At 57.9% G+C, this 57,671-nt stretch carries 47 protein-coding genes and 5 tRNA genes (1 of these 52 running past the window's edge); 39 read left to right on the plus strand and 13 right to left on the minus strand.

Annotated features, from left to right (window positions below):
* Window positions 1-84: 84 nt before the first annotated feature.
* Window positions 85-160, plus strand: a tRNA-Trp gene (locus AACV31_RS07350).
* A 105-nt stretch (window positions 161-265) separates the two neighbouring features.
* On the opposite strand, the gene hdfR is transcribed toward AACV31_RS07350, so the two are convergent.
* Window positions 266-1,099: an HTH-type transcriptional regulator HdfR gene (gene hdfR, locus AACV31_RS07355; RefSeq protein ID WP_199778680.1), complete on the minus strand. Its 834-nt coding sequence runs from the start codon at window positions 1,097-1,099 to the stop codon at window positions 266-268.
* Window positions 1,100-1,206: 107 nt separating this feature from the next.
* On the opposite strand from hdfR, the gene AACV31_RS07360 reads away from it, so the two are divergent.
* Window positions 1,207-1,545, plus strand: a complete 339-nt coding sequence (locus tag AACV31_RS07360; RefSeq protein ID WP_075198594.1) for a DUF413 domain-containing protein — start codon at window positions 1,207-1,209, stop codon at window positions 1,543-1,545.
* A gap of 78 nt (window positions 1,546-1,623) precedes the next feature.
* Here the strand turns inward: AACV31_RS07360 and AACV31_RS07365 are convergent, their stop codons facing one another.
* On the minus strand, window positions 1,624-3,144 hold the full coding sequence (locus AACV31_RS07365) for a YifB family Mg chelatase-like AAA ATPase (RefSeq protein ID WP_165156809.1): 1,521 nt from the start codon (window positions 3,142-3,144) through the stop codon (window positions 1,624-1,626).
* A gap of 351 nt (window positions 3,145-3,495) precedes the next feature.
* Between AACV31_RS07365 and ilvL the strand changes: the two genes are divergently transcribed.
* From ilvL to ilvA, 6 genes are all read left to right on the plus strand, one after another.
* A complete protein-coding gene (gene ilvL / locus AACV31_RS07370; protein ID WP_071601137.1) occupies window positions 3,496-3,594 on the plus strand; it encodes an ilv operon leader peptide in 99 nt (32 codons plus the stop codon).
* A gap of 138 nt (window positions 3,595-3,732) precedes the next feature.
* Window positions 3,733-5,379, plus strand: a complete 1,647-nt coding sequence (gene ilvG, locus AACV31_RS07375) for an acetolactate synthase 2 catalytic subunit (RefSeq protein WP_161590088.1) — start codon at window positions 3,733-3,735, stop codon at window positions 5,377-5,379.
* Window positions 5,376-5,633 carry an acetolactate synthase 2 small subunit gene (gene ilvM / locus AACV31_RS07380; protein ID WP_007766319.1) on the plus strand — a complete coding sequence of 86 codons (258 nt, stop codon included), beginning with the start codon at window positions 5,376-5,378 and terminating at the stop codon, window positions 5,631-5,633. Before ilvG ends, ilvM begins: the two co-directional genes overlap by 4 nt.
* A 20-nt stretch (window positions 5,634-5,653) precedes the next feature.
* Entirely contained in the window at window positions 5,654-6,583 is a 930-nt protein-coding gene (locus AACV31_RS07385; RefSeq protein WP_007766320.1) for a branched-chain amino acid transaminase, read from the plus strand.
* A 65-nt stretch (window positions 6,584-6,648) separates the two neighbouring features.
* Window positions 6,649-8,499, plus strand: a complete 1,851-nt coding sequence (gene ilvD / locus AACV31_RS07390) for a dihydroxy-acid dehydratase (RefSeq protein WP_165156807.1) — start codon at window positions 6,649-6,651, stop codon at window positions 8,497-8,499.
* A gap of 2 nt (window positions 8,500-8,501) precedes the next feature.
* The gene (gene ilvA, locus AACV31_RS07395) at window positions 8,502-10,043 is read left to right on the plus strand and encodes a threonine ammonia-lyase, biosynthetic (protein WP_105582238.1); all 1,542 of its coding nucleotides are present in this window, start codon (window positions 8,502-8,504) and stop codon (window positions 10,041-10,043) included.
* Here ilvA and ilvY read toward each other — a convergent pair.
* A complete protein-coding gene (gene ilvY / locus AACV31_RS07400) occupies window positions 10,040-10,933 on the minus strand; it encodes an HTH-type transcriptional activator IlvY (RefSeq protein ID WP_165156805.1) in 894 nt (297 codons plus the stop codon). The two genes, ilvA and ilvY, sit on opposite strands and share 4 nt — an antisense overlap.
* Window positions 10,934-11,195: 262 nt before the next feature.
* Here ilvY and ilvC point away from each other — a divergent pair, with 262 nt between their 5' ends.
* Window positions 11,196-12,671, plus strand: a complete 1,476-nt coding sequence (ilvC, locus tag AACV31_RS07405; RefSeq protein ID WP_007766326.1) for a ketol-acid reductoisomerase — start codon at window positions 11,196-11,198, stop codon at window positions 12,669-12,671.
* A 257-nt stretch (window positions 12,672-12,928) separates the two neighbouring features.
* On the opposite strand, the gene ppiC is transcribed toward ilvC, so the two are convergent.
* Window positions 12,929-13,210 (minus strand): peptidylprolyl isomerase PpiC, encoded by a 282-nt coding sequence (ppiC, locus tag AACV31_RS07410; RefSeq protein WP_001140255.1) that lies wholly within the window; start codon window positions 13,208-13,210, stop codon window positions 12,929-12,931.
* A gap of 118 nt (window positions 13,211-13,328) precedes the next feature.
* Between ppiC and rep the strand changes: the two genes are divergently transcribed.
* Window positions 13,329-15,350, plus strand: a complete 2,022-nt coding sequence (gene rep / locus AACV31_RS07415) for a DNA helicase Rep (protein ID WP_165156803.1) — start codon at window positions 13,329-13,331, stop codon at window positions 15,348-15,350.
* A 65-nt stretch (window positions 15,351-15,415) separates the two neighbouring features.
* Here rep and gppA read toward each other — a convergent pair whose 3' ends face one another.
* Together gppA and rhlB are read right to left on the minus strand one after the other, a co-directional pair.
* The gene (gene gppA, locus AACV31_RS07420; RefSeq protein WP_105582236.1) at window positions 15,416-16,900 is read right to left on the minus strand and encodes a guanosine-5'-triphosphate,3'-diphosphate diphosphatase; all 1,485 of its coding nucleotides are present in this window, start codon (window positions 16,898-16,900) and stop codon (window positions 15,416-15,418) included.
* 5 nt (window positions 16,901-16,905) lie between these two features.
* Window positions 16,906-18,171, minus strand: coding sequence for an ATP-dependent RNA helicase RhlB (gene rhlB / locus AACV31_RS07425; protein WP_075198604.1), 1,266 nt, complete (start codon window positions 18,169-18,171; stop codon window positions 16,906-16,908).
* A 117-nt stretch (window positions 18,172-18,288) separates the two neighbouring features.
* Between rhlB and trxA the strand changes: the two genes are divergently transcribed.
* The 20 genes from trxA to AACV31_RS07525 all read left to right on the plus strand — a co-directional run bounded on the left by trxA (window position 18,289) and on the right by AACV31_RS07525 (window position 41,655).
* On the plus strand, window positions 18,289-18,618 hold the full coding sequence (gene trxA / locus AACV31_RS07430) for a thioredoxin TrxA (protein ID WP_004386384.1): 330 nt from the start codon (window positions 18,289-18,291) through the stop codon (window positions 18,616-18,618).
* A 355-nt stretch (window positions 18,619-18,973) separates the two neighbouring features.
* Window positions 18,974-20,233, plus strand: a complete 1,260-nt coding sequence (rho, locus tag AACV31_RS07435) for a transcription termination factor Rho (protein WP_004386383.1) — start codon at window positions 18,974-18,976, stop codon at window positions 20,231-20,233.
* A 250-nt stretch (window positions 20,234-20,483) separates the two neighbouring features.
* Window positions 20,484-21,584 carry a UDP-N-acetylglucosamine--undecaprenyl-phosphate N-acetylglucosaminephosphotransferase gene (gene wecA, locus AACV31_RS07440; RefSeq protein ID WP_007766338.1) on the plus strand — a complete coding sequence of 367 codons (1,101 nt, stop codon included), beginning with the start codon at window positions 20,484-20,486 and terminating at the stop codon, window positions 21,582-21,584.
* A 17-nt stretch (window positions 21,585-21,601) separates the two neighbouring features.
* Window positions 21,602-22,651, plus strand: a complete 1,050-nt coding sequence (gene wzzE, locus AACV31_RS07445) for an ECA polysaccharide chain length modulation protein (RefSeq protein ID WP_032807042.1) — start codon at window positions 21,602-21,604, stop codon at window positions 22,649-22,651.
* Window positions 22,652-22,708: 57 nt separating this feature from the next.
* On the plus strand, window positions 22,709-23,839 hold the full coding sequence (gene wecB, locus AACV31_RS07450) for a non-hydrolyzing UDP-N-acetylglucosamine 2-epimerase (RefSeq protein ID WP_161590089.1): 1,131 nt from the start codon (window positions 22,709-22,711) through the stop codon (window positions 23,837-23,839).
* Window positions 23,836-25,098 carry a UDP-N-acetyl-D-mannosamine dehydrogenase gene (gene wecC / locus AACV31_RS07455; protein WP_105537913.1) on the plus strand — a complete coding sequence of 421 codons (1,263 nt, stop codon included), beginning with the start codon at window positions 23,836-23,838 and terminating at the stop codon, window positions 25,096-25,098. Before wecB ends, wecC begins: the two co-directional genes overlap by 4 nt.
* A complete protein-coding gene (rffG, locus tag AACV31_RS07460) occupies window positions 25,095-26,162 on the plus strand; it encodes a dTDP-glucose 4,6-dehydratase (protein WP_165156801.1) in 1,068 nt (355 codons plus the stop codon). Before wecC ends, rffG begins: the two co-directional genes overlap by 4 nt.
* Before the next feature lie 18 nt (window positions 26,163-26,180).
* Window positions 26,181-27,062: a glucose-1-phosphate thymidylyltransferase RfbA gene (rfbA, locus tag AACV31_RS07465; protein ID WP_007766352.1), complete on the plus strand. Its 882-nt coding sequence runs from the start codon at window positions 26,181-26,183 to the stop codon at window positions 27,060-27,062.
* Window positions 27,040-27,723 carry a dTDP-4-amino-4,6-dideoxy-D-galactose acyltransferase gene (gene rffC, locus AACV31_RS07470; RefSeq protein ID WP_105537915.1) on the plus strand — a complete coding sequence of 228 codons (684 nt, stop codon included), beginning with the start codon at window positions 27,040-27,042 and terminating at the stop codon, window positions 27,721-27,723. The genes rfbA and rffC overlap by 23 nt, the downstream gene beginning before the upstream one ends.
* A gap of 5 nt (window positions 27,724-27,728) precedes the next feature.
* Window positions 27,729-28,859: a dTDP-4-amino-4,6-dideoxygalactose transaminase gene (gene rffA / locus AACV31_RS07475; protein ID WP_075198610.1), complete on the plus strand. Its 1,131-nt coding sequence runs from the start codon at window positions 27,729-27,731 to the stop codon at window positions 28,857-28,859.
* Window position 28,860: 1 nt separating this feature from the next.
* A complete protein-coding gene (gene wzxE, locus AACV31_RS07480) occupies window positions 28,861-30,111 on the plus strand; it encodes a lipid III flippase WzxE (protein ID WP_165156799.1) in 1,251 nt (416 codons plus the stop codon).
* Window positions 30,108-31,184 carry a TDP-N-acetylfucosamine:lipid II N-acetylfucosaminyltransferase gene (locus tag AACV31_RS07485; protein WP_165156797.1) on the plus strand — a complete coding sequence of 359 codons (1,077 nt, stop codon included), beginning with the start codon at window positions 30,108-30,110 and terminating at the stop codon, window positions 31,182-31,184. The genes wzxE and AACV31_RS07485 overlap by 4 nt, the downstream gene beginning before the upstream one ends.
* Window positions 31,181-32,545, plus strand: coding sequence for an ECA oligosaccharide polymerase (gene wzyE / locus AACV31_RS07490; RefSeq protein ID WP_161590095.1), 1,365 nt, complete (start codon window positions 31,181-31,183; stop codon window positions 32,543-32,545). The genes AACV31_RS07485 and wzyE overlap by 4 nt, the downstream gene beginning before the upstream one ends.
* 15 nt (window positions 32,546-32,560) lie before the next feature.
* Window positions 32,561-33,301, plus strand: coding sequence for a lipopolysaccharide N-acetylmannosaminouronosyltransferase (gene wecG, locus AACV31_RS07495; RefSeq protein ID WP_165156813.1), 741 nt, complete (start codon window positions 32,561-32,563; stop codon window positions 33,299-33,301).
* A gap of 224 nt (window positions 33,302-33,525) precedes the next feature.
* A complete protein-coding gene (gene thrP, locus AACV31_RS07500) occupies window positions 33,526-34,911 on the plus strand; it encodes a bifunctional threonine/serine APC transporter ThrP (protein ID WP_165156795.1) in 1,386 nt (461 codons plus the stop codon).
* Between the two features lie 102 nt (window positions 34,912-35,013).
* A tRNA-Arg gene (locus tag AACV31_RS07505) sits at window positions 35,014-35,090 on the plus strand.
* A 54-nt stretch (window positions 35,091-35,144) separates the two neighbouring features.
* Window positions 35,145-35,220: transfer RNA gene (locus tag AACV31_RS07510), tRNA-His, on the plus strand.
* A 22-nt stretch (window positions 35,221-35,242) separates the two neighbouring features.
* A tRNA-Leu gene (locus tag AACV31_RS07515) sits at window positions 35,243-35,328 on the plus strand.
* A gap of 36 nt (window positions 35,329-35,364) precedes the next feature.
* Window positions 35,365-35,441 (plus strand) — tRNA-Pro (locus tag AACV31_RS07520).
* A gap of 631 nt (window positions 35,442-36,072) precedes the next feature.
* Window positions 36,073-41,655 (plus strand): Ig-like domain-containing protein, encoded by a 5,583-nt coding sequence (locus tag AACV31_RS07525; protein ID WP_165156793.1) that lies wholly within the window; start codon window positions 36,073-36,075, stop codon window positions 41,653-41,655.
* Window positions 41,656-42,495: 840 nt separating this feature from the next.
* Here the strand turns inward: AACV31_RS07525 and hemY are convergent.
* The 4 genes from hemY to hemC are packed head-to-tail and all read right to left on the minus strand — an operon-like array spanning window position 42,496 to window position 46,587.
* Entirely contained in the window at window positions 42,496-43,692 is a 1,197-nt protein-coding gene (gene hemY, locus AACV31_RS07530) for a protoheme IX biogenesis protein HemY (RefSeq protein WP_075198616.1), read from the minus strand.
* A complete protein-coding gene (gene hemX / locus AACV31_RS07535; protein ID WP_165156791.1) occupies window positions 43,692-44,888 on the minus strand; it encodes a uroporphyrinogen-III C-methyltransferase in 1,197 nt (398 codons plus the stop codon). Before hemX ends, hemY begins: the two co-directional genes overlap by 1 nt.
* A gap of 20 nt (window positions 44,889-44,908) precedes the next feature.
* Window positions 44,909-45,649, minus strand: a complete 741-nt coding sequence (hemD, locus tag AACV31_RS07540; RefSeq protein ID WP_165156789.1) for a uroporphyrinogen-III synthase — start codon at window positions 45,647-45,649, stop codon at window positions 44,909-44,911.
* A complete protein-coding gene (gene hemC / locus AACV31_RS07545; RefSeq protein ID WP_075198619.1) occupies window positions 45,646-46,587 on the minus strand; it encodes a hydroxymethylbilane synthase in 942 nt (313 codons plus the stop codon). The genes hemD and hemC overlap by 4 nt, the downstream gene beginning before the upstream one ends.
* A 282-nt stretch (window positions 46,588-46,869) precedes the next feature.
* Here hemC and cyaA point away from each other — a divergent pair, with 282 nt between their 5' ends.
* Window positions 46,870-49,416, plus strand: coding sequence for a class I adenylate cyclase (gene cyaA / locus AACV31_RS07550; protein ID WP_012814899.1), 2,547 nt, complete (start codon window positions 46,870-46,872; stop codon window positions 49,414-49,416).
* Here cyaA and cyaY read toward each other — a convergent pair whose 3' ends face one another.
* The gene (gene cyaY / locus AACV31_RS07555) at window positions 49,417-49,737 is read right to left on the minus strand and encodes an iron donor protein CyaY (RefSeq protein WP_007704482.1); all 321 of its coding nucleotides are present in this window, start codon (window positions 49,735-49,737) and stop codon (window positions 49,417-49,419) included.
* Between the two features lie 166 nt (window positions 49,738-49,903).
* Here cyaY and lptM point away from each other — a divergent pair, with 166 nt between their 5' ends.
* The 8 genes from lptM to corA all read left to right on the plus strand — a co-directional run bounded on the left by lptM (window position 49,904) and on the right by corA (window position 57,017).
* Window positions 49,904-50,107 carry an LPS translocon maturation chaperone LptM gene (gene lptM, locus AACV31_RS07560; protein ID WP_007766443.1) on the plus strand — a complete coding sequence of 68 codons (204 nt, stop codon included), beginning with the start codon at window positions 49,904-49,906 and terminating at the stop codon, window positions 50,105-50,107.
* 32 nt (window positions 50,108-50,139) lie between these two features.
* On the plus strand, window positions 50,140-50,964 hold the full coding sequence (gene dapF, locus AACV31_RS07565; protein WP_075198621.1) for a diaminopimelate epimerase: 825 nt from the start codon (window positions 50,140-50,142) through the stop codon (window positions 50,962-50,964).
* Window positions 50,961-51,665, plus strand: coding sequence for a DUF484 domain-containing protein (locus tag AACV31_RS07570; protein WP_041923084.1), 705 nt, complete (start codon window positions 50,961-50,963; stop codon window positions 51,663-51,665). Before dapF ends, AACV31_RS07570 begins: the two co-directional genes overlap by 4 nt.
* Entirely contained in the window at window positions 51,662-52,567 is a 906-nt protein-coding gene (gene xerC / locus AACV31_RS07575) for a tyrosine recombinase XerC (RefSeq protein WP_075198622.1), read from the plus strand. The genes AACV31_RS07570 and xerC overlap by 4 nt, the downstream gene beginning before the upstream one ends.
* Window positions 52,567-53,283 (plus strand): 5-amino-6-(5-phospho-D-ribitylamino)uracil phosphatase YigB, encoded by a 717-nt coding sequence (yigB, locus tag AACV31_RS07580; RefSeq protein WP_165156787.1) that lies wholly within the window; start codon window positions 52,567-52,569, stop codon window positions 53,281-53,283. Before xerC ends, yigB begins: the two co-directional genes overlap by 1 nt.
* Window positions 53,284-53,422: 139 nt before the next feature.
* The gene (gene uvrD / locus AACV31_RS07585; RefSeq protein WP_041923086.1) at window positions 53,423-55,585 is read left to right on the plus strand and encodes a DNA helicase II; all 2,163 of its coding nucleotides are present in this window, start codon (window positions 53,423-53,425) and stop codon (window positions 55,583-55,585) included.
* Between the two features lie 272 nt (window positions 55,586-55,857).
* Window positions 55,858-55,914 carry a YsgD/CorL family protein gene (gene ysgD, locus AACV31_RS23160; RefSeq protein ID WP_370458117.1) on the plus strand — a complete coding sequence of 19 codons (57 nt, stop codon included), beginning with the start codon at window positions 55,858-55,860 and terminating at the stop codon, window positions 55,912-55,914.
* Between the two features lie 152 nt (window positions 55,915-56,066).
* On the plus strand, window positions 56,067-57,017 hold the full coding sequence (corA, locus tag AACV31_RS07590) for a magnesium/cobalt transporter CorA (RefSeq protein ID WP_012814907.1): 951 nt from the start codon (window positions 56,067-56,069) through the stop codon (window positions 57,015-57,017).
* A gap of 56 nt (window positions 57,018-57,073) precedes the next feature.
* Here the strand turns inward: corA and AACV31_RS07595 are convergent, their stop codons facing one another.
* Together AACV31_RS07595 and AACV31_RS07600 are read right to left on the minus strand one after the other, a co-directional pair.
* A complete protein-coding gene (locus AACV31_RS07595; protein WP_075198624.1) occupies window positions 57,074-57,478 on the minus strand; it encodes a DUF2628 domain-containing protein in 405 nt (134 codons plus the stop codon).
* Between the two features lie 59 nt (window positions 57,479-57,537).
* A protein-coding gene (locus AACV31_RS07600) for a hypothetical protein (RefSeq protein ID WP_165156785.1) crosses the window boundary here: on the minus strand, window positions 57,538-57,671 show its 3' end. The gene runs 253 nt beyond the window's last position; the window shows 134 of its 387 coding nt (coding positions 254-387); its start codon lies off the right edge, out of view; the stop codon is at window positions 57,538-57,540.

Raw genomic sequence — 57,671 nt, forward strand, 5'->3', positions numbered from 1 at the left:
GAGCGGTAGTTCAGTCGGTTAGAATACCTGCCTGTCACGCAGGGGGTCGCGGGTTCGAGTCCCGTCCGTTCCGCCACCCTATTTAGGGGCGTAGTTCAATTGGTAGAGCACCGGTCTCCAAAACCGGGTGTTGGGGGTTCGAGTCCCTCCGCCCCTGCCAGAAATTATCCTTAGCTTCGGCTAAGGATTTTTTTTATCTTTTTTCCGGCGTAAAATCCCCCCTTTCATCACATCTTTCCTTTTGCAAAATTCTAAAAACCGCACGTTAAGTAATTACCGGAATCTTAAGTAGATCTTTTATGTTATTGTTTTTATCACTATTTTGCAGCCAAATAGCATAAAGCGGCCGGGAAAGCGTCGCGCTATCCAGCACCGGATGCAGATCGTTTTTTTCTTTAGCCCAGTTAACCGGTAACCAGGTGCATCCCTGCAATTCCGGCAGCATTTTTCTGGCGATATCGGCCGAGCTGGTTGTCAGCACAGGAATATCCTCTGGCGTCACCAACCCTGCTTCGTGCTGCTGGAAGTCCGGTCCCCACTCAAGTCTAAGATAATTAAGGCTGGTTTTACTGCGCTCCGGCAACGTGCAATAGAGGCCGAGGGCAAAATGTCCCAGTAACTGGCTCGAAAACTCGTCCATTTTGGGCGCTTCAGTGGTGATAAGCAGATCTAACTGACGTTCATGCAGCTGTTTAACCAGGGACTGTCGCTGAGCAATACGTGCCTCAAATTGCATAGAGCCTTTTTCCTGGTAAAGCCTTGTCAGCCACCCGGAAAGCATACACTCCCAAAGAGATGCGCTGGCGCCAATAGAGAAAAGGTTCTGGCGTGATGTCTGTGCGACATCTTTGCGGGCCGTCTGCCAGATGTTCATCAGGTTTTCGGCATACGGTAATAACCTTTCACCTGCTGCCGTCAGACGTATGTTATTGCGGTGACGAGTAAAAAGGTTAACACCCAGTTGGTTTTCCAGCTGACGGATACGAAAGCTCACCGCCGACTGTGTTAGATAAAGCGCTTCAGCCGCTCTGCCAAAATGGCGCGTTCGGCTGACTTCAAGAAAGGTTTTCAGCAAGTCGGTATCCACATCCCACTCCACAAAAAAATTTGTCGTAATGATTTAAATGTTTTGTTTTACACTCTGTCAAGCGTAACTAATACTCCGCGCCATAAATAGCTCGGCCAAGAGAATTAGGAGCGTGTAGGATGGCGGAAAGCTTTACGACGACTAATCGATTTTTCGACAACAAATATTATCCGCGCGGGTTCTCTCGCCATGGTGACTTCACCATTAAAGAAGCACAGCTGCTTGAGCGTCATGGCTATGCCTTTAATGAACTGGATCTGGGCAAACGTGAGCCTGTGACCACTGAAGAAAAACAGTTTGTTGAGGTCTGTCGCGGTATTCGCGAACCTGCTACTGAAGCAGAGCGCGTGTGGTCCAAATATATGACCCGAATTAAGCGTCCCAAGCGTTTCCATACCCTGTCTGGCGGCAAGCCGCAAATGGAAGGGATGGATGATTTCGTGGAAACGGATGACTAATTATAAATGGGGCGCAAGCCCCATTGTTTTATGTATCGCCTGCTGTCGGCTTAATGTGTATACGGCCTTTCATTCACGTTATGCCATCATGTTCTGCAAATGCGCCAGCATCCTGTCTATTGCGCGGTAACTCAGCGCTTCCATCAGATGTTCACGACTAATTTTTTCTTTCTGCTCACTATCAGCAATAGTGCGCGCCACTTTAAGTAAACGCTGCCAGGCGCGAACGGATAGCCCCAGTTTAATTAACGCGGCTTCCAGCCACTGCGCATCTTCCGGGCTAAGTATACAGAACTGGCGTATCTCCTTGTTATCCAGCATGGCATTGAGCTTCCCCTGCCGTGCAAACTGACGTTCGCGGCTTTGAATCACTCGCTCCCGCACGTGTGAACTGCTTTCGCCTGGCTGCCCCGCCTGACTAAGCATACCTGGCGGAGGAAGAGGAATTTCGAGCGAGATATCAAACCTGTCGAGAAAAGGACCTGAAAGACGGCCAAGATAACGTAGCGTTTGCTCCGGCGTGCAGCGGTTATGATTACCCTGATAGTGTCCTGTCGGGCTGGGATTCATAGCGGCGATAAGCTGAAAGCGTGCCGGATAGGTTAGTTTCGCCCGCGTCCGTGAAAGATGAATTCGCCCGGATTCGATGGGCTCGCGTAATGCATCCAGCACGCGCCGCTCAAATTCAGGTAGTTCATCCAGAAAAAGTACGCCGTTATGCGCGAGTGAAATCTCCCCGGGCGCAGGTATCGCTCCTCCACCCACCATGGCATTCAGCGAGGCGCTATGGTGAGGGGCTCTGAATGGCCTCTGACGCCACTGATGGTGCAAGGAGACGGAATTGACCAGACTAAGTATTGCAGCGCTCTCCAGTGCCTCCTGGTCGCTCAGAGGCGGTAGTAACCCATTGAGTCTGCTGGCGAGCATCGTTTTACCGGTGCCGGGTGGCCCAATAAACAGCAGGTTATGCCCACCTGCTGCCGTCAACTCCAGCGCGCGTTTGCCCTGCGGTTGCCCGATCACTTCGTTCAGGTCTCCCGCTGGCTCTCTGAATTCAAAGCCGGAAGGCGTGGCTGGTTCCAGCGTGGTTTTCCCTTCCAGAAAAGCGCACACCTCCTGTAGATGATGAGCGACAAGGCAGCCCTCCTTGTTAATGAGTCCGACTTCGGGTGCATTGTCATGTGCGACGATAATTTTCCTTTGACACCCAAGCGCCTCCATAGCCGCTGAAATTGCGCCGGGTACCCCTCTCAGCGCGCCTGTGAGCGCGAGCTCTCCTACAAATTCATATTCACCAATATGCGATGCGCTCAGTTGCTCAGAAGCAGCGAGAAGCGCTATCGCAATCGGCAGATCATATCGTCCCCCTTCTTTTGGCAGATCGGCCGGGGCGAGGTTGATAGTGATCTTTTTAGCCGGGAAATCATAACCACTGTTGATAAGCGCGCTACGTACCCGATCCCGGGCTTCTTTAACCGTGGTTTCTGGCAGGCCGACAATCGTCAGGCCGGGCAGCCCTGCGCTGATATGTACCTCGACTGTTACCAACGGCGCTTTAACGCCAAGCGCCGCTCGGGTATGGATAATTGATAGCGACATAACCCCTCCTCAGACCGGAATCATCGCCAGGATGAAGACGTTGATCGAGTCGTAATTCACGATTTTTCGGCGCAGATAGCAATCTTTTGCTGCAAGAAAATGCAAACTTTCAATTTGCCCGAGACGTCTCGCAAAAGCGTAATAAGTTTTAGGAAGGGCATTGCGCCGTACAGCGCGATCGCTAAAAATCCTGAAAAAATTTCAGTTAACGCTACTGGTTGATTACATTGGGTTTTAATAGATTTGCTGAATGTATTGCAGTGCCGCGTCATAAATATTTCTTGTCACAGCTTTGTTCTCTGTGATAACTCTTTAGGTATTCCTTCGAATATGACGTAAGTACATACAGAAATGACAACCCTTCTACTAGTGATTAGCCTGGTCGTGATTAGCGTGGTGGTGATTATTAACCCACCGTGCGGGGCTGCACTCGGAAGAAGAAAGGCTTAGAAATCAAGCCTGAATCATCGAAAACCCCCGCACCGAAAGGTCCGGGGGTTTTTTTATGACCTAAAAATTAAGCGAGGAACAGAAAATGAGTAGTAGCATAAAATTCTGTTGTCCGCATTGTAAGGCGGGGAACTAACTATGAATGGTGCACAGTGGGTGGTACATGCTTTGCGAGCTCAGGGAGTGGATACGGTTTTTGGCTATCCGGGCGGGGCAATAATGCCGGTTTATGATGCGTTATACGACGGCGGCGTGGAACACCTACTGTGTCGGCACGAGCAGGGCGCAGCAATGGCTGCCATCGGCTATGCACGTGCCACGGGTAAAACTGGCGTGTGTATCGCGACCTCCGGGCCAGGCGCTACCAACCTGATCACGGGCCTAGCGGATGCGCTGCTGGATTCGGTTCCCATTGTCGCTATCACGGGCCAGGTCGCGGCGCCACTTATCGGTACGGATGCTTTTCAGGAAGTCGACGTACTCGGTTTATCGCTTGCCTGTACCAAACACAGCTTTCTCGTGGAGTCGCTGGAAGAGCTGCCGGAAATCATGGCGCATGCTTTTCATCTGGCGAGCTCAGGGCGCCCTGGGCCGGTCCTGATTGATATTCCTAAAGATATTCAACTGGCCAGCGGGGAACTCGAGCCATGGCTTTCCAGTGTCGAGGACACGTTTGTTGTTCCTCAGGCGGAGCTGGAGCAGGCGCGTACATTACTGAGCCAGGCTGAAAAACCGATGCTCTATGTGGGCGGTGGCGTTGGCATGGCGCAGGCGGTACCTGCGCTGCGCGAATTCATGGCACAAACGCAAATCCCCTGCGCAGTCACCCTTAAGGGGCTTGGCGCGGTTGAAGCGAGCTATCCGGGCTACCTGGGGATGCTGGGCATGCACGGCACCAAAGCCGCGAACCTGGCGGTGCAGGAGTGCGATTTGTTGATAGCGGTCGGCGCACGCTTTGACGATCGCGTCACCGGTAAGCTCAATACCTTTGCTCCCCACGCCAAAGTTATCCATATGGATATCGATCCGGCAGAGCTGAACAAGCTGCGTCAGGCGCATGTCGGGCTGCCGGGCGATCTCAACGCGTTATTACCTGCGCTGCAACGCCCGATGGCGATCAACGCCTGGCGCGAGCGCGTCGCGGCGCTGCGAAGTGAACATGACTGGCGTTACGATCATCCAGGCGAAGGCATTTTTGCGCCATTGTTGTTAAAACAACTCTCGGACCGCAAGCCAGCGAATAGCGTTGTGACTACCGATGTAGGCCAGCATCAGATGTGGGCGGCGCAGCACATGCGCTTCAGTCGTCCGGAAAATTTCATTACGTCAAGCGGTCTCGGCACCATGGGATTCGGGCTGCCGGCCGCGGTAGGCGCACAAGTGGCGCGCCCGGAAGATACCGTTATCTGCGTGACCGGCGATGGTTCATTCATGATGAACATCCAGGAGCTGGGTACCGTAAAACGCAAGCAACTGCCGCTGAAGATAGTCCTGCTGGATAACCAGCGCCTGGGAATGGTGCGCCAGTGGCAGCAGCTTTTCTTTTCGGAGCGTTACAGCGAGACGAATCTGTCTGACAACCCTGATTTTCTGACGCTGGCCAGCGCCTTTGGCATAGCCGGTCAACGCATCACCCGTAAAGACCAGGTAGAAGCCGCGCTGGAAACGATGTTCAACAGCGAAGGCCCTTATTTGCTGCACGTTTCAATCGATGAAGCTGAAAACGTCTGGCCTCTGGTGCCTCCTGGCGCCAGCAACTCACAAATGCTGGAGAAAATATCATGATGCAACATCAACTCGCCGTACAGGCTCGCTTTCGCCCGGAAACCCTGGAACGTGTGCTGCGCGTGGTGCGTCACCGTGGCTTTCAAATTTGCGCCATGAATATGGCGGCGTGCGCCAATGCGGAAAATATAAATATTGAGCTGACCGTTGCCAGCCCGCGTCCAGTCGAATTACTGTTTAGTCAGCTAAGCAAACTGGTCGATGTCGCGTGCGTCGAGATCCAGCAACCAACATCACAACAAATCCGCGCCTGAGCGCAAAAGGAAGAAGAAAAATGACGACGAAAAAAGCTGATTACATTTGGTTCAACGGCGAAATGGTTCCCTGGGGCGAGGCGAAGGTTCACGTCATGTCTCATGCGTTGCACTACGGTACATCAGTCTTTGAAGGGATCCGTTGCTACGATTCGCACAAAGGTCCGGTCGTGTTCCGCCATCGTGAACATATGCAGCGCCTGCGTGATTCCGCCAAGATTTATCGCTTCCCGGTTAGCCAGTCTGTTGATGAGTTAATGGAAGCCTGCCGTCAGGTCATTCGCGAAAACAAACTCACCAGCGCGTACATCCGTCCGCTGGTTTTCGTGGGCGATGTCGGTATGGGTGTTAACCCGCCTGAGGGCTACAAAACAGACGTCATTATCGCCGCGTTCCCGTGGGGCGCGTATCTGGGTGCGGAAGCGCTGGATCAGGGCATTGACGCGATGGTTTCTTCATGGAACCGCGCGGCGCCAAATACCATTCCTACCGCTGCAAAAGCGGGCGGTAACTACCTTTCCTCCCTGTTAGTCGGCAGCGAAGCGCGTCGTCACGGTTATCAGGAAGGTATCGCGCTGGATGTTCACGGTTATATCTCTGAAGGCGCAGGCGAAAACCTGTTTGAAGTTAAAGATGGCGTGATTTATACCCCGCCGTTTACCTCTTCCGCGCTGCCAGGCATCACCCGTGACGCCATCATCAAGCTGGCCAAAGAGATGGGCATTGAAGTTCGCGAGCAGGTGCTCTCCCGTGAGTCTCTATACCTGGCGGATGAAGTGTTTATGTCCGGCACCGCGGCGGAAATCACGCCGGTGCGCAGCGTTGACGGCATTCAGGTAGGCGAAGGCCGCTGTGGTCCGGTCACCAAACGCGTTCAGCAGGCATTCTTTGGCCTGTTCACGGGTGAGACCGAAGATAAATGGGGCTGGCTGGACCAGGTTAACCCGTAAGCACAATAACACCTGCACGGGCGGCATCAGCCGCCCGGCTTTTGTAGAGACTGGAGTGAAAAAGCATGCCTAAGTACCGTTCTGCCACCACCACGCACGGCCGCAATATGGCGGGCGCCCGCGCCTTATGGCGCGCCACGGGAATGACCGATGCCGATTTCGGCAAGCCAATTATAGCGGTTGTAAACTCCTTTACTCAGTTTGTGCCGGGCCATGTGCATCTGCGCGATCTGGGCAAACTGGTTGCGGAGCAAATCGAGGCAGCTGGCGGCGTGGCGAAAGAGTTCAATACCATCGCTGTGGATGACGGCATCGCCATGGGACACGGCGGTATGCTCTATTCACTGCCGTCTCGCGAGCTTATTGCTGACTCCGTAGAGTACATGGTGAACGCCCATTGTGCGGACGCCATGGTTTGTATCTCCAACTGCGACAAAATCACCCCCGGGATGCTGATGGCTTCCCTGCGGTTGAACATTCCGGTGATTTTCGTCTCCGGCGGTCCGATGGAAGCCGGTAAAACCAAACTTTCCGATCAGATAATTAAACTTGATCTGGTCGATGCGATGATTCAGGGCGCGAACCCACATGTCAGCGACGAGCAGAGCGACCAGGTTGAACGCTCCGCCTGCCCAACCTGCGGCTCCTGCTCCGGCATGTTCACCGCCAACTCCATGAACTGCCTGACCGAGGCGCTGGGCCTGTCGCAGCCGGGCAATGGCTCGCTGCTGGCGACCCACGCTGACCGTAAAGATCTCTTCATCAATGCGGGCAAACGCATCGTTTCGCTCACCAAACGCTATTACGAGCAGGATGACGCCAGCGTATTGCCGCGCAATATCGCGAACAAAGCGGCGTTTGAAAACGCCATGACGCTCGATATCGCGATGGGCGGCTCCACTAATACCGTTCTGCATCTGCTCGCCGCGGCGCAGGAGGCGGAAATCGACTTCACGATGAGCGACATCGACCGCCTTTCCCGCAAAGTGCCGCAGCTGTGCAAAGTCGCGCCTAGCACCCAGAAATACCATATGGAAGATGTTCACCGCGCGGGCGGGGTCATCGGCATTCTCGGAGAACTGGATCGCGCAGGTCTTCTGAACCGCGACGTGAATAACGTGCTGGGACTGACGTTGCCGCAGACGCTTGAACAGTACGACGTCACGCTCACCCAGGATAATGCGGTGAAAGAGATGTACCGCGCAGGGCCTGCCGGCATTCGTACCACGCAGGCGTTTTCGCAATCCTGCCGCTGGGACTCGCTGGACGATGACCGTCAGGAGGGCTGCATCCGCTCGCTGGAACATGCCTACAGCCAGGACGGCGGTCTTGCGGTGCTGTATGGCAACTTCGCAGAAAACGGCTGCATCGTGAAAACGGCGGGCGTCGACGAAGGCAGCCTGGTTTTCCGCGGCCCGGCGAAAGTCTATGAAAGCCAGGACGACGCGGTAGAAGCGATCCTCGGCGGTAAAGTCGTCGCGGGCGATGTGGTGGTGATCCGCTACGAAGGGCCGAAGGGCGGTCCGGGTATGCAGGAGATGCTCTACCCGACCAGCTTCCTGAAATCAATGGGCCTCGGTAAAGCCTGCGCGCTTATCACCGATGGCCGTTTCTCTGGCGGTACCTCCGGGCTTTCCATCGGTCATGTCTCGCCGGAAGCCGCCAGCGGCGGCAACATCGCGCTGATTGAAGACGGCGATATGATAGCGATTGATATCCCGAACCGTGGCATCCAGCTCGAAGTGAGCGATCAAGAACTTGCCGCGCGTCGTGAAGCGCAGGACGCCCGCGGTGCTGACGCCTGGACGCCGCGTAACCGTGAACGTCAGGTTTCTTTCGCATTGCGCGCTTACGCAAGCCTCGCCACCAGCGCCGATAAAGGCGCCGTGCGCGATAAATCGAAGCTGGGAGGCTGATAATGGCCGAGTCGCAACCCCTTTCCGCCGCCCCTTGCGGGGCGGAATATCTGCGCGCCGTGCTGCGCTCTCCGGTCTATGAAGTGGCGCAGGTTACGCCGCTGCAAAAGATGGAAAAGCTGTCGGCACGGCTGAATAACGTGGTGCTGGTAAAGCGCGAAGACCGCCAGCCGGTGCACAGCTTTAAGCTGCGCGGCGCTTACGCCATGATGGCGCATCTCACCGATGAGCAGAAAGCGCGCGGCGTCATTACCGCCTCTGCGGGCAACCATGCGCAGGGCGTGGCGCTCTCGGCATCACGGCTGGGCATTAAATCGCTCATTGTCATGCCGGTCACCACGGCGGATATCAAAGTGGATGCGGTACGCGGCTTTGGCGGTGAAGTGCTTCTGCATGGCGCGAACTTCGATGAGGCGAAAGCTCATGCGATTTCGCTCTCTCAGCAGGGATTTACTTACGTGCCGCCGTTCGATCATCCGGCTGTTATCGCCGGGCAGGGGACGCTGGCGCTGGAGCTGCTCCAGCAGGATGCGCATATCGATCGCGTATTTGTACCGGTCGGTGGCGGCGGTCTGGCAGCGGGTGTCGCGGTGTTGATCAAACAACTGATGCCGCAGATCAAAGTGATCGCCGTCGAAGCCGCCGACTCCGCCTGTCTGAAAGCGGCGCTGGAGGCCGGGCATCCTGTCGATTTGCCACGCGTCGGGCTGTTTGCGGAAGGCGTGGCGGTAAAACGTATTGGCGATGAGACGTTCCGTGTCTGTCAGGAATATCTCGACGACATCATCACCGTAGACAGCGACGCTATCTGCGCGGCGATGAAGGATCTGTTTGAAGATGTCCGCGCCGTGGCGGAGCCTTCCGGCGCGCTGGCGCTGGCGGGCATGAAAAAGTACGTCGCGCAGCATGATATTCGCGGCGAGCGTCTGGCCCATGTGCTCTCTGGCGCCAACGTGAATTTCCACGGGTTGCGTTACGTCTCGGAACGCTGCGAGCTGGGCGAACAGCGCGAGGCGCTGCTGGCGGTGACGATCCCGGAAGAGAAAGGCAGCTTTCTGAAGTTCTGCCAGTTGCTGGGCGGGCGTGCGGTCACGGAGTTTAACTACCGCTTCGCCGATGCCAAAGACGCCTGCATTTTCGTTGGCGTGCGGCTCAGCCGGGGGCTGGAAGAGCGGCATGAAATTATCGCGCAGTTAACCGGCGATGGTTATGGCGTGGTGGACCTCTCCGATGACGAAATGGCGAAGCTGCATGTGCGCTATATGGTCGGCGGGCGCCCTTCGCGGCCGTTGCGTGAGCGACTGTACAGCTTTGAATTTCCGGAGGCGCCGGGCGCGCTGCTGCGTTTTCTGCAGACGCTCGGCACACACTGGAACATTTCGCTGTTCCATTACCGCAGCCATGGCACCGACTACGGACGCGTGCTGGCGGCCTTTGAACTCAGCGAACATGAGCCGGATTTCGAAACCCGGCTTAACGAGCTTGGCTACGAGTGCCATGACGAAACCGGCAACCCGGCGTTTCGGTTCTTTCTTGCGGGTTAACGGTAGCCTGGCAGGAGTTTCCAGAAGGCTTCAACAAGCGGCTCATGCAGCCGCTTTTTTTGTGCGCAGACGCCAAGCTCGAACGGCGTTTTTTCATCGCTGCGCTCAAGTATCAGCACGCGGTTGCGTACAGGCTCCGGGCTATTTTCCAGCACCACTTCCGGTATCAGCGCCACGCCGCAGCCCAGCGCCACCATCGACACCATCGCTTCATGCCCGGCGACCGTCGCGTAAATAAACGGATTACTGATTTTATGGCGGCGAAACCAGAGTTCGATACGCCGCCGCACCGGGCCTTGATCCGGCATGATAAATGGCACCTTGGCCCAGTCCGGCTCCGGTGCGGAAACCTGCGCGCGCACCGGGCAAGGCAGCGCGGGCGCTATCAGCACCACGCTGAGGTTTTCCAGCATCGAAAACGCGACCGCGGCAGGCAGCGCTTGCGGCTTACCTGCGATGGCAATGTCGGCCTCGCCAGAATTAACCTTTTCCACGGCGTCAGCGGCGTCACCCGTCGTCAGCTTAATTTCTACCGAAGGGTGTTCGGCGCGAAAGCGATCCAGGATTGGCGGAAGATGGCTGTAAGCCGCTGTCACTGAGCAAAACAGATGCAGCTCGCCTGAGAGTGTCGGCCCCTGCTGGTCGATAGCGTGACGTAACTGCTGATATTGCAGCAGCGTCTGTTGCGCGAACTGGCGCATCGCTTCGCCCGCTTCGGTCAGCGTGACGGCGCGGTTATCGCGAATAAACAGCGGCTGGGCCAGATCCTCTTCCAGCCGCTGGATCTGGCGCGACAGCGTCGAAGGGCTAACGTGCATGGCCCGCGCGCTGCGGCCAAAATGTCGGCTTTCCGCCAGGTGCAGGAACATTTTCAGATCGCGTAGATCCATGGAGGCGACTCCCTGAGATGGCGTTGCGGAAAACGCAACGTGATGTTGTTAATATATCAATTTCCGCAACGAATTTCCTGTCATATAGTGGTCTTAACCGGTTTCAGGTTACCGGTGTGCCAGCTTTCTCTGACCAGGCTCGCAACCCTGGGGCCCTGGGCTCGCGAAAACGCCGTCTTCCTGTAACCTGAAATCTGTACCGTCGCTTTTGACGACGCAATAAACCGAACAATAAGACAATACAACATCACGAGGTATCACCATGGCTAACTACTTCAATACTTTGAATTTGCGTCAGCAACTGGCGCAACTGGGTAAATGCCGCTTCATGGCGCGCGACGAATTCGCCGACGGGGCAGGCTACCTCAAAGGTAAAAAAGTAGTCATCGTGGGGTGCGGCGCGCAGGGCCTCAACCAGGGCCTGAACATGCGTGATTCCGGGCTGGACGTTTCCTACGCCCTGCGTAAAGAGGCTATCGCCGAGAAGCGCGCCTCCTGGCGCAAAGCGACAGAAAACGGTTTTCAGGTGGGCACTTATGAAGAGCTGATCCCGCAGGCGGATCTGGTGGTTAACCTGACGCCGGACAAACAGCACTCTGACGTTGTTCGCGCCGTGCAGCCGCTGATGAAAGACGGCGCTGCGCTGGGCTATTCCCATGGTTTTAATATCGTTGAAGTGGGCGAGCAGATCCGTAAAGACATCACCGTGGTGATGGTGGCACCGAAGTGTCCGGGTACTGAAGTCCGTGAAGAGTACAAGCGTGGTTTCGGCGTGCCGACGCTTATCGCGGTACACCCGGAAAACGATCCGAAAGGCGAAGGCATGGCTATCGCGAAAGCGTGGGCGGCGGCAACCGGCGGTCACCGCGCGGGCGTGCTGGAATCGTCTTTCGTTGCGGAAGTGAAATCTGACCTGATGGGCGAGCAGACTATTCTGTGCGGTATGTTACAGGCTGGCTCTCTGCTGTGCTTCGACAAGCTGGTGGAAGAGGGTACCGACCCGGCTTATGCAGAAAAACTGATCCAGTTCGGCTGGGAAACTATCACGGAAGCGCTGAAGCAGGGCGGCATCACGCTGATGATGGATCGCCTCTCCAACCCGGCGAAACTGCGCGCTTACGCGCTCTCCGAACAGCTGAAAACGATTATGGCGCCGCTGTTCCAGAAACATATGGACGACATCATTTCCGGCGAATTCTCTTCCGGCATGATGGCGGACTGGGCGAATGACGATAAGAAACTGCTGACCTGGCGCGAAGAGACTGGCAAAACCGCGTTTGAAAACGCGCCGCAGTTCGAAGGCAAAATCAGCGAGCAGGAGTATTTCGATAAAGGCGTGCTGATGATCGCGATGGTGAAAGCAGGCGTTGAGCTGGCGTTCGAAACCATGGTGGCCGCTGGCATCATCGAAGAGTCTGCTTACTATGAGTCTTTGCATGAGCTGCCGCTTATTGCCAACACCATTGCCCGTAAGCGTCTGTACGAAATGAACGTGGTTATCTCGGATACCGCGGAATATGGCAACTATCTGTTTGCTAACGCTGCCGTGCCGCTGTTGAAAGACTTTATGACCAAACTGCAGCCGGGCGATCTGGGTAAAGCCGTAGAAGGCACCGCGGTGGATAACGCGCAGTTGCGTGATGTTAACGATGCGATTCGCAGTCACGAGATCGAAAAAGTGGGGCATAAACTGCGCGGTTATATGACCGACATGAAGCGTATCGCGGTTGCTGGTTAAGCGTTGCCACTGAAAGGTGGGTGCGTTTCACTTACCCACCCTACGAAAAGTGACCGCCCTTTTGTAGGGCGGGTAAGCACCGCGCACCCGCCGCAAGTGTGGCGATTAAAAGGTGGGTGCGTTTCACTTACCCACCCTACGACGGCTGACCGCCCTTTTGTAGGGCGGGTAAGCATCGCGCACCCGCCGTGAAGCGATGAAACGTTTTGCGCAATCAACACCAGAAAAAAGGCCTTCTCATGGAGAAGGCCTTTTTATCAGTTACGGTACAGCACTTTAATGATGTGGTAGCCAAACTGCGTATGCAGCGGGCCGGTCGGCTCCAGCACCGGGCAGGAGAACACCACTTTATCGAAAGCCGGCACCATCTGGCCCTGGCGGAATTCACCTAAATGACCGCCTTTTTTGCCTGACGGGCAAATAGAGTGCTTTTTGGCCAGCTTTTCGAAATCGCCGCCGTTTTTAATTTGCTCCAGCAGATCCAGTGCCAGTTTTTCTTCTTTAACAAGGATATGCAGTGCTGCTGCTGTTTTTGCCATGATCGTGCCTTGAGTGGGGTTGATAACGCTGGCTATACTACCACGCGTTTTTCTCCCTTCGTACTCTCGTACCTGCTGTGGGGAGCCGCCTTCTCCTCTGACTTTCACTGAGTAATTTATGCGTCTGAACCCCGCCCAACAACAAGCCGTCGAATTCGTCACTGGTCCCTGCCTGGTGCTGGCGGGTGCTGGCTCCGGTAAAACCCGTGTCATCACCAACAAAATCGCACATCTGATCCGCGGCTGCGGCTATCAGGCGCGTCATATCGCGGCGGTCACTTTTACCAACAAAGCCGCGCGTGAGATGAAAGAGCGTGTAGCCCAGACGATGGGGCGCAAAGAGGCGCGCGGGCTGATGATTTCGACCTTCCACACGCTGGGCCTGGAAATCATCAAGCGCGAGTACGCGGCGCTGGACATGAAATCCAATTTTTCGCTGTTTGACGATACCGATCAGATGGCGCTTATCAAAGAGCTGACCGAAGGGTTAGTGGAAAACGATAAAGTGCTGTTACAACAGCTCATTTCCACTATCTCGAACTGGAAAAACGATCTGCTGAGCCCGCCGCAGGCCGCCGCCCGTGCTATCGGCGAGCGTGAGCGCATCTTCGCGCACTGCTACAGCCTGTACGACGCGCATCTGAAAGCCTGTAACGTGCTCGATTTCGACGATCTGATCCTGCTGCCGACGCTGCTGTTGCAGCGTAATGAAGAGGTGCGAGAGCGCTGGCAGAATCGCATTCGCTACTTGCTGGTGGATGAATATCAGGACACCAACACCAGCCAGTATGAGCTGGTGAAACTGCTGGTGGGCAGCCGCGCGCGCTTTACTGTGGTGGGAGACGATGACCAGTCGATCTACTCCTGGCGCGGCGCGCGTCCGCAGAACCTGGTGCTGCTAAGCGAGGATTTTCCGGCGCTTCAGGTGATTAAACTCGAGCAGAACTACCGCTCCTCAGGGCGTATTCTCAAAGCGGCTAACATTCTCATCGCCAACAACCCGCACGTTTTCGAGAAAAAACTCTTTTCCGAGCTGGGTTACGGCACAGAGCTAAAAGTACTGACCGCCAACCATGAAGATCACGAGGCGGAGCGCGTTACCGGCGAGCTTATCGCGCATCACTTTATCAATAAGACCCAGTACAAGGATTACGCCATCCTGTATCGCGGCAATCATCAGTCGCGGGTGTTTGAAAAGATGCTGATGCAAAACCGCATTCCGTATCGTATTTCCGGCGGCACGTCGTTCTTCTCACGCCCGGAAATCAAAGATTTGCTGGCTTACCTTCGCGTGCTGACTAACCCGGACGACGACAGCGCCTTTCTGCGCATCGTGAATACGCCGAAGCGTGAAATCGGCCCGGCAACGCTGCAAAAGCTCGGCGAGTGGGCGAATCAGCGCAATAAAAGCTTATTCACGGCCAGTTTTGATATGGGGCTTGCCCAGACGCTGAGCGGGCGCGGGTATGAATCGCTAACGCGCTTCACCAGCTGGCTTCAGGACGTGGCTGTACTCTCTGAACGTGAACCGGTGGCGGCGGTACGCGATCTTATTCGCGGCATCGATTATGAAGCCTGGCTGTTTGAAACCTCGCCCAGCCCGAAAGCGGCTGAAATGCGCATGAAGAACGTCAACCAGCTCTTTAGCTGGATGACGGAAATGCTCGAAGGCACCGATCTCGACGAGCCGATGACGCTAACGCAGGTTGTCACGCGCTTTACGCTGCGCGATATGATGGAGCGCGGCGAAAGCGATGAAGAGCTCGATCAGGTACAGCTCATGACCCTGCACGCCTCGAAAGGGCTGGAGTTCCCCTATGTGTTCCTGGTCGGTATGGAAGAGGGGCTATTGCCGCACCAGAGCAGCATTGATGAAGACAATATCGATGAAGAGCGGCGTCTCGCCTATGTGGGCATCACGCGCGCGCAGAAAGAGCTGACCTTTACGCTGTGCAAAGAGCGCCGTCAATATGGCGAGCTGGTGCGCCCCGAGCCGAGCCGCTTTCTGCTGGAACTCCCGCAGGACGATCTACACTGGGAGACCGAGCGTAAAGTAGTCACGCCGCAGGAGCGGATGCAAAAAGGCCAGGCGAATGTGGCGAATATCAAAGCCATGCTGGCGAAGGCGCGCGGCGGGTAACGCCGCGGGCATCGTGCTGGTAATAAAAAACCGCCCCTGGAGGCGGTTTTTTTATGCGCTGAACGTTACTGCACGTCGAGCTGCCAGTGTACGTAGCTTTGCCAGAGCTGCTCCTGCCCTAACATTTCCGCCCCCAGCGGGTGAATGGAAAACCAGTCCTGCGGGAGCGTGGCCGTGAGCGTTTCATCGCGCGCGGTGAGTGTGACCTCAGGCAGCATATCGTCGCGCCGACGACTGGCGAAGATAATCGCCAGACGCAACAGACGACAAAGCCGTTCGGCCACGCGCAGCGGGACGGCGTTTTGCTGTTGCAGCGCGGAGAGATCGACCGTGCCGGTCTGGTTCAGCAGCAGCGTCGCCAGCAGCTTTTTCTGCGCGGGCGTGAAGCCCGGCAAATCCAGATTATTCACCAGATAAGCGGCGTGCTGGGGCGCGCGTTTGAAATCGACCGCCAGGCCCACTTCATGCAGCAGGCTGGCGCTGTGCAGCAGCGCACGGCTGAGATCGTCAAGCGCCCATTCGCGCTCCACGCTGACGGCAAACCGCTCCGCCAGCTGCGCCACGCGCCCGGCCTGGGCGATATCCACCATAAAACGCCGCTGAATGTTTTTCAGCGTGCGGTTGCGAATATCCTGATCCACCGCCAGATGCAGCATGCCGTACACCAGCCCCTCGCGCAGCGCGCCGCCGGCAAGCGTCATGCACTCGATCTCAAGCTCGCTGAAAATGGCGATAAGAATGGCAAGCCCGCTCGGGAAAACCAGCGCGCGCTCCAGCGTCAGGCCCTCGATTTCTAGCTCCTCAAGGCGACCGCAGTGGATAGCGCGCGCCTTGAGTTGCTGGAGTTTCGCAAGCGTGATGCGCTCGTCCATGCCCTGCGCCATCATGATTTCCTGTAGCGCCTGTACGGTGCCGGAGGCCCCGACGCAGATCTTCCAGCCCTGGCCGCGCAGTTGCGCGATAACCGGTTGCAGGATATCGCGGGCGGCCTGTTCGGCACTGGCGAAATGCTCCTGCGTCAGGCTACGGTCGGTAAAGAAACGCTCAAGGAAGGTCACGCAGCCCATTGGCAGGCTAAAAAGCGAGGTTGCCCGCGCGCCGGTGCCGGTCACAAGCTCCGTACTGGCGCCGCCGATGTCGACAACCAGACGCCTGTCGGCGCCGCCGGTAGTGTGCGCCACGCCCTGATAAATCAGGCGCGCTTCTTCTTCGCCAGCAATAACCTGAACCGGGCAACCAAGAATTTCCTGGGCGCGGGCGACGAAAATATCGGCATTGGTGGCAAGGCGCAGCGTCGCGGTGGCGACTACGCGGATTTGCGATGGGGGAATATCCTGAAGGCGTTCCGCGAACAGGCGCAGGCATTGCCAGCCGCGCTCCATGGCGTCCGCCGAGAGGGCATTGTCGGCGCCGAGGCCCGCCGCGAGGCGGACCTTGCGTTTCACACGCGTGAGCGTCTGAATGCTCCCGGCCACCTCACGTACCACCAGCATATGAAAGCTGTTCGAACCGAGGTCGATTGCCGCATACAGTGAGGAGGTGCCGGGCATAGCGTTTATCCTGTACGACGACGGTTACGCGGCGCGCCGGAACGACGCGGGCCATTGCCGGTACGCGGACGCGACAGGCGCTTCGGCGGCGGCAGTTCGCTTAACAGCGCATCCGGGTTGTATTTACTTACCGGAATAGAGTGGCCAATATAGGTTTCAATCGCCGGCAGGTTCAGGGCGTACTCTTCACAGGCGAGGCTGATGGAGTGGCCGCTGGCGCCCGCACGACCGGTACGGCCAATGCGATGCACATAGTCTTCGCAGTCATCCGGAAGATCGTAGTTAAAGACGTGCGTTACGGCAGGAATATGCAGGCCGCGCGCCGCGACATCCGTTGCGACCAGAATATCGATATCGCCGCGGGTGAATTCATCCAGAATACGCAGGCGTTTTTTCTGCGCCACGTCGCCCGTCAACAGGCCAACGCGATGACCGTCTGCCGCCAGATGGCCCCAGATGTCTTCGCAACGGTGTTTGGTATTGGCGAAAATAATGGCGCGATCCGGCCACTCTTCTTCAATCAGCGTCTGGAGCAGGCGCATTTTCTCTTCGTTAGACGGATAGAAAAGCTCTTCTTTAATACGGTGGCCCGTTTTCTGCTCCGGCTCAACTTCGACATATTCCGCGTTGTTCATCTGCTCGAACGCCAGTTCGCGCACACGGTAAGAGAGCGTAGCGGAAAACAGCATATTGAGACGCTGCGCGGCGGCTGGCATACGGCGGAACAGCCAGCGGATATCTTTGATAAAGCCCAGATCGTACATGCGATCGGCTTCGTCGAGCACCACGACCTGAATCGCGCCCAGGTTGACGTGGTTTTGTTTGGTGTAATCGATAAGACGGCCGGTGGTGCCGATCAGAATATCGACGCCGCTTTCCAGCACTTTGAGTTGTTTGTCGTAGCCGTCGCCGCCGTAGGCGAGACCCAGCTTAAGACCGGTGGCTTCAGCCAGCGGCTCTGCGTCGGAGTGAATCTGCACCGCCAGTTCGCGGGTCGGCGCCATAATCAGGGCGCGCGGTTGATTCACCTGGCGATCTTCCGCCGCAGGGTGAGAGAGTAAATAGTGAAACGTTGACGTTAAAAACGCCATCGTTTTGCCGGTACCGGTTTGCGCCTGCCCTGCAACGTCACGGCCCGCGAGCGTTAACGGGAGTGCCAGAGCCTGGATAGGAGTGCAGTTATAAAACCCTTTTTTCTCAAGGGCTTGAACTACAACAGGGTGCAGGGCGAAGTCGGAAAACTTCTGTTCAGTCAAGTGTGTTTTGCTCATAGTGTGGTAGAATATCAGCTAACTATTGCTTTACGAAAGCGTATCCGGTGAAATAAAGTCAACCTTATGTTGGTTAATGCTACACCAACATGACAGGCCTAATCTTTGGAGTAAAACATGAGCGATAAAATTATTCACCTGACTGACGACAGTTTCGACACGGATGTACTTAAAGCGGACGGGTTGACGCTGGTTGATTTCTGGGCAGAATGGTGTGGTCCGTGCAAGATGATCGCCCCTATCCTTGATGAAATCGCTGATGAATATCAGGGCAAACTGACGGTTGCCAAGCTGAACATCGACCAGAACCCGGGCACGGCGCCGAAATACGGTATCCGCGGTATCCCGACTCTGCTGCTGTTCAAAAACGGTGAAGTAGCGGCGACCAAAGTGGGTGCGCTGTCTAAAGGCCAACTGAAAGAGTTCCTCGACGCCAACCTGGCGTAATGGTTCCCCGCCGGGGCGATCACGGTTCCTAAATACTCAGGACCGCTGGACGCCCGGCTTCAGTCATGCTAACTTAATTTTTGACTTCAATTTAAACTTACCTTTTAGTTTGAATCTTGTAATACCCGACGCTTCCCGCCCGTGACAATGTCAATACCGAGACCGGTAGGCGAGAAGAGCATTAACTCCGGGACTTATCACTCATTCCGTCTTGTCGTTTCAGTTCTGCGTTCCTTACCTGCAACCAGGCAACGAACAGACATGAGATGAAGCCCGTTAACAGGCATGGATGACCCTGCCATACCATTCACAACATTACGTTCGAGATTTACCCCGAGTTTAAGAACCCACCACTATGAATCTTACCGAATTAAAGAATACGCCGGTTTCTGAGCTGATTACTCTCGGCGAAAATATGGGACTGGAAAACCTGGCCCGCATGCGCAAACAGGATATTATTTTCGCCATCCTGAAACAGCATGCGAAGAGTGGCGAAGATATCTTTGGCGACGGTGTGCTGGAGATATTGCAGGATGGCTTCGGCTTCCTCCGTTCTGCAGACAGCTCCTACCTCGCCGGTCCCGACGACATCTACGTTTCTCCCAGCCAAATCCGCCGTTTCAACCTCCGTACAGGGGATACCATCTCCGGTAAGATTCGTCCGCCGAAAGAAGGCGAGCGCTACTTCGCGCTGTTGAAAGTGAACGAAGTCAACTTCGATAAACCGGAAAACGCACGTAATAAGATCCTGTTCGAAAACTTAACGCCGCTGCACGCGAACTCTCGTCTGCGCATGGAGCGCGGCAATGGGTCGACCGAAGATTTGACGGCGCGCGTGCTGGATCTGGCATCCCCGATCGGCCGCGGTCAGCGTGGTCTTATCGTGGCGCCGCCGAAAGCGGGTAAAACCATGCTGCTGCAGAACATCGCGCAGAGCATCGCCTATAACCATCCGGATTGCGTCCTGATGGTGCTGCTCATCGACGAACGTCCGGAAGAAGTCACCGAGATGCAGCGTCTGGTGAAAGGCGAAGTGGTTGCCTCCACGTTTGACGAACCGGCTTCCCGCCACGTTCAGGTCGCCGAGATGGTTATCGAGAAGGCCAAGCGCCTGGTCGAGCACAAAAAAGACGTTATCATTCTGCTCGACTCCATCACCCGTCTGGCGCGCGCTTACAACACCGTCGTGCCGGCCTCCGGCAAAGTACTGACCGGCGGTGTGGACGCGAACGCCTTGCATCGTCCGAAGCGTTTCTTCGGTGCGGCGCGTAACGTGGAAGAGGGCGGCAGCCTGACCATCATTGCGACTGCTCTGATTGATACCGGCTCGAAAATGGATGAAGTTATCTACGAAGAGTTTAAAGGCACCGGTAACATGGAACTGCACCTCTCTCGTAAGATCGCGGAAAAACGCGTCTTCCCGGCTATCGATTACAACCGTTCCGGTACCCGTAAAGAAGAGCTGCTGACGACTCAGGAAGAACTGCAGAAAATGTGGATCCTGCGTAAAATCATTCACCCGATGGGTGAGATCGACGCGATGGAATTCCTCATTAATAAACTGGCGATGACCAAAACTAACGACGAATTCTTCGACATGATGAAACGTTCGTAGTTAGCGGGAACTCGGGGAACGCCACGTCACGACGTGGCGTTTTTCTTTGTTGCTCTATACGATAGGCAGCAGGCGCGATCTTTACAGGATTTACAGTAAAGGCGCGCCAGTTTTTAGCTGGTCTGAGCTATGTTTATCTTACTGAATAATAATTAGTCTGTTCAGGGATGAGGGGCGGAGGAGTGCTTAGAAAGCCTGACTGCCGCAGTTATACTTCCTCCGGACTTAACGTTTGCAGAGAGCGCACACTGTGAATTTAGTTACCGTTGGTACTGAGCTAATCAGTATTTTTTTATTCACATTTGTTTTTCTTTTTTTTGCACGAAAGCTGGGCAAAAGGGTTGGTCTGGTCGATAAACCCAACTTCCGTAAGCGCCATCAGGGGCTTATCCCGCTCGTGGGCGGCATCTCCGTCTACGCAGGCATCTGCTTTACCTTTTTCATTGCGGACTACTACATTCCTCATGCGGCGTTATACCTGGCGAGCGCCGGGGTGCTAGTGTTTGTCGGCGCGCTGGATGACCGTTATGACATCAGCGTGAAAATCCGCGCCGTTATCCAGGCCGTAATCGGCGTGGTGATGATGACGGTAGGCGGGCTCTATCTGCGAAGCCTCGGGTATATTTTCGGCTCATGGGAGATGGTGCTGGGGCCGTTTGGGTATTTCCTGACGCTGTTCGCCGTCTGGGCGGCAATTAACGCTTTCAACATGGTTGACGGCATCGACGGTCTGCTGGGCGGGCTCTCGTGCGTCTCTTTCGCGGCCATCGGGATGATCCTGTGGTTCGACGGACAGACCAGCCTGTCGATGTGGTGCTTCGCCATGATAGCCGCCATCCTTCCTTATATCCTGCTCAATCTCGGCGCCTTCGGGCGGCGCTATAAAGTCTTTATGGGCGATGCGGGCAGTACGCTTATCGGTTTTACTGTTATCTGGATCCTGCTGGAAACCACGCAGGGGAAAACGCATCCGATAAGCCCGGTGACCGCGCTCTGGATCATCGCGATTCCGCTGATGGACATGATAGCCATCATGTACCGCCGCCTGCGTAAAGGTATGAGTCCGTTCTCACCGGACCGCCAGCACATTCATCATCTGATCATGCGCGCCGGTTTTACTTCTCGCCAGGCGTTTGTCCTGATTACGCTCGCCGCCGCGCTGCTGGCTGGTATTGGCGTGGCATCGGAATATGCGGCTCATATTATCCCTGAGTGGGTAATGTTGGCATTATTCTTGCTAGCATTTTTCTTCTACGGCTACTGTATCAAACGGGCATGGAAAGTGGCGCGCTTTATCAAACGCGTTAAGCGTCGCATTAAGCGCGGAAGCAACAAGCCCACCGCTAATTAAAGAAAAACGGGGACGTGATGAATCAAAAAGTGCCGGGCACTCCGCCAGGAGTGGCAGATAATGAGCTGGATATTCGTGGTCTGTTCCGAACGCTGTGGGCAGGGAAATTCTGGATAGTCGGCATGGCCGTGCTGTTTGCGCTGGTCGCGCTCACTTACACGTTCTTCGCGCGCCAGGAGTGGAGCGCGATGGCCATCACCGACCGACCCACCGTCAACATGCTGGGCGGCTACTATTCGCAGCAGCAGTTCCTGCGCAACCTGGATGCGAAAGCCAACCTGGTGCCGGCGGATCAACCCTCGGTGATGGACGACGCTTATAAAGAATTCATCATGCAGCTCTCCGCCTGGGATACCCGCCGCGATTTCTGGTTGCAGACGGACTATTACAAACAGCGTCAGGTCGGCAACAGCAAAGCGGACGCCGCGCTGCTGGATGAGTTTATCGACAATATTCAGTTCACCGCGGGCGACGTGACCCGCAATCAAAACGATAATATTCGGTTGATCGCGGAAACCGCGCCGGATGCCAATAACCTGCTGCGTCAGTACATCGCGTTCGCCAGCCAGCGGGCCGCCAGCCATCTCAACGATGAGCTGAAAGGCGCCTGGGCGGCGCGCACCGTGCAGATGAAAGCGCAAGTGAAGCGTCAGGAAGCCGTCGCGAAATCTATTTTCGATCGTCGCGTGCATAACGTTCAGCAGGCGTTGCAGGTGGCGGAACAACACAACATTTCTCGCAGCGAAACGGACGTTCCCGCAGATGAGCTGCCGGATTCTGAACTGTTCATGCTGGGTCGCCCGCTGTTGCAGGCGCGTCTGGAAAATCTCCAGGCGGTAGGGCCGACCTATGACATCGACTACGACCAGAACCGGGCGATGCTGGCGACGCTGAACGTAGGGCCGACGCTGGACCCGCGCTTTCAGACCTATCGCTATCTGCGCACGCCGGAAGAACCGGTTAAACGCGACAGCCCACGTCGCGCGTTCCTGATGATCATGTGGGGAGCTGTTGGGGCGTTGACTGGCGCTGGCGTGGCTCTGGTCCGCCGCCGTCGCACCGCATAAGCACGCGTCCTGGATGAAGGCGCGCGTCGCCTTCATCGTCAACTGAAGAGAATCGTTGTGAGAGTACTAACCGTTTTTGGCACGCGACCAGAAGCCATCAAAATGGCGCCGCTGGTTCATGCGCTGGCACAGGATCCCGCGTTCGACACCCGGGTTTGCGTCACGGCTCAGCATCGAGAGATGCTGGATCAGGTGCTGCATCTTTTTTCCATTGTGCCGGACTACGACCTGAACATCATGAAGCCCGGACAGGGGCTCACCGAGATCACCTGTCGCATTCTGGAAGGGCTGAAACCGATTCTGACCGAATTCCGCCCGGATGTGGTGCTGGTGCATGGTGATACCACCACGACCATCGCCACCAGCCTGGCCGCGTTTTATCAGCGCATTCCCGTCGGTCACGTCGAGGCGGGGCTGCGCACCGGCGATCTCTACTCGCCGTGGCCGGAAGAGGCCAACCGCACGCTCACTGGTCATCTCGCCATGTACCACTTTGCGCCTACCGAACTGTCGCGCCAGAATCTGCTGCGCGAAAACATCCCTGAAGCGCGGATCTTCGTTACCGGCAACACGGTTATCGATGCGCTGATCGCCGTACGCGACCGCGTGATGGCGGATGAATCGCTGCGCCTGCGCCTTGAAACGCAATACCCGTTCCTGGACGGCGACAAGAAAATGATTCTGGTCACGGGCCATCGTCGCGAAAGTTTCGGCGAAGGATTCGAACAGATCTGTCGCGCGCTGGCGGATATCGCCGCGCAAAACCGCGATGTACAAATTGTCTATCCGGTCCACCTCAACCCCAATGTCACCGAGCCGGTAAACCGTATTCTGGGCCACGTCGAAAACGTGGTGCTGATCGAGCCGCAGGAGTACCTGCCGTTTGTCTGGCTGATGAATCACGCCTGGCTTATCCTGACCGACTCCGGCGGCATCCAGGAAGAGGCGCCGTCGCTGGGTAAACCGGTACTGGTGATGCGAGAAACCACCGAGCGGCCGGAAGCGGTCGAAGCGGGCACGGTGCGTCTGGTGGGCACGGACACGCAGCGTATCGTCGCCGAAGTGACGCGCCTGCTGCACGACGAGGCGGCGTACCAGGCCATGAGCCACGCCCATAACCCTTATGGCGACGGCCAGGCATGCGAACGGATATTACATGCACTTAAAAATAATCGGGTATCACTATGAGTTTTAAAACCATTTCGGTGATTGGTCTGGGTTATATCGGTTTACCCACCGCGGCGGCCTTTGCGTCGCGAGAAAAACAGGTCATCGGCATCGACATCAATCAGCATGCGGTCGATACCATTAACCGGGGTGAAATTCATATTGTCGAGCCGGAGCTCGATAACGTCGTGAAAACCGCCGTGGAAGGCGGTTTCCTGCGCGCCAGCACCCAGCCTGTAGAAGCGGACGCGTATCTGATTGCTGTTCCCACGCCGTTTAAGGGCGATCACGAGCCGGATATGACCTACGTGCAGGCGGCGGCGGAGTCTGTCGCGCCGGTGCTGCGTAAAGGCGCGCTGGTGATTCTGGAATCCACATCGCCGGTCGGCGCGACGGAACAGATGGCCCAGTGGCTCGCGGCGCTGCGTCCGGATCTCAGCTTCCCGCAACAGGCGGGCGAGGCGGCGGATATTAATATCGCCTACTGCCCGGAGCGCGTGCTGCCAGGCCAGGTGATGGTCGAGCTGATTAAAAACGATCGCGTGATTGGCGGCATGACGCCGGTCTGCTCGGCGCGCGCCAGCGAGCTGTATAAAATCTTTCTGGAAGGCGAGTGTGTGGTGACTAACTCCCGCACCGCCGAGATGTGCAAACTCACCGAAAACAGCTTCCGCGATGTGAACATTGCGTTCGCGAACGAGCTGTCGCTCATTTGCGCCGATCAGGGCATTAATGTGTGGGAGCTGATTCGCCTCGCGAACCGCCACCCGCGTGTGAATATTCTGCAACCGGGCCCTGGCGTCGGCGGCCACTGCATCGCGGTCGATCCGTGGTTTATTGTGGCGCAGAACCCGCAGCAGGCGCGTCTTATCCGCACCGCGCGCGAAGTGAACGACCACAAACCGCACTGGGTTATCCAGCAGGTGAAAAGCACGCTGGCCGACTGCCTTGCTGCGACCAACCGTCGCGCGAGCGAGGTGAAAATCGCCTGCTTTGGCCTGGCATTTAAACCGAACATCGACGATTTACGCGAAAGCCCGGCGATGGAAATCGCTGAGCTTATCGCCGACTGGCACAGCGGCGAAACGCTGGTTGTCGAGCCCAATATCCATACGCTGCCGGCACGCCTTGAAGGCAAATGCCGCCTGAGCGCGCTCGACGACGCGCTGGCGCAAGCCGATGTGCTGGTGATGCTGGTTGACCATCAGCAGTTCAAAGCCATTGACGGCTCGACGCTCAACCACGCCTGGGTCGTCGACACCAAAGGAGTCTGGCGATGAAACGCTTTCTGGTTACGGGCGGCGCCGGGTTCATCGGCTCCGCCGTTGTCAGACACCTCATCCAGAACACCGACCACGCCGTGCTGGTGGTCGATAAGCTGACCTACGCCGGGAACCTGACGTCGCTGGCGCCGGTCGCGCAGGACGCACGCTTTGCTTTTGAACAGGTGGATATCTGCGACGCGCAGAGCCTTGACCGCCTGTTCACGCAGTTTAAGCCGGATGTCGTGATGCATCTGGCGGCGGAAAGCCATGTCGACCGCTCTATCGACGGCCCGGCGGCGTTTATCGAAACGAATATCGTCGGCACCTATACGCTTTTAGAGGCCGCGCGCCGCTACTGGAGCGGGCTGGCTGATGCTGAAAAAACAGCGTTTCGCTTTCACCATATCTCGACTGACGAAGTGTATGGCGATCTGCACGGCCTTGATGATTTCTTTACGGAAACCACGCCGTATGCGCCAAGCAGCCCGTACTCCGCGTCCAAAGCGGGCAGCGACCATCTGGTTCGCGCCTGGCGGCGCACCTATGGTCTGCCGACCATCGTGACCAACTGCTCGAATAACTACGGGCCGTACCACTTCCCGGAGAAACTGATCCCGCTGACCATCCTTAACGCGCTGGCGGGTAAACCGCTGCCGGTGTATGGCAACGGCCAGCAGATCCGCGACTGGCTGTATGTGGAAGACCACGCGCGCGCGCTCTGCCTGGTGGCGACGGAAGGCGTGGTGGGCGAAACCTACAACATCGGCGGCCATAACGAGCAGAAAAACCTCGATGTGGTGAAAACCATCTGCGCGTTGCTTGAAGAACTGGCGCCGCAAAAACCGGCGGGCGTGGATCAGTACAGTTCGCTTATCACGTTCGTCCAGGACCGTCCCGGCCACGATCTGCGCTACGCCATCGACGCCAGCAAAATCGAGCGCGAACTCGGCTGGCGCCCGCAGGAAACCTTTGAAAGCGGAATGCGTAAAACGGTGCAGTGGTATCTCGACAACGAGACCTGGTGGAAGCAGGTTCAGGACGGCAGCTATCAGGGCCAGCGTCTGGGGCTTGCGCGTTAAACACGACGGGAGACCGGTATGAAAGGCATTATTCTGGCGGGCGGCTCTGGCAGCCGGCTTCATCCTATTACTCGCGGCGTTTCCAAACAGCTTCTGCCCATCTACGACAAGCCGATGATCTACTATCCGCTGTCTGTATTGATGCTGGCGGGGATCCGCGAAGTGCTCATCATCACTACGCCTGAAGACCAGATCTATTTCCAGCGCCTGCTGGGTGATGGTTCCGCTTTTGGCATTTCGCTGGAATACGCCGTGCAACCGAGTCCGGATGGCCTCGCGCAAGCGTTCATTATTGGCGAGCATTTTCTTGCGGGCGGCCCTTCCTGCCTGGTGCTGGGCGATAATATTTTCTTCGGGCAGGGATTTAGCCCGAAACTGCGCCATGTGGCGGCACGTACCGAAGGCGCAACGGTGTTCGGCTATCAGGTTATGGATCCTGAGCGCTTCGGCGTGGTCGAGTTTGACAACGATTTCCGCGCCATTTCTATTGAAGAAAAACCGACGCATCCAAAATCCCGCTGGGCCGTTACCGGGCTTTATTTCTACGACAGTGACGTCGTGGAGTATGCGAAGCAGGTTAAGCCCTCCAGCCGCGGTGAGCTTGAGATCACCTCCATTAATCAAATGTACATGGAGGCAGGCAAGCTTAATGTCGAGTTGCTGGGCCGTGGTTTCGCCTGGCTCGATACTGGCACACACGACAGCCTGATCGAGGCCAGCACTTTCGTGCAGACCGTCGAAAAACGTCAGGGCTTTAAAATCGCGTGTCTGGAAGAGATTGCCTGGCGCAACGGCTGGCTTAATGACGACGACGTCCGACGCGTCGCGCAGCAGCTTGCCAAAACCGGCTACGGCCAGTATTTGCTGGAGCTGCTTCGTGCACGTCCACGCCAGTATTGAGCCTCTTGAGTGGGAGAGCCGGTTTTTCGGCATCGACAGCGCGATTGTCCGTTTCTCCGATACCGCACCGGCGTTAGACGTGGCGCAATTAGACGCCTGGTCGCGCGTGCAGGCGAAAGTACCCGCCGCGCGCGGCGATCTGCTGGATGGTCTGGCGCAGCTCGGCTTCCGGCTGGTTGAGGGCGACGTCGATTTCGCGCTGGCGCTTACGCCTGACGCGCCAGCGCGCGACGCGCAGATAACTTCCGCCACACCTGACGATATTCCGCTGCTGCGCGACGCGGCGGCGGAGGCCTTCGCCATGAGTCGGTTTCGCGCGCCCTGGTATGCGCCTGACGCCAGCGGACGGTTTTACGCACAGTGGGTTGAAAACGCGGTAAAAGGCGCGTTCGACCACGAATGTCTTATCCTGCGCACGCCGCAGGGGGCGCTTCGCGGTTTCGTCACGCTGCGCGCGCTGAACGAACAAGAAGCCCGCATCGGCCTGCTGGCCGGTCGCGGCGCCGGAGAAGCCCTGATGCAGGCGGCGCGCCAGTGGTGCGTCACGCGCGGGCTTTACACCTTGCGGGTAGCGACGCAGGCGGGCAACCGCGCCGCGCTGCGCCGCTACATTGCCAGCGGCGGCAACATCGAAAGCACCGCTTATTGGTTATACAGGTAACTATCATGATCCCATTTAACGCACCGCCCGTGGTTGGCACGGAAATCGACTATATGCAGTCTGCGATGAGCAGCGGCAAGCTGTGCGGCGACGGCGGTTTTACTCGCCGCTGCCAGCAGTGGATGGAGCATCGTTTCGGCAGCCCGAAAGTGTTGCTGACGCCTTCCTGCACCGCGTCGCTGGAAATGGCGGCGCTGCTGCTGAATATCCAGCCGGGCGATGAAGTGATCATGCCAAGCTTTACGTTCGTCTCCACCGCTAACGCCTTTGTGCTGCGCGGCGCGAAAATCGTCTTCGTGGATGTCCGCCCGGACACCATGAATATCGACGAAACGCGGATCGAAGCGGCTATCACCGACAAGACGCGCGTCATTGTGCCGGTGCATTACGCGGGCGTGGCCTGCGAGATGGACGTCATTATGGCGATTGCCGAAAAGCATCAGCTCTATGTGGTGGAAGACGCCGCGCAGGGCGTAATGTCGACGTATAAAGGCCGGGCGCTTGGCACCATCGGTCATATCGGCTGCTTTAGCTTCCATGAAACCAAAAACTACACCGCCGGCGGCGAAGGCGGCGCGACGCTGATTAACGATCCGGCGCTGATTGATCGCGCGGAGATCATTCGCGAAAAAGGCACTAACCGCAGCCAGTTTTTCCGCGGCCAGGTGGATAAATATACCTGGCGCGATATCGGCTCCAGCTATCTGATGTCTGATTTGCAGGCGGCCTACCTCTGGGCGCAGCTGGAAGCGGCAGACCGCATTAACCAGCAGCGCCTGACGCTGTGGCAGACCTATTACGACGCGCTTGCGCCGCTGGCCCGCGCCGGGCGCATCACGCTGCCGTCGATCCCTGACACCTGCCGCCACAACGCGCATATGTTTTACATCAAGCTTCGCGATATTGACGATCGCAGCAAGCTTATCGCCTACCTCAAAGAGGCGGAGATTCTGGCGGTGTTCCACTACATTCCGCTACACGGCTGCCCGGCGGGTGAAAAATTCGGCGAGTTCCACGGCGAAGACCGCTTCACTACCGCTGAGAGCGAACGCCTGCTGCGCCTGCCGCTGTTCTTTAACCTCGCGCCGGTCAATCAGCGCACGGTGATCAATACGCTGCTGAGCTATTTCGGCTGATATGTCGCTCGCTAAAGCTTCCGTGTGGACCGCCGGGTCCACGCTTATCAAAATCGGCGCGGGGCTGGTGGTCGTCAAACTGCTGGCCGTCGCCTTCGGGCCGACGGGCGTCGGCCAGGCGGGGAACTTCCGTCAGCTGATAACGGTGCTCGGCGTGCTGGCCGGGGCGGGCATTTTCAACGGCGTAACGAAACTGGTCGCGCAGCATCAGCATGACGCGGCCGGGCTTCAGCGCGTCACGGGCACGGCATCGGCCATGGTGCTGGGCTTCTCGACCTTACTGGCGGTGATTTTTCTGCTGGCGGCGGGGCCGATAAGCATTGGCCTGTTTGGCCACGATCGCTATGAAAACGTGGTGCGCATGGTGGCCTTCATCCAGATGGGGATCGCCTGGGCCAACCTGACGCTCGCGATTATCAAAGGCTTTCGCGACGCGGCGGGCAACGCGCTGGCGCTGATTATCGGCAGCCTTATCGGCGTGGCCGCGTATTACGCCTGTTTTCACTTTGGCGGGTATGAAGGCGCGCTGCTGGGCCTGGCGCTGGTGCCTGCGCTGGTGGCTATTCCGGCAGTCTGGATGCTGATGCGGCGCGAGCATGTGCCGCTGCGCTATCTGAAACCCGCGTGGGACGGCCCGCTGGCGCGCCATCTCGGTAAATTCACGCTGATGGCCCTGATGACGGCGGTGACGCTGCCGGTCGCGTACGTGATGATGCGAAACCTGCTGGCCGCCCGTTACGGGTGGGATGCCGTCGGCATCTGGCAGGGGGTGAGCAGCATCTCTGACGCCTATTTACAGTTTATTACCGCGTCGTTCAGCGTCTGGCTGCTGCCGACGCTGTCGCGCCTTGAGGCGAAGCGCGACATCACCCGCGAAATCGGGCGCGCGCTGAAGTTCGTGCTGCCCGCGGTGGCGACGGCGAGCCTCGCGGTGTATCTGCTGCGGGATTTCGCCATCTGGCTGCTGTTCTCGCCGCAGTTTACCGCCATGCGTGACCTCTTCGCCTGGCAACTGGTGGGCGACGTACTGAAAGTGGGCGCTTACGTCTTCGGCTACCTGATTATCGCGAAAGCCTCGCTGCGCTTTTATATTTTGACGGAAGTCAGCCAGTTTGCTTTATTAACCGGCTTTTCATACTGGCTTATCCCGGCGCACGGCGCGGCGGGCGCGGCACAAGCCTATATGGCGACCTATATTGTCTATTTCGCCCTCTGTTGTGGCGTATTTTTACTCTGGCGCAGACAGACATGACAGCATTGATTCACGTTCTGGGGTCCGATATTCCCCATCATAACCAGACGGTACTGCGTTTCTTTAACGATGAGCTGGCAGAGACTAACGACCAGGCGCGCCGCTTTATGGTGGTCAGCGCCGATGAACAACTCAGCCAGCCGTATCCGTCGCTTTCGCTGAGCATCTTTCCTGATAAAAAAACGCTCGCCCGCTCCGTAGTGGCGCTGGCGCGTGAAAATCGCCAGCAGCGCTTTTTCCTGCACGGCCAGTTTAATGCGCCGCTGTGGCTGGCATTGCTGAGCGGCGGACTGAAACCCGCGCAGGTGAGCTGGCATATCTGGGGCGCCGATCTTTATGAAGCTTCGCGCAGCCTGAAGTTTCAGCTCTTTTACCGGCTGCGCCGACTGGCGCAGGGGCGCGTAGGGCAGGTGTTCGCCACCCGCGGCGATCTCAGCCACTTTGCGAAGCGTCACCCTGGCGTGCCGGGCGAATTGCTCTATTTCCCGACGCGGATGGATGAAGGGTTAAACCAGCTGCCGCCGCCTGAACGCGACGGGAAGCTGACGATTCTGGTAGGTAACTCCGGCGATCGGAGCAACGACCATATCGCGGCGTTGCAGGCGGTGCATCAGCAATTCGGCGATAACGTTAATGTGATTGTGCCGATGGGGTATCCGGCGAATAACGACGCGTGGATCGAGGAAGTGACGCGGGCCGGGCAGACGTTGTTCAGCCCGGACAACCTCAATGTCCTGCGTGAAAAGCTCGATTTCGACGCCTATCTGGCGCTGCTGCGCCAGTGCGATCTGGGTTATTTCATTTTTGCGCGCCAGCAGGGGATCGGCACGCTGTGCCTGCTTATCCAGGCGGGCGTGCCATGCGTGCTGAGCCGTGAAAACCCGTTCTGGCAGGATATGGTGGAACAAAATCTGCCGGTACTGTTTACCGGCGATAAGCTTAACGAGGTGACGGTGCGCGAGGCGCAGCGTCAGTTGCAGATGGTCGATAAATCGCAAATCGCGTTCTTTAAACCTAACTACCTGACGGGCTGGCACCGCGCGCTGCGTATCGCTTCAGGAGAAGTGGCATGAGCTTACTGCAATTCAGCGGCCTGTTTATCGTCTGGCTGCTGGCGACGCTGTTTATCGGCACGCTGACCTGGTTTGAGTTCCGCCGGGTGCGGTTCAACTTTAACGTCTTCTTCTCGCTGCTGTTCCTGCTGACGTTTTTCTTCGGCTTTCCGCTGACCAGCATTCTGGTGTTTCGCTTTGACGTGGCGGTGGTGCCTGCGGAGGTGTTATTGCAGGCGCTGCTGTCGGCGGGCTGTTTCTACGCGGTCTATTACGTCACCTATAAAACGCGGTTGCGGGCGGCGCGCGCGCAGGCGGCGTCCTCCGGCGGCGGGCTGTTCACCATGAACCGCGTCGAAACCCATCTGGCGTGGATAGTAATGATGGCGGTCGCCCTGGTGAGCGTCGGCATTTTCTTTATGCATAACGGCTTTTTGCTGTTCCGGCTGCATTCCTATAGCCAGATTTTCTCCAGCGAAGTCTCCGGCGTGGCGCTCAAGCGCTTTTTCTACTTCTTTATTCCGGCGATGCTGGTGGTCTATTTCCTGCGCCAGGATAGCCGCGCGTGGCTCTTTTTCCTCGTCAGCACCGTCGGGTTTGGCCTGCTGACCTATATGATTGTCGGCGGTACGCGCGCCAATATCATTATCGCATTCGCCATTTTTCTGTTTATCGGCATTATTCGCGGCTGGATCTCGCTTGGGATGCTGGCTGCGGCGGGCGTGATGGGGATTGTGGGGATGTTCTGGCTGGCGCTGAAGCGCTACGGGCTGAACGTCAGCGGCGACGAAGCGTTTTACACGTTTCTTTATCTCACGCGCGATACTTTCTCGCCGTGGGAAAACCTGGCGCTGCTGCTGCAACATTACGGCGATATCGAGTTTCAGGGGCTGGCGCCGATTGCGCGCGATTTCTACGTGTTTATTCCGTCATGGATCTGGCCGGACCGGCCGCATATCGTGCTCAATACCGCCAACTATTTCACCTGGGAAGTGTTGAACAACCATTCGGGGCTGGCTATCTCCCCGACGCTGCTGGGCTCGCTGGTGGTAATGGGCGGCGTGTGGTTTATCCCGCTCGGCGCGGTGGCGGTCGGGCTTATCATCAAATGGTTCGACTGGCTGTATGAGCGCGGCAACCGCGAGCCGAACCGTTATAAAGCCGCTATCCTGCACAGCTTCTGCTTTGGCGCCATCTTTAACATGATTGTGCTGGCGCGCGAGGGGCTGGATGCGTTTGTGTCGCGCGTGGTCTTTTTTATGGTGGTCTTCGGCGCCTGTCTGGTGGTCGCGAAGCTGGTTTACTGGCTGCTGGACAACGCGGGGCTTATCCAGCCGCGCCGCCGTCGCGCGCCGCCGCTGTCGCCAACGGAAACGCTTTAAGGTTAAGGGAATATGATGTCTGAACAGGTCACCGCCCCGGTCTATACGCTTCGCGGGCTGCCGCTGCTGGGGTGGCGCGATATGCAACACGCGCTCGATTATCTCTATGCCGACGGCACGCTGCGCCACGGCACGCTGGTGGCGATTAACGCCGAGAAGATGCTGGCGCGGGAGGCGGACGCCGACGTCCGCAGCCTGATTGAAGCGGCGGAATTTAAATATGCCGACGGCATCAGCGTCGTGCGCTCGGTTCGTAAAAAGTACCCGCAGGCGCAGGTGTCACGCGTGGCGGGCGCCGATCTCTGGGAGGCGCTGATGGCGCGCGCCGGACGCGAAGGCACGCCGGTCTTTCTGGTGGGCGGCAAACCGCAGGTGCTCGCGCAAACCATTGAAAAACTCAAACGCCAGTGGAATGTGAATATCGTCGACGCGCAGGACGGCTATTTTAAGCCGGAAGAGCGAGCGGCGCTGTTTACGCGCATCCGCGACAACGGCGCGCAGATAGTTACGGTCGCGATGGGCTCGCCGCGCCAGGAGATCTTTATGCGCGACTGCCGTCTTGTTCACCCTGACGCCCTGTATATGGGCGTGGGCGGCACCTACGACGTCTTCACCGGCCATGTGAAACGCGCGCCGAAAGTGTGGCAAAACCTTGGGCTGGAATGGCTTTATCGTCTGATCTCCCAGCCGAGCCGCCTCAAACGCCAGCTGCGCCTGCTACGCTACCTTGGCTGGCACTACACCGGCAGGCTGTGATCCTCAGGCGGCGTCAGCCGACGCCGCCGTTTTCTTCTGATGGTTTATTGCGCAGTAAGCGCATTTTTGCCACGCATTATTTGCCATTTCCCTCAAATTGCGGAACCATTCGCCCGCCCCTTGCCGGGACGCGGCAGGGTTACGCTACCCACAGGGGCTCAGGCATTCACCATCACAATAACCAGGTTCACCTGGACGCACGTGAAACACAACACAGAGGATCTATGGCAGAGAATAAACCGGAACTACAGCGAGGGCTGGAGGCCCGACATATCGAGCTGATTGCGCTCGGCGGCACTATCGGGGTGGGGCTGTTTATGGGCGCCGCCAGTACGCTGAAATGGGCGGGGCCGTCGGTGCTGCTGGCCTATATCATCGCCGGGCTGTTTGTCTTTTTCATTATGCGCTCAATGGGCGAAATGCTGTTCCTTGAGCCGGTAACCGGTTCGTTCGCCGTTTATGCGCATCGCTACATGAGCCCGTTCTTCGGCTATCTCACCGCGTGGTCTTACTGGTTTATGTGGATGGCGGTAGGCATTTCGGAAATCACCGCCATCGGGGTCTACGTCCAGTTCTGGTTCCCGGAGATGGCGCAGTGGATACCCGCGCTGATTGCCGTAGGGCTGGTCGCGCTGGCGAACCTGGCGGCGGTGCGGCTGTATGGCGAAATCGAATTCTGGTTCGCGATGATCAAAGTCACCACCATTATCGTTATGATCGTGGTCGGGCTTGGCGTGATCTTCTTCGGCTTCGGCAACGGCGGTCATGCGATAGGCTTTGGCAACCTGACGTCGCACGGCGGTTTCTTTGCGGGCGGCTGGAAAGGGTTCCTGACGGCGCTGTGTATCGTGGTGGCGTCTTATCAGGGCGTCGAGCTGATTGGCATTACCGCGGGCGAGGCGAAAAACCCGCAGGTGACGCTGCGCAGCGCGGTCGGCAAAGTGCTGTGGCGCATCCTGATTTTCTACGTGGGCGCGATCTTCGTTATCGTGACTATCTTCCCGTGGGATGAAATCGGCAGCAACGGCAGCCCGTTTGTGCTGACCTTCGCGAAAATCGGGATCACCGCTGCGGCGGGCATTATCAACTTCGTGGTGCTGACCGCAGCGCTTTCCGGCTGCAACAGCGGGATGTACAGCTGCGGGCGTATGCTCTATGCGCTGGCGAATAACCGCCAGTTACCGGCGGCGATGGGGAAAGTCTCACGCAATGGCGTACCGGTGGCAGGCGTCGCGGTCTCGATTGTGATTCTGCTGGTGGGCTCGTGCCTCAATTACATTATCCCGAATCCGCAGCGCGTGTTCGTTTATGTCTACAGCGCCAGCGTATTGCCAGGCATGGTGCCGTGGTTTGTCATCCTGATAAGCCAACTGCGCTTTCGCCAGACGCACCAGGCGGCGATTGCCGCGCATCCGTTCCGCTCCGTGCTGTTCCCTTGGGCGAATTACCTGACGATGGCGTTTCTGGTCTGCGTGCTGGCGGGCATGGGATTCAATGAGGATACGCGTATGTCACTCATTGTCGGTGCGATTTTCCTGGTGCTGGTGAGCGTCATTTATAAGCTTTTCGGGTTCGATCGCTACGGTTCGACCCCCAAAGTGGACGGATAACCGCCAGAGTGCGCAAAGCATAACCAAACGCGCATTTTCTTCAAAAAAGCACTAGACAGCAGGGCGCGAAGTCCGTAGTATCCCCACCCGCAACGGCGCTACGCGCCCGTAGCTCAGCTGGATAGAGCGCTGCCCTCCGGAGGCAGAGGTCTCAGGTTCGAATCCTGTCGGGCGCGCCATTTAAACGGCGCTTGAGCTGCGGTGGTTTTAATACCGCGTGAAAGAATACAGTGGTGGCTATAGCTCAGTTGGTAGAGCCCTGGATTGTGATTCCAGTTGTCGTGGGTTCGAGTCCCATTAGCCACCCCATTATTTAAGAGTTTGTGGCGATGCGAAGGTGGCGGAATTGGTAGACGCGCTAGCTTCAGGTGTTAGTGTCCTTCGGACGTGGGGGTTCAAGTCCCCCCCCTCGCACCACTACTTGATTGAACAAAAAAGTCAAAAAGCAGTATACGGCGAGTAGCGCAGCTTGGTAGCGCAACTGGTTTGGGACCAGTGGGTCGGAGGTTCGAATCCTCTCTCGCCGACCACTTTTGAACCTCGCTTCGGCGAGGTTTTTTGTTTTCTGCCTCTTCACGTTTGCATTTCTCCGTTTTATTTCTTCGGCCAATCGCCTCGCTCTCTTCCTTTTCTGACGATTTTAACAACTCGACGCACTGTAATGCCGCTCACAAAATTCGGTTAGCATTATTAATCTGTTTCTGTGCTAATTATTCAGGCTGCCGTTGCGCTTTTAGGCGCTTTTTTTATTTGAAAATGAGGCTTTTTTATCAGGAACGCGTTATTGCCATGACTGGCTGACGAATCAAAAGCGGAATTTATTATTTATGATGGCGAATCAATATTAACAATTTCTGTTTTATATAATTTCCGGTAATGATCTATTTTGTTCAACCTTTTGATTTTTAAGGAATCAAAATTAAACAGTCATAAGGTTTCATGCTGAAATATTTTCGCTAATAAATTTGTTTTTTTGCCAACACCCATTACACCTATTACATATCTGAATATTTAACTGTCGGGACTGAATGCCTGGAAATTCCTCGCGTTGCCGTCTTCCCTGCGTTGTGCGCCTTTTCTGCGCACCGCCCATTTTTTCTCTTCCCGTTGTTTGCGGAACATTTCTGTTTTGACATGCGTGACAAGAATAAGTGAGGGGTTATGGCAACAATTCTCGATGGTAGCGCGACCACACAGGCAGTAACCATTCAAACGCTGGCGCGACACGGCGGCGAATTAATGACTACCGTACAGGCGCAGGGCACCCGAACATTAATTCTATCGGAGCCTTCCGTGGTGCGTGTTCAGGCCTCGCCAGACGTGGTAATGCGTTATGAGCGGCAGGGCGATGACTTAATTCTGCACATGCAGGATGGCAGCACCGTCGTCTGTAAAAACTATTTTGTCGAACAGGAGGGGTATCACAGCGAATTACTGTTCGATGATGGCAAGAATCCGCCTGTCCACGCCGTTTTCCCGTCGAATGAAAGCCTGGCCGCCAGCGCGCCGGGGCTGACGCCGGAATATCAGGCGGTAGAGAGCATTGAACCGCTGCTTATCGGCGACAATCATTCGATGACGGTTCTCGGCTCCATTCTCGGCGCGGTGGCGCTGGGCGGCGTCATTGCCGCGGCAGGCTCCGGCGGCGGTGGAGGCGGAGATGATGATAACGATCGGGGCGGTGACGGCGGCGGAAACAGCGGCTCCATCAAGCTCAATACGCTTGCCGGCGACGGTATGCTGAATGCCCAGGAGGCGCAAAACGCGCTGGTGATAAGCGGGCAGACCGTCAACGTGGCGCCTGGCACGACGATCACGGTGACGATTAACGGTAAAACCTATACCACGACGGTGGGAGCCGACAACACCTGGTCGCTGACCGTTCCGGCCGCTGATGTGCAGGCCTTCCCGGACGGCCCGTTGCCGGTGCGTGTCACCACGACCGATACCGCCGGACATGCCATCAGCGCTGAATCCTCACTGGACGTCGCGGCAGAATTCTTGCCTGACCCGCAAATCGCCCCGGTATTTGGTGATGACATGCTGGTCCTGAGCGAAAGCCAGGGTAACCAGACCATCAACGGCACGACCGGCATCACCGGCGACGGGCAGAGCGCAGTGGTGGTGATAAACAACGTCTCTTATCCGGTAGAGGTCGACAGTCAGGGCAACTGGAGCCTGACGTTAACGCCCGAACAGCTCAGCGCGCTGCCGCAGGGCGAGCTGCCGATAAGCGTTATCGTCACCGACGCGGCGGGCAATACCGGCAGTAATACCGTGATTGCGACGGTAGATACCGTTCCGCCGCCGGTGACGGTGGCGGCGCTGACCGGCGATAACCTGGTGAATGCTATCGAAAGCAAAATGCCGATTACGGTGAACGGCACCTCCGAGCCCGGCGCGCAAATCACGGTGAGCTATAACAATCAGCAATATACCGCCACGACAGGCGCTGACGGCACCTGGAGCGTGCAAATCCCTGCCGACGCGCTGAGCGGCATGGCGAATGGCAACTATCCGCTCACGGTGACCGCCAAAGACGCCGCCGGCAATACCGGTACTACCAGCGAAACTGTGACGATGGCGCTGACGCCGCCCGCGCCGACGCTTAACACGCCGTTTGGTGACGATAAGCTTAACGATAACGACACCAAATCGACCCAACTGCTTACCGGGAAAACCGGCGCGTTCGGCGACTCGCAGGGGGTTATCATCAACATCGGCGGGCTCGATGTGCTGTCCCACGCTACGCCGGTACGGGGCAGCGACGGCAAATGGTCGCTGAATATCGATCCTGTGGCGGGCGGTAATAACTATCTGGCGACCGTCGATGAAAATGGCAACTGGCAACTGGCGTTGCCGCCCGACATTCTCCAGCAGTTTGCCGACGGCGAAATTACGATAACCGTGGTGGCGGTTGATGGCGCCGGGAATTTCGGCGCGGCGCCGCAGCAGACGTTTGATGTGGATACCACGCCGCCAACGCTTTCCGTCACGCCGGTGACCGGCGATGACATTATTACGGCGCTGGAAAGCGGCGCGGATGTGGTCATCAGCGGCACCAGCAGCGGCCTGGAAAGCGGGCAGAGCGTCGATGTGCTGATTAACGGCGTGACCTATGTGACGGCCGCCGGGCCTGACGGCAGCTGGAGCGTCACCATTCCCGCAGCCCAGGTACAGGCATTGCCGCAGGGCGAGGTGCCCATTTCCGTCACCGCCAGCGATGTCGCGGGCAACCGCGGCAATGAGGTGAGTCAAGTGACGGTGGATACTGAAGTCACGCTGACGGTCAATCCTGTCGCGACCGATGACATCATCAACTCGCTGGAGATTACCGGCGACGTGCCCGTGAGCGGCACCGCGTCGGTGGAAGACGCCGGGCAGACGGTGACCGTCACGCTCAACGGCCAGGACTACACCACGACTGTTCAGCCCGATGGCAGCTGGACCGTCAATCTGCCTGCCGCCGCGCTTCAGGCGCTCGGCGACGGGCAGCAACCGCTGGCAGTGTCATTGAGCGACGCTGTGGGCAACAGCATCACGGTCAACCATCCGGTGACCATCGACGCCGACGCAGCGACGCTGCCGGTACTTTCCATCGCCACGCTCTCCGGCGACGGTTACCTGAACGCGTTCGAACATACCCAGCCGCTTCTGCTGAGCGGCACCAGTGCTAACGTCGAGGCGGGGCAGACCGTCACGCTAACGCTGAACGGCAAAACGTATACCGCCACCACGCAAAGCGATGGGAGCTGGAGCGTGGAGGTCCCCGTCGCGGATGTGCTGCAACTGCCGGATCAGGTATGGACCGTCAGCGCAAGCGTAACGGACACCAGTGGCAACCCGGCCGCCGCCAGTAGCGATCTTACCGTCGTCGCCCAGACGCATCCGACCATTTCCGTTGCGCCGATAGCCACAGATAACATCATTAACGCGACGGAAAAAGGCAGTGACCTGACCATTACGGGTGACAGCACCGCTATTGAAGCCGGCCAGCCAGTGACGGTGCTCTTTAATGGCGTGACCTATAACGCGCAGGTCGGCAGTGATGGAAGCTGGAGCGTGAACATACCGGCCTCGGCGGTGGGTAATCTCACCGACGGGCCGCTGAGCGTGGTGGTCGGCTCTGAAGATATCGCGGGTAATCAGGCTTCCGTCGTGCAGGCGGTGACTGTTGACGCGACCATCGCGCTGGCGATAGACACCGTCGCGGTGGATGATTTTATCAGCGATGCGGAATCGCAAAGCGACGTGACGATTTCCGGCACGGCCTCTGCCGCAGACGCGGGGCGCACCGTCACGGTGACGCTTGGCGGCAATGACTATAGCGCCACGGTACAGCCGGATGGCACCTGGAGCCTGGACGTGCCCGCGGCGGATGTCCAGGCGCTGGGCGATGGCGAGCTGACCGTCACCGCCTCGCTCACGGATACCGCAGGCAACGCGATTTCCATCGATCGCACCGTCACGCTCGATACCACCGCGCCGGTCGTTACTATCAACCCGATAGCGACCGATGACATTGTAAGCCAGGCGGAAGCGGGCGCGCTGGTGACGCTGAGCGGTACGGCGGAGGCCAACAGCAGCGTGGTGATTACCATTGGCTCGCTGACCTTTAACGCCACCACCAACGCCAGCGGCGTCTGGACGACTGACGTCTCGCTCGCCGCACTCGCCGATGGCGATTATACCGCAAGCGTGGTGGCCACCGACGCGGCGGGCAACAGCGGCGACGCAAGCCGCCCGTTTGAAATGCTGGTTACGCCGCCAGCGCCGACGGTTGAAGCGCTGCCCTTCGGCAACGCGTTTCTGTCACTGACGGAGTCGCAAACCGATCAAATCGTGACCGGCACAACAGGCACGGCTAACCCGGCGAGCGTGGACGTCGTCATTAACGGGATCACTTATCCCGCCACGTTTGATGCCAGCGGCAACTGGCAGATCACGGTGCCCGCCGCCGATTTGCAGGCGATGCCCGCCGACGGCTCGCAGATCCCTATCACCGTGACGGTCACCGATACCGCGGGCAATACCGGCAGCGGGGATAACAGCTTCAGCGCGGATTTTGTGCCGCCGTCGCTGACGGTAAATGACGTGACCGGCGACAACCTGATCAACCCTACCGAGGCGGCGGACGTGATTGTCGTTTCGGGCACGTCCGAGCCGGGGAGCGTCATCACGTTTACCTTAAATGGCGAAAATTACGGCCCGGTCACGACCGCAGGCAACGGCAACTGGAGCATCAATATTCCCGCAGGCCAACTGGCCTCGCTTGCCGATGACGTATATGACATGGTGGTGACCGCAGAAGATGACGCGGGCAACACAACTACCCAGACCGTGCCGCTGACCCTCGATTTTACCGCGCCGGTCGTGACCATTGACGAGCCGCTGGCCCTTGATGGCTACATCAGTCAGGCGGAAGCGCAGAGCGGGGTGACCATCACCGGCACGGGCGAGGCCGATCTGCCGCTGACATTAACGCTTAACGGCACCCCCTATAACACCACAGTCCAGTCCAACGGCACCTGGAGCGTGCTGTTGCCTGCCAGTGCGCTGGGCGCCGTGCCGAACGGCGACTATACCCTCAGCGCAACCCAAACCGACGCCGCAGGCAACAGCGGCGGCGATACCGCGCCTGTCAGCGTGCTGAGAACGCTGCCAGCGCCGACGATTACGCTGGCGTATGGCGATGGCTTCCTGAGCCAGGCGGAATCGTTAACCGAGCAGACCATCAGCGGTACGACGGGGCTTAGCACCGGGGCGCTGGTGAAAACGGCGACGGTGACGATTGGCGGCGTGGGCTATACGCCCACCATCAATAGCGACGGCACCTGGAGCGTGACGCTGACGCCAGAACAGCTCCAGGCGCTGCCGCAGGGGTCGGTACCGATCCGCGTGGACGTGACCGACGTCGCGGGTAACGCGGGTACTCGGCAGACCTTCTCGACCGTGGATACCCAGATCCCTACCATTAATGTCTTGCCGGTGACCGGCGACGACATTATCGATCAGACCGAAATCGCGGGCGGCGGACTGACCATCAGCGGCGATTCCGAGCCGGGCGCGCAAGTGACGATTGTCTTTGGCGACGTGACGCTGACCACCACGGTACTGGGCGACGGTAGCTGGAGCGTGGCGATGACGGCTGACGCGCTTGCACAGCCAGCCGGCAGTTATACGCTGGATATTACGTCGCGCGACGATGCGGGTAATGAAGTCTCCACCCAGCACATCGTACAACTACAGAACGGCGTTGCGGCGCCAGCGCTGCTGTCCCTTTTCGCTGAGCCTTTGGTAAGCAACGAGATGGCGCTGACAGGTACTGACGGCAGCGATCACTTTATTCTCAACAATCTGGATTTCAGCCGACTGGACGGCGGCGCGGGCGTCGATACTTTAACCCTTGGCGATAAAGTGCCGACGCTTAATCTGGCGCAGCTCGGCTTTAAGATGGCGCATATTGAGGTGCTCGATCTCGGTACCGGCGGGAAGGGCAGCCTGACGCTGGATCTCGATAATGCGCTCAACCTGAAAGACGAGCCGCACGAGCCGCTACGCATTACCGGCGATAACGGCGGCGAGGTGACGCTGCTCAATACGCCGGAAGGTATCTGGTCAATGAGTGGTGTCGAGAACCTCGGCGGTCAGGTGTTTGATGTTTACCACAACAGCGCGCTCGGGGCGGCTAACACGCTGGGCGACTTGCTTATTCAGGACAATATTCACGTGAAAATGATGTAGCGGGCGGGTGACGGGCTTTAGCGACACCCCGTATCATGCGTGTCGCTTACAGGAGACATATAACTTTTTAATATCTATAGGAAAAATGTCCAGGCTGCAAACCCTGTCGCTATTCGATGACACCTGATGGCTGCGCCTGCCGGGGAAATCAACATACGGCCTCGGTCACAGTGGCGATGAAACAAGGGCTTAGGCGTTACAGACAAACGCTGCATACCTGGCACGATAAATGCTATAATAACGGTGTAGATGCTCATTCCATCTCTTATGTTCGCTTCGGCTTCATAAACCCGGGAATGACGCAGAGCCGTTTACGGTGCTTATCGTCCACAGACAGATGTCGCTTCGGCCTCATCAAACACCATGGACATAACGTTGAGTGAAGCACCACATTTGTTGTCAAACAGACCTGTTTTGATACCTGCCCTCGGGCAGGTATTTTTTTTCCTGTAGGTCATCTTTCGCGTTGTGGCTGTGTTAGCTGCGCGCGCTCACTCCGGTCACTGACTGATGTAGGCTCCCGGGGATTCGCTTACTTGCCGCCTTGCCACACCACGAAATCTGACCCACAGGTCGAAGGGCTTTCGCGTTGTGGCTGTGTTAGCTGCGCGCACTCACCCCGGTCACTGACTGATGTAAGCTCCCGGGGATTCGCTTACTTGCCGCCTTGCCACACCACGAAATCTGACCCACAGGCCGAAGGGCTTTCGCGTTGTGCTGCCCTGGCTGCGCGTGGTCATCCCGGTCACTGACTGATGTAAGCTCCCGGGAATTCCCTTGCTGCACAACAACATTTCTCAAACCGCGGATAGAAAAAACCCCTCCGAAGAGGGGTGGGGATTATTGCGGGGTGTTTTGCTGTAGCGTCAGCAGCAGGCCGTCGCGGCGCATCGTTGCGGCCTCTTCGGGCTGATGCAGACGGTCGAGTACGTCAGCAAGCCAGGCGTAATCGAAGGCGTCCGGGCGCTGTTTAAGGGCGGCGCGAAAAGCGAGGCTCGCCTCTTTCCATTCCCCGTGTGACATCAGCAACTGGCCTAACGTACTCCAGAGCAACGGGCGATCGCCGTAGGTTTTAATCTGCTGGCGCAGCGCTTTTTCCAGCTGTTCCGGGTTACCGGCTTTCAGGCGCGGCATCAGCAGCACCAGACGATCGTCATACTGGCGTTTCAGGCCATCGAGGATAATCTCCTGCGCGGTCTGATGGTCGTCGCATTCAATAAGATGCTCCGCCATCGCCACCTGCAGCGCCGGTTGATGGCGCGTTTTGCGGCTCTGGTTACGCCACCAGGCTTTCAGGCCGTCGCTGCCTTGATCGGCGCGCGCCTGATCCATCAGCCCGATCCAGGCCTGACGCGTCAGCGCGTCGCGGTGTTCGTCGTCGCCCACGCCCGCTTTCTGCATGGAAGGAATAATATCCAGCAGCGAACTCCAGGCGCCGGTGCGGATATACGCCTGTTCCGCCAGACGCAGCACTTCCGGGTGGCGCGGCGTAATTTCCAGCAGGCGATCGACGCCGTGGCGGGCGGCGTGGTTTTCATTGCGCGCCAGTTGCAGACGCACGCGGGTGATCTCAACCGGAATTTGATCGTTATCCGCCAGCTCCGCCGCGCGCTCAAGATGCTGATTGGCGCGCGCTTCGTCGCCGCGCTGCTGGGCGGCTTCCGCGGCCAGCAGATAGTTAACCACCGGCTGTTCAGCGTGATCGGCGTTTTTCGACATCAACTTTTCAACCTGCTGATAATCGCCCTCGGCAAGCTTAAGCAGCGCCAGTTTGGTTTGCTTGCGCGCGCGGCTGCGCTTGCGGCCCGCGAACCAGCCGCGAGTACGCGCGCCGGTGTGGAACAGACGACGCAGCAGCCATTCGATGGCAAACAACACTACCAGCGAGAGGATCGCCATGATCGCAAGGCCGGTAACGCTGGTTTCAATATTCCAGGTATCGGTCTGGATCAGCACATAACCCTGATGACCGGCCACCATCGGGCCGACCACGATCCCGGCGATCAACAGCAGAAACAGCAATAAGACTTTCAGCATTACTGTTCTCCCTGCGTCGGCGCCGCGTCGGCCGGAGCTTGCGTGCGTGGGTCGTCAACCTGCGGGGCGGCGGCATCGCCCGGCACTGAAGGCTGCGCCATCAGGTTGCGTACCCGCGTCTGCATCAGTTTTTCCAGAATCGCCTGGCTTTGCAGGGTTTCCGGGACGTCCATGCTGATGTTTTGCTGGGCCAGGTTGTCGATAGATTCCAGAAACGCTTTGGTACCCGCGTCACTGGTGTCGTAGTACGCGCGTACCCACGTCGAGACGTTATCGAGCGACTGCTTGTAAATCTCATCCTGATGGCGCGGCACGGCCTGGGCGGCGACCAGCAGACGCGAGCGGATATTCTCGCGCAGGTAAATGTCCTGATTCGGGGCCAGCAGCGGGACGGCGGTATCGTCGCGACGGCGGATGGTAATAAAGCTGTCCATAAAGTTGTGCCAGCTTTTCACCAGGTTCTGACGCCATTCGCCAAGCGAGCTGGAGAGTTCGCTGCCGTCGCTGTCCATCGGCGCGTCGTCGCTGTCGTTATCCGCAAGGCGCAGATTATCGACCTGGTTGGAGAGCTGGTTCAGCTTCAGAATGATGCCGTCGTAATCGACCTGCGTCACGCTTGCCAGCGCGGCGATGTCATCCGTCAGCGCGCGGCGGGCGGTGATGAGGCTCGGATCGTTCATGTCGGCGAGGCTCGCATCGGCGCTTTTTAACAGCGCGGCGGCGGTGGTGGCGTCCTGATCGCTCCAGAGCTTACGCCCGGCGAGTTTCACCAGGAAATCGGCCTGGGCGAGCTGCCAGGTTTTGGCGTCGCTGCCGGAGATGGTCGCGACTTTTTTCTGAACTTCGTCCAGTTCGCGCGCCATCGCTTCCTGCTGGCGGGTCGCGGTCGCGAGGGCATCAGCCTGCGCCTTGAGCGTTTTCTCAAACTCGGCTTTCTGCGCCTGCTGCTGATTTTGCAACGAGGTTAACTGGGTGGCGAGGGTATCGGTGCTGGCATTCTGACTGTCGGCCTGCTTTTTACTCCAGGTCCACAGGCCCGCGCCCGCCGCCAGCGCAATGGCGATGGCCACCGCGCTGAGCACCAGCGCGGTTTTGCCGGAGCGGTCTTTTTTCGCGGTCGGTTCCGGCTGTGGCGTTGTCTCCACAACCTGCGGGGTTTCTTCAACCGTAGCAGGGGTGTGTTGTTGTTCCGTCATTGTGGCTTCCCGTTTAAAAGTTATTGCAACGCGCGCAGCAGCGCGTCGTTATCGGCATTATCAGCGACCAGAATGTTCTGCCAGCCCAGTTCCCGGGCAAGCGTCGCCAGACGCTCGCTGACGACCACCAGCCGACAGCGCAGCAACCAGTTCGCGCGATACCACGGCGGCACGAGATCATGCAGCTGGCGCAGCATTTCGCCGCTGGTCACCACCAGCGTGGTAATGCCGCGCGTATGCCAGCGGTGCGCTTCCTGCGGGCCGTCGTAAATTTTCGCGCTACGTTGATAGCACTCGCAAAACGTCACTGCCGCGCCGCGTTCCGTTAAGGTTTCCCCTAACAGTTCGCGACCGCCGTTGCCGCGCAGGATGAGCGCGCGCTTACCGGCAACGTTTTGTAATTCAGGTAATTGTAGCAAGACTTCACTGATTTCCCGATCGCGCGGGTAATGGACGTGCAAACCGCTGACCTGATGCAGCGCCAGCGCGGTGGTGCGACCGATGGCGAATGCCTCGACGGTTTGCGGAAAGCGACGCCCCAGACGCTGCAAATGCGCGTTCGCAAAACTCACCGCGTGTTGCGAGAGCGCAAAAAGCAGATCGTCTGGCGCGAGCGCATCAAGCAGCGCAGGCAGTTGCGCCAGCTCCCGGCCAGGACAGAATTCGATCAGCGGAAAACTCCAGGCCTCCTGCCCTAGTGCGCGCAGGCGGCTCACTAATTCCTCCCCGGCGGGAGAGGGGCGGGTGACCAGAATCGTCATGCGGGGCCATCCCCCTGGTAGACGTCGGCGAGGATCTCCCGCGCGCCGTGGTTTAACAGCTCTTCGGCAAGCGAGACGCCAAGCTGGTTTGCGTCCTGCGGGGCGCCGCGGCGTTCGCCGCGCACAATACGTGAACCGTCCGGCGCGCCGACCAGCGCGCGCAGCCACAGCTCGCCGTCTTTCAGCTCCGCGTAGCTGCCGATAGGCACCTGACAGCCGCCCTCAAGACGAGTGTTCATAGCGCGTTCCGCGCGCACGCGCACGGCGGTCTCTTCATGGTTGAGCGGCGCGAGCAGTTCGCGGGTGCGCGTATCGTCAAGACGACACTCGATGCCAACCGCGCCCTGGCCTACGGCGGGCAGCGAAATTTCTGGCGCAAGCGGGCTTGTAATGCGCGCGTCGAGTTGCAGACGTTTGAGGCCCGCGACCGCCAGGATAATGGCGTCATAGTCGCCGTTGTCGAGTTTGCTCAGGCGCGTCCCGACGTTCCCGCGCAGCGAGCGGATAATAAGATCCGGGCGGCGCGCGGCTATCTGGCACTGACGACGGAGGCTGGACGTCCCGACGATACTGCCAGCGGGCATCTCATCGAGACTTTTATACTGGCTGGAGACAAAGGCGTCGCGCGGATCTTCGCGCTCGCAGATGGTGACCAGCCCAAGCCCTTCCGGAAATTCGACCGGCACATCTTTCATGGAGTGCACCGCGATATCGGCGCGGCCATCCAGCATGGCGAGTTCGAGCTCTTTAACGAACAACCCTTTGCCGCCCACTTTCGCCAGCGGCGTATCGAGGATCACATCGCCGCGCGTCACCATGGGCACCAGCTCGACGGTCAGCCCTGGATGACAGGCTTCCAGCCGCTGCTTCACATATTGTGCCTGCCAGAGCGCCAGCGGACTTTGCCGGGTGGCAATTCTTAATACATTGTCTAACATGCTTGATACCGTAAATGTCGTCTGCTAATCATCCTACCACTGTTAGCGGAAGGCTGTCAGGTCAAACGGCGGCGAGACGCGGCGCGCAGGCGCTATACAGAAAGACGTTAAGGGCAGGGGAACGGTGCTATAATTATCTGTAGCGCATCTTTCTTTACGGTCAATCTACAAGGTGTTAGATTGATCACGTTTTGAGCCATTTGTTTGCCCGTCACACCATAATCACAAGGGCGACATAACGGTGAATAGTGTTTACATTCTGTAACCATCAGGCGATACGTCTTGTACCTCTATATTGAGACTCTGAAGCAGAGACTGGATGCCATCAATCAATTGCGTGTGGATCGCGCGCTTGCTGCCATGGGGCCTGCTTTCCAACAGGTCTACAGTCTGCTGCCGACATTACTGCATTATCACCATCCGCTGATGCCGGGGTACCTTGAAGGTAACGTTCCCTACGGCATTTGCCTCTACACGCCTGATGAAACCCAACGCCACTACCTGAACGAGCTGGAAACGCAGCGCGGCATGCCTGCGCAGCTGACGGTGAAGGGCGAACTGCCGATTACCGGCATCTATTCGATGGGCAGCACTTCCTCCGTGGGGCAGAGCTGTTCGTCCGATCTCGACATCTGGGTTTGCCATCAGACCTGGCTTGATAACGACGAGCGCCAGTTGCTGCAGCGTAAATGCAGCCTGCTGGAAAGCTGGGCGGCGTCGCTGGGCGTCGAGGTCAGTTTCTTTCTGATTGATGAAAACCGCTTCCGCCATAACGAAAGCGGCAGCCTCGGCGGCGAAGACTGCGGCTCGACGCAGCATATTTTGCTGCTGGACGAGTTCTACCGCACCGCCGTACGCATGGCCGGCAAACGCATTCTCTGGAACATGGTGCCGTGCGACGAAGAAGAGCATTACGACGATTACGTCATGACGCTCTACGCGCAGGGCGTGCTGACGCCGAACGAGTGGATGGATCTGGGCGGGCTGAGCTCCCTGTCCGCCGAAGAGTATTTCGGCGCGAGCCTCTGGCAGCTCTATAAAAGCATCGACTCCCCGTACAAAGCCGTGCTGAAAACGCTGCTGCTGGAAGCCTATTCCTGGGAATATCCCAATACCCGCCTGCTCGCGAAAGATATCAAACAGCGCCTGCATGACGGCGAAATCGTCTCCTTCGGGCTCGATCCTTACTGCATGATGCTGGAGCGCGTGACGCACTATCTGACGGCTATCGACGATAGCGCGCGTCTCGATCTCGTGCGCCGCTGCTTCTACCTGAAAGTGTGCGAAAAACTCTCCCGCGAGCGCGCCTGTGTAGGCTGGCGCCGCGAGGTGTTAAGCCAGCTGGTGAAAGAGTGGGGCTGGGACGAAGCGCGCCTTACGATGCTCGATAACCGCGCTAACTGGAAAATCGATCAGGTGCGCGAAGCGCATAACGAGCTGCTCGATGCGATGATGCAGAGCTACCGTAACCTGATCCGCTTCGCGCGCCGCAATAACCTGAGCGTCTCCGCGAGCCCGCAGGATATCGGTGTGCTGACACGCAAACTCTATGCCGCGTTTGAAGCGCTGCCGGGTAAAGTGACGCTGGTAAACCCGCAGATTTCGCCGGATCTCTCCGAGCCGACGCTGACGTTTATCCATGTGCCGCCGGGCCGCGCCAACCGCACCGGCTGGTATCTCTACAACCGCGCGCCGAGCATGGATTCCATCATCAGCCATCAGCCGCTGGAATATAACCGTTATCTTAATAAGCTGGTGGCCTGGGCCTGGTTTAATGGCCTGCTGACGTCGCGCACTCGCCTGTTTATTAAGGGCAACGGCATTTGCGATCTGCCGAAACTGCAGGAGCTGGTGGCCGATGTGTCGCACCACTTCCCGCTGCGGCTACCAGCGCCGACGCCGAAAGCGCTCTACAGCCCGTGTGAAATTCGTCATCTGGCGATTATCGTCAACCTGGAATATGACCCGACGACGGCGTTTCGCAACCAGGTGGTGCATTTTGATTTCCGTAAGCTCGACGTGTTCAGCTTCGGTGAGCAGCAGCAGTGCCTGGTCGGCAGTATCGACCTGCTGTATCGCAACTCGTGGAACGAAGTGCGTACGCTGCATTTCAACGGCGAGCAGGCGATGATCGAGGCGCTGAAAACGATTCTCGGCAAAATGCACCAGGACGCCGCGCCGCCGGACAGCGTCGAAGTGTTCTGCTACAGCCAGCATCTGCGCGGGCTTATCCGCACGCGCGTGCAGCAGCTGGTGTCTGAATGTATTGAGTTTCGTCTCTCCAGCACCCGCCTTGAGCCAGGCCGCTTCAAAGCGCTGCGCGTGGCGGGCCAGACCTGGGGCCTGTTCTTCGAGCGTCTTAACGTCTCGGTACAGAAACTGGAAAACGCCATCGAGTTTTACGGCGCGATTTCGCATAACAAACTGCACGGACTTTCCGTTCAGGTGGAAACCGATCACGTCGAGCTACCGTCTGTGGTGGATGGTTTTGCCAGCGAAGGGATTATTCAGTTCTTCTTTGAAGAGACCAACGACGACGGCTTTAACATCTATATTCTTGATGAAAGCAACCGCGCCGAGGTCTATCACCACTGCGAGGGCAGCAAAGAGGAGCTGGTGCGCGATGTCAGCCGGTTCTACTCGTCGTCGCATGACCGCTTTACGTACGGGTCAAGCTTCGTCAATTTCAACCTGCCGCAGTTCTATCAGATTGTGAAGGTGGACGGCCGCCAGCAGGTGATCCCGTTCCGCACGCAGACCATCAAAGCCGTGACGCCGCTCAACGATGACGACAGCGCCACGCCGCTGTTGCAACAATATCAGTCCTGATTAACGAAAGCTGACCGCCTCGCCCGCCTGCTGCGTGGCGGCGGTTTCCAGCAGATCCCAGAACCGCTCGCCGCTACGATCGCAAATCCATTCGTCGTTTTTATAATCGAAGTGATAACCGCCCTGTTTGGTGGCCAGCCACACCTGATGCAGCGGCTCCTGACGGTTAATAATGATTTTGCTGCCGTTTTCAAAAGAGAGGGTCAGCACGCCGCCGTTGATTTCGCAGTCGATATCGCTGTCGCCATCCCACGCGTCAAGACGCTCTTCAATGGTCATCCACAGGCCATCGGCCAGGCGGTGAAATTCACTGTCGTTCATGTTGGTTTCCTGTTGTACGCCGTGGCGGCAGTATAAAAGCAATAGCGGGGAATAGAAACCGGCGGGCGGAACGGCTTTTGTGTCGTCCTGCGTTACGCAAACTCTTGCTTTTGCATCTTCACCTGCGATGATAGAAAACAGATGAATGAACAACAGGCACCGATAAATGAAAACGATTTTTCGCTCTCTGGCAGTGATGCTAACCCTGTTTAGCCTCACCGGTTGCGGTCTGAAAGGCCCGCTTTACTTCCCGCCAGCAGACAGCAAAGCCCAGCCGCAAAAAGCGCCTGACCAGCAAACCGAGACGACTATCCCGGACACCAACAACCGTGGCGATACCGATGGCCCGACGCAGGTCAGCAGGCAGTAACCGACTCGTAACCGCGCAAACGGAGTACAACAATGCAGTTCTCTAAAATGCATGGCCTGGGTAACGACTTTATGGTCGTGGACGCGGTGACGCAAAACGTCTTCTTTTCGCCTGAGATGATCCGCCGTCTGGCGGACAGGCATCAGGGCGTGGGGTTCGATCAGCTGCTGGTGGTCGAACCGCCTTACGATCCCGATCTCGATTTTCACTACCGCATTTTTAACGCCGACGGCAGCGAAGTGGCGCAGTGCGGTAACGGCGCGCGCTGTTTCGCCCGTTTCGTGCGACTTAAAGGGCTGACCAATAAGCGGGAAATCCGCGTCAGCACCGCGAACGGCCGCATGGTGTTAACGGTTAACGAAGACGAACTGGTGCGCGTGAATATGGGCGAGCCGGTTTTCGAGCCCTCGCTGGTGCCGTTTCGCGCCAACAAAGCCGAGAAGACGTACATTATGCGCGCCGCCGAGCAAACGGTGCTGTGCGGCGTGGTGTCGATGGGCAATCCCCACTGCGTGATTCAGGTGGACGACGTCGCCACCGCGCCCGTGGAGACGCTCGGGCCGCTGATGGAAAGCCATGAGCGCTTCCCGGAGCGCGCCAACATCGGTTTTATGCAGATAATGAATATGGAGCACATCCGGCTGCGCGTGTTTGAGCGCGGGGCCGGGGAAACCCAGGCCTGCGGCAGCGGCGCCTGCGGCGCGGTCGCGGTCGGCATTCAGCAGGGGCTGCTGGCCGCTCAGGTGCGTGTCGACTTGCCTGGCGGCCGTCTCGATATCGCCTGGAAAGGGCCTGGCAATCCGCTCTTTATGACCGGCCCCGCCACCCACGTTTATGATGGATTTATTCACTTATGAGTAAGGCTGGAGAACAGCAGGAGACGCTGGCGGCGCTTGATGACGACGCGGTGCTCGATTATCTGCTGCGCCATCCCGATTTTTTTATCCGCAACGCCGCGATGGTTGAGCAGATCCGTGTGCCGCACCCGGTGCGCGGAACGGTCTCGCTGGTGGAGTGGCATATGGCGCGCGCGCGTAACCACATCAACGAACTGGAAGAAAACATGACGTTGCTGATGGAGCAGGCGAGCGCCAACGAAGGGTTATTTTATCGCCTGTTGAAATTGCAGGGGCGGCTCGCCTGCGCCGGCAGTCTTCAGGAGATGCTGGAAAGACTTAACCGCTGGGCGCGCGATATGGGGCTGGCGGGCGCGAGCATTCGCCTGTTCCCGGAGCGCTGGCGGATTGGCGCGCCTTCCGGCTTTACGCATCTGGCGCTGTCACGCCAGGCGTTTGAGCCGGTGCGCATTCAGCGTCTCGGCCAGCAGACGCACTATCTGGGTTCGCTGAACGGCCCGGAACTGTTAGTCGTGCTGCCGGAGGCGAAAGCCGTCGGGTCGGTGGCGATGTCGCTGCTCGGCGAACATGGCGAGCTCGGCGTACTGGTCTTCAGCAGTCGCGACCCGCAGCATTATCAGCAAGGTCAGGGTACGCAACTGCTGCATGAGCTGTCGCTGATGCTGCCCGATCTGCTTGCACGCTGGATAGAACGCGTATGACCGACTCGCCGCTGCACCCGCCGATTGCGCGCTTTCTGCGTTATCTCAAAGTCGAGCGCCAGTTAAGCCCCGTGACGCTGCTGAATTATGAGCGGCAACTGGCGGCGATTATCGGGCTGGCGGGCGAGGCGGGGCTTAAAAGCTGGGCGCAGTGCGACGCGGCGATGGTCCGAACGCTGGCGGTACGTAGCCGTCGCGCCGGGCTGGGGCCGTCGAGTCTCGCGCTGCGTCTTTCGGCGCTGCGCAGCTTTTTCGACTGGCAGGTGAGCCAGGGCGAGCTGAAAGCGAACCCGGCGAAAGGCGTCAGCACGCCGAAGACGCCACGCCATCTGCCGAAAAACATCGACGTGGATGACGTTAACCGGCTGCTGGATATCGATCTTAACGATCCGCTGGCGGTCCGCGATCGCGCGATGCTCGAAATCATGTACGGCGCCGGGCTGCGTCTTTCCGAGTTGGTCAATATCGACTGTCGTCATCTTGATCTCGCCAGCGGCGAAGTCTGGGTGATGGGGAAAGGCAGCAAAGAGCGACGCCTGCCGATAGGGCGCAGCGCCGTTGCCTGGATTGAACACTGGCTTAACCTGCGTGAGCTGTTCGGCCCTGACGACGACGCGCTGTTTCTGTCAAAACAGGGCAAGCGCATCTCGGCACGTAACGTGCAAAAACGCTTTGCGGAGTGGGGCATTAAGCAGGGCCTCAACAGCCATGTTCATCCCCATAAGCTGCGCCACTCTTTCGCGACACATATGCTGGAATCCAGCGGCGATCTGCGCGCGGTTCAGGAACTGCTGGGCCACGCTAATCTCTCGACCACCCAGATCTATACGCATCTCGATTTCCAGCATCTGGCTTCGGTCTACGACGCGGCGCACCCACGCGCCAGACGAGGAAAACCGTAATGTACTTTTACCGTCCGCTGGGCGCGATTACTGCCCTGACGTTCGATCTTGACGATACGCTTTACGATAACCGCCCGGTTATCGCCCGCACCGAGCAGGAGACGCTGGCGTTTATGCAGCGCTACCATCCGCGGCTCAACGCGTTCACCGCCGCTGATTTGCACCGCGCCCGCACGGCGCTGCGCCAGCAGGAGCCGGAGATTTATCACGACGTGACCGAATGGCGCCGTCGCGCCATTGAACAGGTGATGCTGGAGGCCGGGCTTTCCGCGCATGAAGCCTCGGAAGGCGCGAACGAGGCGATGCTGAACTTCGCCCGCTGGCGCAGCCGCATTGAAGTGCCTGAGGAAAATCTTGAGGCGTTGCAGCAGCTCGCGAAAAAATGGCCGCTGGTGGCCATCACCAACGGCAACGCCGAACCGGAACAGTTTGGCCTGGGCGGCCTGTTTCAGTTTGTGCTGCGCGCCGGGCCGCACGGCCGCGCTAAGCCCTACAGCGATATGTATCATCTGGCCGCGCAGAAGCTTGACGTGGCGCCCGAGACTCTCCTGCACGTGGGCGACGACCTGACCACCGACGTGGCGGGCGCTATCCGTTCCGGCGTGCAGGCGTGCTGGATAAATCTGCTGGATGGTGACCTGATGCAGATAGAGGACAGCCGCTTGTTGCCGCATCTGGAGATTTCGCGGTTGGCATCCCTGACCTCGCTGATATAATCATCACTACTCTGTATATAATTCCAGGTTTTTCGGCGGGCGGCGCTTTGCGTCGCTGCCTGCGATCGCATAAGCCTGGTCTGCGAGACGCCTGCGGGCGTTTTGTGTTTTCTTGTTTTTAACGCGGCGGTGCCAATTAATGGACGTTTCTTACCTGCTCGACAGCCTTAACGATAAACAGCGCGAAGCCGTAGCCGCGCCGCGCAGCAATATGCTGGTGCTGGCGGGCGCGGGCAGCGGAAAGACGCGCGTGCTGGTGCATCGTATTGCCTGGCTGATGATGGTAGAAAACTGTTCGCCGTACTCCATTATGGCGGTGACCTTCACCAACAAAGCGGCGGCGGAGATGCGCCACCGTATCGGTCAGCTCATGGGCACCAGCCAGGGCGGCATGTGGGTCGGCACGTTCCACGGCCTCGCGCATCGCCTGTTGCGCGCGCACCATATGGACGCCAACCTGCCGCAGGATTTCCAGATCCTCGACAGCGAAGATCAGCTGCGCCTGCTCAAGCGTCTTATCAAAGCGATGAACCTTGATGAGAAGCAGTGGCCGCCGCGCCAGGCGATGTGGTACATCAACGGCAAAAAAGATGACGGCCTGCGCCCGCACCATATTCAGAGCTACGGCAACCCGGTAGAGCAAACCTGGCAGAAGGTGTATCAGGCCTATCAGGAAGCGTGCGACCGCGCGGGGCTGGTGGATTTCGCCGAGCTGCTGCTGCGCGCCCACGAGCTGTGGCTCAACAAACCGCATATTCTCAACCACTACCGCGAGCGCTTCACCAATATTCTGGTGGATGAGTTCCAGGACACCAACGGTATTCAGTACGCCTGGATCCGCCTGCTGGCGGGCGATACCGGTAAGGTGATGATTGTGGGCGACGATGACCAGTCGATTTACGGCTGGCGCGGCGCGCAGGTGGAAAATATTCAGCGCTTCCTGAACGATTTTCAGGGCGCGCAGACCATTCGCCTGGAGCAGAACTACCGCTCCACCAACAATATCCTTAACGCGGCGAACGCCCTGATCGCCAACAACGCGGGGCGTCTTGGCAAAGAGCTGTGGACCGACGGCAGCGACGGCGAGCCTATCTCGCTGTATTGCGCGTTCAACGAGCTGGACGAAGCGCGCTTTGTGGTCAACCGCATCAAGGTCTGGCAGGAAAACGGCGGCGCCCTGCAGGATTGCGCCATTCTCTATCGCAGCAACGCCCAGTCGCGTGTGCTGGAAGAGGCGCTGTTACAGGCCAGCATGCCGTATCGCATCTACGGCGGCATGCGATTCTTCGAACGCCAGGAGATCAAAGACGCGCTTTCCTATCTGCGTCTTATCGCCAACCGTAACGACGACGCAGCCTTTGAGCGCGTGGTGAACACGCCGACGCGCGGCATCGGCGATCGCACGCTGGATGTCGTGCGCCAGACCGCGCGCGATCGCCAGTTGACGCTCTGGCAGGCGTGCCGCCAGCTGTTGCAGGAAAAAGCGCTCGCCGGACGCGCCGCCAGCGCTCTGCAACGTTTCCTTGAGCTTATCGAAGCCCTGGCGCATGAAACCATCGATATGCCGCTGCATGTGCAGACCGACCGGGTAATCAAAGATTCCGGCCTGTGGCTGATGTACGAGCAGGAAAAAGGCGAGAAGGGCCAGGCCCGTATCGAAAACTTAGAGGAACTGGTCACGGCGACGCGCCAGTTCAGCTACAACGAAGAAGATGAAGATTTGATGCCGTTGCAGGCGTTTTTGTCCCACGCGGCGCTGGAAGCGGGCGAAGGGCAGGCCGACGCCTGGCAGGACGCGGTGCAGCTGATGACGCTGCACTCCGCCAAAGGGCTGGAGTTCCCGCAGGTGTTTATCGTCGGCATGGAAGAGGGGATGTTCCCAAGCCAGATGTCGCTCGATGAAGGCGGCCGTCTGGAAGAGGAGCGACGCCTGGCCTATGTGGGCGTCACCCGCGCCATGCAGAAGCTGACGCTCACCTATGCGGAAACCCGTCGCCTGTATGGCAAAGAGGCGTATCACCGTCCGTCGCGCTTTATCGCCGAACTGCCGGAAGGCTGCGTGGAAGAGGTGCGCCTGCGCGCGAGCGTCAGTCGCCCGGTCAGCCATAAGCAGCTGGGCGCGCCGATGGCGCAAAACGACTCCGGCTATAAGCTCGGCCAGCGCGTGCGTCACCCGAAATTCGGCGAAGGCACTATCGTGAATCTCGAAGGCAGCGGCGAACACAGCCGGTTGCAGGTGGCGTTCACCGGGCAGGGCATCAAATGGCTGGTGGCCGCTTACGCGCGCCTGGAAACCGTCTGACCTGTTTTTGAGACGGCATAGCAGGCCGCTGGCGCGTCGCGTCGGCGGCCTTTTTTATTTCTTCACGTCAGGCTGGATTTTCTGTCATCTCGCGCGGCGATAATCGCCCGGGAATGGCAGGAAGCGGAGCGCGAAAACGGTCCGGCAAAACGCGCCCGCAGGCACTATAATTCCTGTCAATCATTGAGGTGTTTTATCTTAAGTGTACGTGTTGACGCCTAATTTTTGGTGGCGTAACATGCGCCCACGATTACGCTAAGAGGACATTCGCCTTGGACACACCCAGTAGATGCTGGCTCAAATCCCTGTCAAACAGGAACAACTCCTAAGGCTATCCTCTTACGCTGATGGCCTTAGTGGTTGTCAGCGGCTGTTTTCTCTCCCGTCGCGCTGAGTCAGGCTGTTTAATGGTCTGAAACCCAATTTGTTTCTGTGTGCCCAACCGAACTGTCCAGAATTTGTTTTTTTGGGAGTCCCGGTCATGCTGAGCGCATTTCAACTGGAAAACAACAAACTGTCCCGCCTCGAAGTTGACGAGGCCGTCTCGCTGAAAGAGTCCATCTGGGTTGACCTGGTGGAGCCGGAAGAGAGCGAACGACAGCGCGTGCAAACGGAACTTGGCCAAAGCCTGGCGACACGCCCGGAACTGGAGGATATCGAAGCCTCCGCCCGCTTCTTCGAAGACGAAGACGGGCTGCACATTCACTCGTTTTTCTTTTATGAAGACGCAGAAGATCACGGCGGCAACTCCACTGTGGCGTTCACTATTCGTAACGGACGCCTGTTTACGCTGCGCGAGCGCGAGCTGCCTGCGTTTCGGTTGTACCGTATGCGCGCGCGCAGCCAGTCGATGATGGACGGCAACGCCTATGAACTGCTGCTCGATCTGTTTGAAACTAAAATCGAGCAGCTGGCGGATGAGATCGAAAACATCTACAGCGATCTCGAAAACCTGAGCCGCGTTATCATGGAAGGGCATCAGGGCGATGAATATGATGAGGCGCTCTCGACGCTGGCTGAACTGGAAGATACCGGCTGGAAAGTGCGCCTGTGCCTGATGGATACCCAGCGCGCGCTGAACTTCCTGGTGCGGAAAGCGCGTTTGCCGGGCGGTCAGCTGGAGCAGGCCCGCGAGATCCTGCGCGATATCGAATCCCTGCTGCCGCATAACGAATCGCTGTTCCAGAAGGTGAACTTCCTGATGCAGGCGGCGATGGGCTTTATCAACATCGAGCAGAACCGCATCATCAAAATCTTCTCGGTGGTGTCCGTGGTCTTCCTGCCGCCGACGCTGGTGGCCTCCAGCTACGGGATGAACTTCGAGTTTATGCCTGAGCTGCACTGGAGCTACGGCTATCCCGCCGCGATTGTCGCGATGCTGCTGGCGGGGCTCGCGCCTTACCTCTACTTCAAGCGTAAGAACTGGTTATAAAAGCAAAAAAGCCTCTTCCATGAAGAGGCTTTTTTCATAGTGCGAGACGCAGACCCTTACAGGCTCCAGTCCTGCTTGCCTTTGACCTTCAGATCGTAATACCAGACGTTAGTGCGGCAGGCGAAATAGAACGGGACGATATACATTAGCCCTCGCATATTCAGCATCGCGCTGATGATTGCAACGACAAATATCGCTATCACGCAAATAATACTTTTCTTCCACAGCCCCAGAATGGCCAGATAGATAAAGCTGAAAAAATAAGTGATGAAATTAAGGGATACCTTCAGGCGTTCCATAATACTTAATTTTTTCAGCGCGTCACGCCACGCAGGCGTTGGAACCAGAACGGCCGGATAACCATTGTCTTCAATGAACTTAAAGCGAAATTTCCACTTGTCGCTTAATTTCGGATCGGCCATGTAGTCGTAATTCTTTTTATCGTTTTCCATATTGGACATACCAGAGGCTCCTTAGCGCCTGAAACAGTAGCGGGTTTGGGCGACGCTGCCGCCCGCGATTATTTTTCTTTTCTCGCCGTGGCTGATGCCGGTGCGGCCAGCAGCAGTAGTGTCATCACAACCTGAAAACCGCCGCCGAGCGACATGTATTCTATGCTGCCTGGCTCGAAACCGCGCAGGTAAGCGATGACTA

The organism is Cronobacter sp. EKM101R (assembly GCF_963888145.1).
Taxonomy (GTDB): domain Bacteria; phylum Pseudomonadota; class Gammaproteobacteria; order Enterobacterales; family Enterobacteriaceae; genus Cronobacter; species Cronobacter turicensis.

Bases quoted from the DNA above. Each gene is read 5' to 3' on its own strand.
- ppiC (WP_001140255.1), bottom strand. From the start codon at position 13,210: ATGGCAAAAACAGCAGCAGCACTGCATATCCTTGTTAAAGAAGAAAAA.
- AACV31_RS07595 (WP_075198624.1), bottom strand. From the start codon at position 57,478: ATGTCCAATATGGAAAACGATAAAAAGAATTACGACTACATGGCCGAT.
- ilvL (WP_071601137.1), top strand. From the start codon at position 3,496: ATGACAACCCTTCTACTAGTGATTAGCCTGGTCGTGATTAGCGTGGTG.
- ilvD (WP_165156807.1), top strand. From the start codon at position 6,649: ATGCCTAAGTACCGTTCTGCCACCACCACGCACGGCCGCAATATGGCG.
- AACV31_RS07360 (WP_075198594.1), top strand. From the start codon at position 1,207: ATGGCGGAAAGCTTTACGACGACTAATCGATTTTTCGACAACAAATAT.
- AACV31_RS07385 (WP_007766320.1), top strand. From the start codon at position 5,654: ATGACGACGAAAAAAGCTGATTACATTTGGTTCAACGGCGAAATGGTT.
- rffG (WP_165156801.1), top strand. From the start codon at position 25,095: ATGAAACGCTTTCTGGTTACGGGCGGCGCCGGGTTCATCGGCTCCGCC.
- hemX (WP_165156791.1), bottom strand. From the start codon at position 44,888: ATGACGGAACAACAACACACCCCTGCTACGGTTGAAGAAACCCCGCAG.
- ilvM (WP_007766319.1), top strand. From the start codon at position 5,376: ATGATGCAACATCAACTCGCCGTACAGGCTCGCTTTCGCCCGGAAACC.
- hemC (WP_075198619.1), bottom strand. From the start codon at position 46,587: ATGTTAGACAATGTATTAAGAATTGCCACCCGGCAAAGTCCGCTGGCG.
- ilvA (WP_105582238.1), top strand. From the start codon at position 8,502: ATGGCCGAGTCGCAACCCCTTTCCGCCGCCCCTTGCGGGGCGGAATAT.
- ilvY (WP_165156805.1), bottom strand. From the start codon at position 10,933: ATGGATCTACGCGATCTGAAAATGTTCCTGCACCTGGCGGAAAGCCGA.
- wzzE (WP_032807042.1), top strand. From the start codon at position 21,602: ATGAATCAAAAAGTGCCGGGCACTCCGCCAGGAGTGGCAGATAATGAG.
- wzxE (WP_165156799.1), top strand. From the start codon at position 28,861: ATGTCGCTCGCTAAAGCTTCCGTGTGGACCGCCGGGTCCACGCTTATC.
- rfbA (WP_007766352.1), top strand. From the start codon at position 26,181: ATGAAAGGCATTATTCTGGCGGGCGGCTCTGGCAGCCGGCTTCATCCT.
- wzyE (WP_161590095.1), top strand. From the start codon at position 31,181: ATGAGCTTACTGCAATTCAGCGGCCTGTTTATCGTCTGGCTGCTGGCG.
- rffA (WP_075198610.1), top strand. From the start codon at position 27,729: ATGATCCCATTTAACGCACCGCCCGTGGTTGGCACGGAAATCGACTAT.
- rep (WP_165156803.1), top strand. From the start codon at position 13,329: ATGCGTCTGAACCCCGCCCAACAACAAGCCGTCGAATTCGTCACTGGT.
- gppA (WP_105582236.1), bottom strand. From the start codon at position 16,900: ATGCCCGGCACCTCCTCACTGTATGCGGCAATCGACCTCGGTTCGAAC.
- lptM (WP_007766443.1), top strand. From the start codon at position 49,904: ATGAAAACGATTTTTCGCTCTCTGGCAGTGATGCTAACCCTGTTTAGC.
- trxA (WP_004386384.1), top strand. From the start codon at position 18,289: ATGAGCGATAAAATTATTCACCTGACTGACGACAGTTTCGACACGGAT.
- AACV31_RS07570 (WP_041923084.1), top strand. From the start codon at position 50,961: ATGAGTAAGGCTGGAGAACAGCAGGAGACGCTGGCGGCGCTTGATGAC.
- thrP (WP_165156795.1), top strand. From the start codon at position 33,526: ATGGCAGAGAATAAACCGGAACTACAGCGAGGGCTGGAGGCCCGACAT.
- ilvC (WP_007766326.1), top strand. From the start codon at position 11,196: ATGGCTAACTACTTCAATACTTTGAATTTGCGTCAGCAACTGGCGCAA.
- dapF (WP_075198621.1), top strand. From the start codon at position 50,140: ATGCAGTTCTCTAAAATGCATGGCCTGGGTAACGACTTTATGGTCGTG.
- rhlB (WP_075198604.1), bottom strand. From the start codon at position 18,171: ATGAGCAAAACACACTTGACTGAACAGAAGTTTTCCGACTTCGCCCTG.
- wecG (WP_165156813.1), top strand. From the start codon at position 32,561: ATGTCTGAACAGGTCACCGCCCCGGTCTATACGCTTCGCGGGCTGCCG.
- hemY (WP_075198616.1), bottom strand. From the start codon at position 43,692: ATGCTGAAAGTCTTATTGCTGTTTCTGCTGTTGATCGCCGGGATCGTG.
- wecC (WP_105537913.1), top strand. From the start codon at position 23,836: ATGAGTTTTAAAACCATTTCGGTGATTGGTCTGGGTTATATCGGTTTA.
- yigB (WP_165156787.1), top strand. From the start codon at position 52,567: ATGTACTTTTACCGTCCGCTGGGCGCGATTACTGCCCTGACGTTCGAT.
- AACV31_RS07485 (WP_165156797.1), top strand. From the start codon at position 30,108: ATGACAGCATTGATTCACGTTCTGGGGTCCGATATTCCCCATCATAAC.
- xerC (WP_075198622.1), top strand. From the start codon at position 51,662: ATGACCGACTCGCCGCTGCACCCGCCGATTGCGCGCTTTCTGCGTTAT.
- AACV31_RS07365 (WP_165156809.1), bottom strand. From the start codon at position 3,144: ATGTCGCTATCAATTATCCATACCCGAGCGGCGCTTGGCGTTAAAGCG.
- AACV31_RS07525 (WP_165156793.1), top strand. From the start codon at position 36,073: ATGGCAACAATTCTCGATGGTAGCGCGACCACACAGGCAGTAACCATT.
- corA (WP_012814907.1), top strand. From the start codon at position 56,067: ATGCTGAGCGCATTTCAACTGGAAAACAACAAACTGTCCCGCCTCGAA.
- hemD (WP_165156789.1), bottom strand. From the start codon at position 45,649: ATGACGATTCTGGTCACCCGCCCCTCTCCCGCCGGGGAGGAATTAGTG.
- rho (WP_004386383.1), top strand. From the start codon at position 18,974: ATGAATCTTACCGAATTAAAGAATACGCCGGTTTCTGAGCTGATTACT.
- uvrD (WP_041923086.1), top strand. From the start codon at position 53,423: ATGGACGTTTCTTACCTGCTCGACAGCCTTAACGATAAACAGCGCGAA.
- ilvG (WP_161590088.1), top strand. From the start codon at position 3,733: ATGAATGGTGCACAGTGGGTGGTACATGCTTTGCGAGCTCAGGGAGTG.
- cyaY (WP_007704482.1), bottom strand. From the start codon at position 49,737: ATGAACGACAGTGAATTTCACCGCCTGGCCGATGGCCTGTGGATGACC.